The following is a 53,666-nucleotide window of genomic DNA, read 5'->3' on the forward strand; positions in this document are numbered from 1 at the left end:
GTGCTGTTTGCCATGCGCCCACGCCCGAGTTGGGCGCATGGCAAACAGCACAGATTTCAGCAAGGGCCCTGAGCCGCGCAAAGGCATGCCGAGCCCGCGTCTTGGCGAAAGCGAATTCAAGGCACGCTATCTGAGACAATTCTACGATCCGGCCTTTCAGCCGGAGGCGGATGCCATTGGCAGGCTGGCCGAAATCGCCTGGCAGGCCTACAGCGAAGAACGCAAGGCACCGATCACCAGAAAGGCGGGACAGGGCTTCCACGATCCGGACTATGATCTCTCCGTCGACTGGTTCGCCGCGCACGAAGCGGTCGAAGCGGCACAGCGCCGCTACGAGGACAAGACCGCGCCGTGCCGCATCCTGCTCATAAACGGCTCCTCGCGCAGCGAGCACACCTGTCCGGGCGAAATGTCGAAGAGCTTCCGCCTTGTCGAGTTGGCGCGCAGCGCCATTGCAGCAAGACCGGGCTTTGCTATCGAGGTTCTCGACCTCGCGCGGCTCGCCTCCGAATACGGCCGCAGGATCTTTCCCTGCAAGGCGTGCTTCTCGACCGCGGCCGCGCTCTGCCATTGGCCATGCTCCTGCTACCCCAATCATTCGCTCGGGCAGGTCAATGACTGGATGAACGACATCTACCCGCTCTGGGTCGAGGCGCATGGCGTCATGATCGTCACGCCGGTCAACTGGTACCATTCCTCCTCGCCGGTGAAGCTGATGATGGACCGGCTTGTCTGCGCCGACGGCGGCAATCCCGATCCTTCGCTGACGCAGGGCAAGGATGCCGCGCTCGCCAAGAAGGTCGAGCTTGCCGGCTGGGACTATCCGCGCCATCTCGCCGGCCGGCTGTTCTCCGTCATCGTGCATGGCGACACCGAAGGTGCCGGAAGGGTGCGCCACAGCCTCGCCGACTGGCTGCGCTCGATGAAGCTCGATCCGGTGGGCGAGGCTGCCGAGCTCGACCGCTACATTGGCTACTGGAAGCCCTATGCGACGAGCCATGACGAGCTCGACGCCGACCATGCCGTGCAGACGGAAGTCCGCAATGCCGCGCTGGCGCTCGCCGAAGCCGTCGAGAAGCGTCGCGCGGGTTCGTTCCAGACCATCGGAGCCGGGCTCGAGGATCCGCGCCCCAAATAGCCGACGAGGAGAAGCAGCCGACGAGAAGGAAGATGCAGCGCTGGTTCCAGGAAGCCTGGGTTGTGCTGAAAGAGAGCATCACCGGCTATGTCAACGACAATGCGCTGAGCCATGGCGCGGCGATGGCCTTCTACGCCACGACCTCGCTGGCGCCGATCCTTCTGATCGTGGTAGCGATCGCGGGCGTCGTCATCGGCAACGACGCCGCGCAGCTCGCGCTTTCGGCTGAGTTCGCGGGGGTGATGGGACCGCAGAGCGCCGAACTTCTCACGGCGGTGATCGAGACCGCCGCGCATCGCGGGTCCAGCACGCTGGCCACCCTCATCGGGCTGATCACGCTGCTTGTCACCGCCTCCGGCGTCTTCGGAGAGATGCAGCAGTCGTTGAACGAGATATGGAAGGTCAAGCCCAGCGGCGTTTCGCTTTCGCGCCTAGTGCGGGCGAGGGCGGCAAGCCTCGGGCTGGTGGCAGCTCTTGGCTTCATGCTTCTGGTGTCGCTCGCCGCAAGCACGGCGATCTCGGCGCTGAGCGAGGTCATCAACCAGCACCTGCCGTTCGGCGAGCTGATCGTGAGCGCGATCAACACCATCGTCTCCTTCGTGCTGATCGCGCTGCTCTTCGCGGCGATCTACAAGGTCCTGCCGGACCGCAGGCTCAAATGGCGCGACGTCGGCGTCGGTTCCATCGTCACCGCACTGCTCTTCACCATCGGCAAGTCGCTGATCGGCTGGTACATCGGCACCAGCGCCATCGGCACGTCCTATGGCGCTGCCGGCGCGCTGATGGTCGTGCTGGTCTGGGTTTACTATTCGGCACAGATTTTCCTCTTCGGTGCCGAGATCACCCGCGCCTATTCGGTGCGGAGCGGCAGCCGGCAGGATCTCGCGCCCGTGGTGGCGGCCAGCGACGAAACGTCAAGGTCAGGCAGGTCACCGCAACCGGGCGTGTCGGACGGCGAGGTCGTCAGATGGATCGTCCTCAGCAGCCTGATCACGGTGCTGGTCTCGGAGTTCCGGCGCTGGCGGCAGGGGTGACGCTGCCGGCCGCCGGTTCGAGGGTTGGCCGTTCTCTGCCTGTCGCTCCTGCTGACGCTTTTCGACTTCGTAGGAAAGCCAGCGGCAGAACATCCCGATGATCGAAGTGGCGGCGCCGCCAAGCAGGCAGGCAATCAGCAACGGATTTTGCGAAACGTGCTCCCAACTGACGATCGCCAGCAGCATCACGCTTACCGTTGAGATCGAATAGCCTATGCCCTTGAGCAGATGCAGCGACGATATGGTCATCCCGGCCCGCCTTTCAGGTGCAACAATCAGCGGCAACCGAAGTTCCATGCACCCAGTGCCAGGCGATTGGCAGCGGTTTCGCCGCTGTGTGCGAGCCGTTGAAACCTTGTCCAGCCGAATGCGTTGCCTCACGTGTCAATCGCGGGAGGAAGTCGTCACGATGCCAAAGACAGGGCCAGGTTGGGAGCAGGCCTATCAACCGCTCGAATTCGCCGAAAAGCACGGCCTGACCCTAAGGCAGGCTGAGATCGTCATCCAGACCAATGGACCGTCCAAATACAAATGCGATCTGGCGGCTCCGATCTTTCTCAAGGCGCTGAAGCAGCTCGCAAAGAATCGCGGGACGCCCGGCCGGGAGGCAGCATCAGTGTCGGCTTTTGAGGAACCGAGCTTCGCGCAGCAGCGAAGGCCAGTCGGTTCCGATTAGCTTGATCAACTCAAGGGCATCGTTTTCCGAAATGTCCGCGTCCTTTGCCAACCGGTGGGCGAGCATTTGGACATCGGCCTCCGTTTGCTGCACCTGCTTTCCATCATTTCCAACCATAGCGCGCCTCCTCTCAGACAAGAACTTTCGAGGTGGCCGTATGTTTCATTTTGGCGGCAATAGGCAGGGCGCCGGCGAACGCAAAGTTCGCGCAGGCTTGCGCTACTTGCGTTTGGCCTTGAGCTTTTCACTCAATTCGACCGGATCGCGGCAGCCGTTCTCAAACAAAATCAGCGCGTGCCTTGCCGCATGAAGCCGCTCCTCACTGTCCGACGGTATGCGAAATGTGCGGCAGTAGTCGTCGAGAGCGGCTGTGAGGATGATCAAATCCTCGGGGTTGAGGAAACCCGGAAAAACCATTGCTCTCCCTCCCGTTGACAGGTGAAAGTGAAAGCGTGGTCCGCGCTTACAAACGCTGGCCTGGGTTTGGGAGTTGCGGATAAGCGCTGGCGGCGGGGTCACATGTTGTGTCACCCTGCCATCAAGCGGAACCTTCTCGCGTCACGGACGGAGCGGTTTGGACCCCGGGCTTTGCCGGCGAGCACAGCACTTTGTGATCCTGGCCGAAGTCCGCTGCGGGTTTGAGAAAGATGGTATCGGATCGCCCGAGGCGATGGCGCCTAGCGCTTCCGCTTTCCGGCGCCGGAAGGCTTGGGCCCCACGGTCACGAGCGCCTCGCGCATTATCCGCAGGGCTTCATCGGGGGTAAGGCCGCATTTGCGGGCAAAATAAATCGCTTCGGAAGCCTCCGATCGCGAGGCTGCGGCGATAACGGACAAGGCCGGTCTCGATTTCTTCTTGGCCATCGGTTCACCGTGCCGCGAATCGCTTAGTCAACTAATATAACGTCCCTGTTCTGAAATCAAAATTCTGGCTTTCGACGCCGCAGCCCCGATCGGGGCTGCGGGCTCATTTTATCCGGCGGCGGATCTTACCAGCCTTGGCGACTCGCCCAGTCGTCGATGTCGCGGCGGATGCGATCCTTCTCGATGCCGTAGCGCTCTTGGATCTTGCCTTCGAGCTGCTCGCGGTTGCCGGCGATGCGGTCGAGGTCGTCATCGGTGAGCTTGCCCCACTGTTCCTTCACCTTGCCCTTGACCTGCTTCCAGTTACCTTCGACGCGGTTCCAATCCATGGTGCAGACCTCCTTTGTGTTTGCGTAAATGCTAACGACTGCGCGGGCCGCGGGTTCCTGTTTTTCGGCCGGACACGAGGGAACATTTGAACGCTGCTCATGTTCTGCCGCAGTATGGCGCGCCGTCCCCTGCAAGGCGTGCCGGCGGACCGGGTCGGGACCCAATCCTGCCCGTCTCGTTGTCCCGTTGGGGCGGGCTTCCAATAGATCGAGGAGATCATGCTTTACCAGGCAGCGAAGATCGCCGAAGAGGCCCATCGCGGCCAGAAAGACAAGACCGGCCGTCCCTTTATCGAACATCTGAGACGCGTCGCCGATGCGGTCGAAACGCTTGACGAGAAAACCGTCGCCTACCTGCACGACGTGGTCGAGAAAGGCGAGGGGTGGACGCTCGATCGGCTCGAGGCCGAGGGCTTCGGCTTTCCGGTCGTCGCTGCCGTTGACGCGCTGACGAAAAGAATGGACGAAAGCGAGCACGACTTTGTCTGCCGTGCGGCGTCCAACGAGCTTGCGCTGCCTGTCAAGCAGGCGGACCTCAAGGACAATCTCTGGCAGGCGCACCAAGCGGGCATCGACCCCGAGAAGTACGAGAACGGACTGCGCCTGCTCGACGAGTTGACCAGCGAGTGACTGGAATTGCCCTAGCCCTTGTCGCTCACCTGCAGCAGATCCGCCGACTCGGGTGAAAGGAGCGAGCGTTCCCGCAACGCCTTTTCCAGGTCGTTGCGGCTGTCAGCCGGGCAGGCGTCGGGCAGGTCGAGCGCCGTCAGCGCCTCTTCGTCGAATTCGATGGCTCCGCCATAGAGCTGAGCCACCTGCATCACCAGACTCTCGATATCCTCGCGGGCAATGTTCTCGGCGAGATTCATCAGCCTGATTTCTTCCGACAATTGGATGATGTTGACGATGCCGTTTTCCCGCAAAGCCCGCTGGACCTTGTGGTGAGCGTCGTTGCGCAACCGGTCGGAAAATCCTCGTAACATCGGAAAAACCTCCTTTCGCGGCGGTTCATCCCTCTGCCGGCCATAATGCGCCGACGTCGCTCGGTTGGCAACTAAAAAATGGAAAAGCTGTAAAAAAATCAACGAGTTAGCATAGAACGGCAAATGCGGTGTAGCCATATCGTTAGCACCGCCAGCGTCCCCCACCTTTGTTGTCTCGCATGACCTTGACGTCTTTTGAGCCGAATCCTACTTTTACTGGCAGTGAGTGACATACTCATTCGTGTCATGACCTGCGGGAGGCTAGGGTGGTTGAATTGGAGCGGCCGCAAAGGCTGCAGATCATGTTGACGGAAGAGGAACTCGCGGCAGTCGAGAACTGGCGCTTCGAGAAACGCATGCCAAGCCGCTCGGCCGCCGTGCGCGAGCTTCTGCGAAGGGGCCTTGCATCCGAAGGTTTCCTGACAGCCGAGACCGGCATGAAGTCGCAGGATTTCGGCGTGCTGGATCCAGCAAAGGGGAATGGCGAAAATCCTGACCCCTCCAAGGCTTAGCCGCTTGCTATGAGATTCGGCCGCGCTAACTAATGCCCATGGTGACATCCGGGGGCAGGGAAATTGAAGATGCCAGCGCCAATGCGCGTCTGGCCGCCATTGTCGATTCTTCCTTCGATGCCATCATCGGCAAGGATCTGAACAGCATCATCACCGACTGGAACCGCGCGGCAGAACGCATGTTCGGCTACAGCGCGGAGGAAGCCATCGGCCAATCGATGCTGCTCCTTATCCCCGAGCATATGCACGATGAGGAGACCGACATTATCAGCCGCATCCGCCGGGGCGAGGGCGTGGCAAATCTCGACACGATGCGAAAGCGCAAGGACGGCTCGCTCGTTGCCGTTTCGGTAACGGTGTCGCCGATCAGGAGCCTTGCGGGCGAGATCGTCGGCGCCTCCACGATCGCGCGCGACATCACCGCCGCCAGGGAAAATGAGCGCCGCATCCGGCTCCTGATGCGCGAGGTCAACCACCGTGTGAAGAACCAGTTCGCGGTGATCCTGTCGATGGTCAGGGAAACCAACAAGCGTTCTGCCAGCCCCAGCGAGTTCGAGGAGATGATCCGAGCCCGGATCATGGCGCTGTCGCGCTCGCACGATCTGCTGGTCACCTCGGAATGGGCAGGCGCCAGTCTCTTCGACCTCATCCAGGAACATCTGAAACCGTTTGGTCATGAGGAGCGCATCTCGCTTTCCGGCCCGCTTTTGACGCTGCAGTCGAATGCCGTGCAGAATCTCGGCATGGCCTTCCACGAGCTTGGCACCAACTCGTCGAAATATGGCGCGTTGGCGGGCGAGGGCGGGCACGTCGAGATCACCTGGACGGTCGAGACTGGCCCGAAGGCGCAGCGCCACTTTCACCTTGTCTGGCAGGAGAGGTCGAATGGCCATGCCAATGGCGAGCCGGACGAGACGGCGCGCAAGGGTTTTGGCACCGTGGTGCTGCAGCGGGTGGCCCCGCAGTCGCTCAGCGGCTCTTCCAGTCTCGAGCGCTCGTCCGGTGCGTTGAAATGGTCGCTGACGGCACCGCTCGAGGCCATTGTCATGCCACAACTCGGCGCCGAGAGCGGAAGCGACTTTTACGGATGAGGGCCCGTTCCGGAAATCGAAGGCATTTGCCGTAAGGGGCTTGTGCGGCGCGCAATACGGCTACCGGGGAAGGTTCCCTTGTCGCTCCGTAAAAATGTATTACATCATGTAACATAGCGTGCGCATTGCACGCGAATGCAGTTGCTTTGGTCTGGCTTCATCGATGGAGGTTGTCATGGCAAGCAAACTGATGGAAGAAAGGAAGAGCAAGGACTGGGTTATCCTGGTCCTCGCGATCTGCCTGTTCATCTCACCCTGGGTCATCGGATTCACCGCGGCAATGATGCCCGCGTGGAACGCCTGGATTGTTGGCGTCCTGCTCGGTGCGCTGGCGCTCGCGACGCTTTCGGTGTTCGCCGAATGGGAGGAATGGGTAAATCTCGTGCTCGGGCTCTGGCTGATCGTGTCGCCCTGGCTGCTGGGCTTCGCGGCGGACAGGAACGTAATGCTCACGCACGTCATCCTTGGCGTGCTCGTGGTCGCGGCATCTGCCTGGGCCGTCTGGGACGTCCGTCATCCCCACGCGCATGCGTGAGCGGTGATTAAGGGAGCCCGCCGCGCAAGCGGCGAGCTCCTTTGAAAGACAATTCCAGGAAAAGCGTGCAGCCGGTTTTCCGACCGGAACTGCATGGAAGACCAATCGGGGCACGGGGCTGAGCAACGGTTGCGACCTCACGCAATTGCTGCAACCGGACACCTTTTCGTGCATTCTTGGGAATGGCACCGATGCTCGATCCCGATCAGCCTGCCAAATGCTGTTCCTATTGCGGCGGCCGCGATCACGAGTTCGAGGCGTGCCCGAAGCGCAAGGCCGACGCCGAGAAGGAAAAGGCCGCGCGGGAGCCCGAGCCGGCCGGCCGTAGGGAGCCTGACGTGGAATCCAAATACCTGACGTAGCGTTCCTTCGCGCCCCCCTCTGTCCTGCCGGACATCTCCCCCACAAGGGGGGAGATTAGCAGTTCCGCCGCCGGCGATCTTCCTACAATTGGCAAAAGCCGGCGTGACATCCGATCTCCCCCCAAGTGGGGGAGATGTCCGGCAGGACAGAGGGGGGCGCTGTCCCGCCGACGTCTCCATCTTTTCGCGCCCGGACTACCTTAGCGCATGCGCCGCTGCATCGGCGAACGAGATGTCGCCCTTGATCTCGCGCATCGCCATCGAGGTGACGGTGCGGCGCACGCCGGGCAGCCGGCTGAGTTCCTCGCGCAGCATCCTGTCCAGCGCCCGCATGTCGACGGTGACGATCTGCAACAGATAGTCGGCCTCGCCGGTCGTGGCGTAGCAGCGGCGGATCAGCGGGTGCTTCCTCACCGCCGCCTCGAAGGCGTCCGACACCTCAAAGTCGATCGACACCTGGATGAAGGCCTCGATGTCAAAGCCGATCGCTGCCGGATCGATGCGGGTGGAATAGCTGCGGATGATGCCTTGAGCCTCGAGCGCCTTCACCCGTTTCCAGCACGGCGTCTTGCTCAGTCCCACCTCTTCGGCCAGCTCGCCGAAGGAGATGCGCGCGTCGCGCTCGAGTGCTGACACTATCTTGCGGTCAAGGGCATCAAGCATGACCCGTTCTCCAATGTCGCAACAATGGACAGTAATCGTACTCCAATTTACGCCATTTGGATAACAGAAAGGAACAATGTTCAAGCCGGAAGCGCTATCCTTGGCTGCCTGCCGAACATGCCCGCGCGAGGAGGATGAGCCATGGACAAGTCGGACTATCACGCCCGCATCGAGGCGCCCGAAATGCGCGACTACGGCGTCTATCTCAAATGCGACCAGCTGCTCGCCTGCCAGAAGCCGCTCTCGCAAATGGTCAATGCCGACGAGCTGCAGTTCCAGATCGTGCACCAGGTCGAGGAATTGTGGATGAAGCTCATCGCCTTCACTCTGGTCGACGTGCTCGACTATCTGGAGAGGCAGGACACGCACCGCATCGTCTCGCTGATGGGCCGCGTGCACCGGCTGGTGCGCATGATGACGGCGCAGCTCGATCTGCTGGAGACGATGTCGCCCAAGGAGTACCAGCAGATCCGCCTCGAGCTCGGTAATGGCAGCGGCCAGGAATCGCCAGGCTTCAAGCTTATCCTGCGCCTGCCGCCGGACCTCTGGCGGGCCTTCAAGCATTCGTATCTCGACGGCCGCGGGCTTTCCGTCGAGGACGTCTACGACGCTCACTACGATCATGGCGATGCTTATGTCGTGGCCGAGGCGCTGATCGAGTTCGACGAGCTGTTCCAGAAATTCCGCGCCAACCACCTCTATCTCATCCACCGCTCGATCGGTCTCGGCGCCAAGTCGCTGAAGGGCCGCCCGGTGGAGATCCTGGAAGGCGGGGCCCGCCACCGCTTCTTCCCCGAACTCTGGGACATACGCTGCGACATGACCGACCGCTGGGGTGCGGCCTACGGCACCGTGCGCGACTCGATCAGCCACCCGCCGCACGCGAAGGCGGGCTGAGCTTTCCTCGCCCCGCACGAACAGGCGAGAGGTGGCGCGGCGTAGCCGCGAGGGAGAGCGCCCTCGTTGAGCGCCGAGCTTGGCTGTGGGCTCGCCGTCTGGCGGTTCGTCCCGGCGTCGCCGGCGCCTCACCGGCTGCTGCGCGGCGACTCTCCGCGGCCTGCAGTGGGGTGAGGAAACAAGTGAAGCAAAAATTCCGGCCCCTGTCGGAATCATTGCCCTTCCTCCGTCCTTGGGGCATCAACAGCTTCGAACCGGAGGGACAACGTGGAAACGCAATCGGCCTGGCAGACCGCCGCCATTCTCATCGCTCGCCTGATCTTCGCCGCCGTCTTCGCGATGGCCGTGACCTTCAAGTTCATGGATATGGGCGCCACCGCTGGCTACATCGCCGCCGCCGGGTTTCCGTTCCCGCTGTTTCTCGCCTGGTGCGCGGCGATCCTGGAGGTGCTTTTGGTGATCGCCTTCCTCACCGGCGCCTTCTTCACGCCGGCGGCGCTGGTCGCGGCAGTTTATGTGATCTTCCTCGGCTTTTCATTCCACGGCCCGTCGCACTGGACCGGCAACCAGGCCGAGTTCGGCTTCTTCGTCGATCATTTCACTTTCCTCGCCGGCCTTTTCTTCGCCGCCGTGCATGGGCCGGGCAAGTTGCTCGCCGTCCGACAGGGTTGGCCGGGCCGGGCGTGAGGCGCCGCCACTTCACATCTGATCGTTATAGGGTTCCTTCATCTGCCCGACCATGCGCGCCAGCTTGGAGAAGGAAGGCATGTCCGCTTCCGGCTGGCATTGGTTGGCGAGCTCGAGCAGGCGGATCGGGAAGTTGATCGCATCGCGGTTCGACGCCGAAATCGCCTCGGACCGGTCCTCGCCTGTCTCGACGGCCTCGGCCTTGCGCAATGCGATGTCGATCTCCTCGACCGTCAGCACCCCCTTGCGCACCAGGGTATGGTTGATTGCCGCGACGGCCATCAGCAGGCCCTCGAGTTGCAGATTGGCGACGTTCATGGCGCTTCCTCCCATTGACCTCGCTTGAAAACGCATGAGCGGCGTTTCCGATCCGGGAGCGCCTTAGGCCTCCATCAGGCGCACGCCGTATTCGGCCCAGAGCTGCTTGATCTCGCGGGCGCCCAGCGGCGGGGTCGAGCGATCTCCATAGGAGATGGCCACGGCGCTCAGATCATATTGGCCGTCGGCTTCGGCGATGAAGCGGATGGCCTCGCCAAGCGGGCGCGAATGGAAGACCGGATCCGCCTGGCCTCGGCCAAGGCTGCGAACGCCTGAAATACCTGCTGGCGCATGCCGCATCCGAAAGACCGATGCCATGGCGGATTTGTCCATGCCCGCTCTCCGCGATTCCCCTTGGGGAATGATTCCATAAGGTCCGGCTAATGACCAGCCCAACCGGGCACACCAACGACAACCGGGCACACCAACCCGCCGCTATGGAAAGGCCGGGCTCTGGGCCCGGCCTCCTTCAGCGGCCTGCGCTGCGGCGGCCGTGGGGGCGCGATTGCTCTATCGGGTCCAGGGGCGGGCCCAGTCGTGGTCTGTGTCCGAGTTGCGCGCCATCGCCATGCCGATCAGCAAGCCGACCAGGCCGCCAAGAACCATGGCGGTGGAAACGGTGCCGGGATTCTGCTGCACGGTTTCGGAAACGCTCTGGGCCTGGCTTCGCAACTGCCTTGCCGCGCGTGAGGCGCGATCGCTCGCGCCGCCGTAGAATTCAGAAGCTCGGTCGGCCGCGCCGCTGTAGAGGCCGGAGGCCCGGTCGGCCGCGCTCTGGTACCACCCTTGCGTCGCACTGGCGGCTTCCTCGGCCTGATCGGCAAGCGCGCGGTTGAGCCGGCTCACCTCGCGCTTCAATTCGGCGATCTGCTTCCTCATCGCCGCTTCCGAAGCGGCTGAAGATCTGGCGCTGGTGCGCGAAGCGCTGCCGCTGCGGGCAGCGCTGCTGCGGCCCGGATTGCTTCGCTCTGTGCCGCCGCCCTGGGACGTCGAGCTGCCGTTGCGCGCGGCTGCTGCGTTCGTGTCCTTACCCTGGTTGGTTTCGTCGTCTGCCATGGGTCTCTCCTTGCTGAACTCTGCAACGGCTCACGCCCGACCTTGCAACGGCTCACGTCCGCCATGGTTCCCTTCCAAGCAAAGGGCCGTGGAGCGGAACTCCACGGCCCTCGCGCGACGAAACTGCCGCGTCTCGTTACTACTTGCCGCAATGATTATCGTTGACCGACGGTGTAGCCGTGCCAGGCGACGTGTGAGTTGCATCCGGCTGGGCGCCCTGCGGCGTCGCGGGGCAATTCCGATCGGCGTTCGAATTCATGCCGTCCGTGGTGATGCTGCCCGTCGTGCCTGTATCGGGCGCCATCTGATCGGGCGGCGGATTGGCAGGCGTGGTGGGGTCCACCGTGATGCTCTGGCCGCTGCCCGCCGTGTCGGCGGTACCGCCCGTTGAATTCTGAGCCATCGCAGCCGTAGCCAGACCGATGGTCAGAGCCGATGCCGCAAGAATCTTGATGAGCATGATCTTCTCCTTCTTGTGCGAGATCGTTTCTCTGTTCGGGAGTCTGTCGCGTCGCGACTAAGGGTGGAACCCCTCGGCCCGGAGGTGGTTCCGAGAAAAAATTTCTGGAACTTCCACAATTTATCGGTGCGCGAGCGAAAGTCGCTTTCCCGGCAAGGCTGCAGACAAGCAGCTAGGAAAATTTACCTAATTATATACGTGACAAAGCACGAGCAATTTGTTACAAAGATGGCAGGGAGCACCTAGCCATGAAACTCGATAGCCCAATCTTCCAAGACGCCGAAGCCGCCCGCGAACACCTTGAGGCGCAGCGCTGGCCGCATGGCCCGAACTGCCCGCATTGCGGTAATGCTCGCGCCGACCGCATTACCAAGATGGAAGGCAAGGCTCACCGTCCCGGCCTGTACAACTGCATGGAATGCCGCGAACAGTTCACCGTCACTGTCGGCACCGTGTTCGAGCGCTCCAAAATCCCGCTCAACAAATGGCTTTTGGCGACGTTCCTCATGGCATCGTCAAAGAAAGGCATGAGCGCCCACCAGCTGCATCGTATGCTTGGCGTCACCTACAAGACCGCTTGGTTCATGGCCCACCGCATTCGTGAAGCCATGAAGGAAGACACCGCGTCTTCCGGCCCGCTTGGTGGCGAAGGCAAGACCATCGAAGCCGACGAAACCTACATCGGCAAGCGCGACGTTCCCTACATGTCACCGCAGCGCAAAGGCCGTCCGTTCCTCAAGTCTGGCGGCGCTGCGCAGAAGCGCACCATTGTCGCGCTGGTGGAGCGCGGCGGCTGCGTCCGTTCCTTCCATGTCCAGCACGCCACGAAAGACATCGTGCGCGATATCCTGGTCCGCAACGCCGACCGCAAATCGGTCCTCTACACCGATGAGAGCAAGCTCTACACCACGACCGGCTCGGAATACGCCAAGCACGAGACCGTCAACCACTCGGGCAAGGAATACGCTCGCGGCGAAGTCCACACCAACACGATTGAGAACGTGTTTTCAGTCTTCAAACGCGGCATGATCGGCGTCTATCAGCACTGCGGCGAAGCACATCTGCACCGCTACCTTGCTGAGTTCGATTTCTGTTACAACCGCCGCGCCGCGCTCCAAATCACCGACACCGAACGCCATGACCAGTTGCTTGCTAAGATCGAAGGCAAGCGTCTCACCTATCGGCGGATTGGTGAAGCCGGTCTCGCCTAAGCAGAAGGCTCGAATGCTTCAAAGAAAGCGCAAAAAAGTATAGGCAAATGCGTGACCGTGAGGAACCCATGAACAACAGGCTAACCGTGCTGTTGATCGCGGCCGCAACGTTTGTTGCCTTACTTGTGTTCGCTCGAACGGCCCCGATTACGACGCTTATCTTCGCCGCCATATGCCTCTGCGGACTACTGACTTTCTTCTGGTTTTCGGGCCGGGATTCCTAATCCACACTCGGGGAAATGACCTCTATCACCGAACGCCCCTTCTTCTGGGGCACCCAATCCCCATCCACCTTCTTCTCCTTGACCTCAAGCCGGATTGTCATGGGGATTCCGGTTCTAAGGCGCTCTTGAACATGGTCCTTGTCCAGTGCGGCGAGGAACCGCCGGTCTTTCATTGTGGCCTGGAATTCTGGCAGCCCTTCCGGGCGAAATGTCCAAGATCGCGGGCGAGGTAGCAACACTGGAGAAATGAGGATCACGTCCAAAACAGGACGGAGCGTCCGTTCTAATTCATCCTCTTCTATCGACCACAGACCGCTATGTTGTGCGAACTCTGCGCTCGGGATCATCTTCTTTGGCTTAGTGCCGTGCCGTTCAGTGATGCCTACACCAGAAATGGAAGGGTCGTGCTCCAAAGATCTGAAAAAGCGACGGCTTTGTGAGTGGACTTCAGGCGCCTTGGCCGCCCTTTTGACCAATTCACGCAAGAGAGCGCGGTCTTCTTCGCTTAGTGAAATCACGGGCTCTTCGCTAATAAATTCATCTAAATAGTGCCCGCCAACATGATCGCCAACGAACAATGCAAGACCGATCGCCAAAGCGTATAGACGGGGATATTTCTTCCCGCCGCGATGGATTTGCGCTAGTTGCCCTTCCGCCCAACTTAGGAACGTGTTTAGGGAGAGGCTGCCTTCACTGGCGTTAAGCAATTCAATGCGAACTTGGACGCTCGGGTCTATAGCAGATGCAGCAGACCGAAGTCCCGAAACCCAATGCAAAACCGCCTGCGCGACGACCTCTAAATCAGCTTTCTCGCCAGGCTTCAGATCCAAATATAGGCTAAGTGGAACATCTTCCATGCTATATCCCCCCGCTAAGTTCTGCGGTGAGGCTAGCAGGAACTATCCCCGCGTCAATTTGCTAGTGCGCCTACCTTTCGGCTTCCCTTTTGCCTTAGCTTTGTCGGCCTTATCGTGAGGCTTCGGCGGTGTCTTCAACATCCGTTTCAGCGTCTCGTTGAAGCGCTTTTCATCATCGGAAGCGGGTTTGTTACCCATGCGAGATAGAGACTCCATGTATGGGCAGGCAACTTGGCCTGATTACCCTAACGACCAAGACAACGCGATGCACGCCGTTGGGTGTATCACATCCTGGTGGGCAAGAATTGAGCGCGTCTTTGAGCTATTCCTGTTTTTCAACTGCGAACACTCTCAAGTGGCCTTCCTAAGGGCAACGCTCACCAATTCCCAAAAAATAGGCCTTATCCGAGCTTCGTCGGCGCTGTTGGCGCACTCAGACCCTAAGAGGTACGAGGCGCTGAGTACCTTCCTGCTTTACGCCAATATATGCGCTGAGAACCGAAATTTCATCGCCCATTCGGATATCCGAACTGATGGAAAGACCGGGAGCATACGTGTTGATAAGCGCGCCAACCAATTTGGAGGCAAGGACTATGTGTTCCACGTCAGCGTGGCAAACCTCAGGCGAATGGCGCAAGAGATGGCCGACGTTGCCCTTTTCGGCGGCATCATTCCGTTGGGGACGCGATACTCATCCCCATTGCCTCCAGTACCGCCGAAACCACGTAAGTGGGATCAACTTCTTCCAAAGGAAGATCGCAAAAACGTGCCACGCCCGCCTGAAACATCTGAGACGTGATCTCGATTTCCCTTACCTTTTCAATGCCGGCCTGTCGGCTCGAATCATAGGACATTTTCCCATACTTTCTCAAGTATATAATTAGGAAAATTTACCTAAGAGCCTTGTCAGGTGAGGGCAGCTCTGCTATGATTTTATCCATGGTGCTGATTTGCGCCAACGACCCGCCAGCCGGCGGGTTTTTTTGTGGCTCCTCACCTTGGTGGCTTCGCCAGTTGGCGAGGCGACGGGACAGCATCCTCCTGTGGCGTGCCAGCCATATCCCCGCAAGAAGGGGGTCCGATGTCGCGGAGGCTTTTGCCAATCCGATGTCCCAAAACGGGCGCCAAGGCCGAAGCCGTGATCTCCCCCTTGGGGCGAGATGTCCGGCAGGACAGGCGGGGCGGGAACTCGACCTTTTTAGTTGAATCCAATCTGCGGAAGCTCTGCATGCCACGCTATGCCACCATCATCACCGGCGACGACGGCGCCGAAATCGTCAGCGCCATCGGCGAGTTCGAATCGTTCGGCGTGCCGCCCCGCACAGGCCGCGTCGAGGCAGTCGCGCCGGGTGTGCGCATCGGCATGGTACGCGGCGGTCCGGTCGACGCGATCGCCGGCTTCGGCTTTCCGCGCCAGAGTCTCGATCCGTCGGCCATGAGAGCCGCCGCGGCGAAGCTGAAACGAACGGAGCCGTTTTCCGGACAGGTCGATCAGCCCTCCGCGCCGAAGGCCGCCCGCGCCAAGCCGCGCAAGAAGCCGGCGCGCAAGCCCGCCAAGTGGCGTGCGGTTCGTTCCGCCGGAACGCCGGCAGCCGATGCAGCCGTCAATGGCTGACTGCGCAGGCAAGGCGCGGCGCGCCGGCGCCCGAACCGCTGGAGCGAAGGCTGAGCCGGCCGCCGCGCCGATAGCCAGGCGCTCGAAAAAGACGCTGGGCGACGATTTCGCCGCGGCGCTGCGCGCTGATTTCCGCGCCCATGGCGCCGGCGTCATCGCCGCGGTCAGGGCGGAAAAGCCCGACCAGTATCTGAAGGTCGTGCTGACGATGCTGCCTAAAGAGTTCTCGCAGGGTCTCGATGCGAACCAAAACAGTCTGGGCCAGTTGAGCGATGAGGAGATCCGCAGCCGCATCCGCGGCCTCGAAGCGAGGCTGCGGCCGTTCCTCGATGATAACGACCTATCTGGCGCTGCTCGAGGAGCTGGACCAACGCCGTCAACGTAACCTTCTTGCTGCCTACAGGCCGTACCAAAGGCAGGCCGAGTTCCACGCGGCGGGGGCAAAAAACCGCGAGCGCCTGTTCATGGCCGGTAACCAGCTCGGCAAGACCAGGGCAGGGGGCGCCGAATGGGCCATGCACCTCACCGGCCGCTATCCGGACTGGTGGAGGGGCAAGGTGTTCGACACGCCCGTCCGGCTTTGGGCCGCCGGCGTCACCGGCGAGGGCACGCGCGACAATCCGCAGCGTGTGCTGGTCGGCCCGCCGCAGCGACAGGCGGAATGGGGCACCGGAATGATCCCGGCCGACGCCATTGCCGAGACGACGATGGGCCGCGGCGCGCCCGGAGCGCTGGACAGCGTCGTCGTGCGCTGGGGCGGTGGCGGTGATGTGCAGGCGGGCGAAAGCGTGCTCTCCTTCAAGTCCTACGAAAAAGGCCGCGAGAAATGGCAGGGCGAGACGCTGCACGGTGTCTGGTTCGACGAGGAGCCGCCGCTGGACATTTATTCCGAGGGTCTGACCCGCACCAATGCGACGGGCGGGATAACCATCGTAACTTTCACACCGCTGCTCGGGATGTCGGATGTGGTGCTGCGATTTTTGTCGGCGGAGGCGGTTCAGGGCTTGGGTTCCGCGCCCCCGCAAGGCGGGGTGGCCGCGAAGCGGCCGGAGAGGGGGTCTTCGTAGGGCGACAAGCTTACGAGTAGCTTTCCGCTCTTGCATCGACAGCCGGCGCTGCCCCCGCTCCGTCGCAGCTTCCGCCGCGCCACCTCTCCCCCACGTTCGTGGGGCGAGGAATTGGAGCCAAAAAATACGGATGAAATCCGATCAGGGATATTTGCTGCCCGCAAGCTGCCTAGCGCGAGCCTTAGGGTCGGTCGCTTTCCGGGTTAGCGGTTGGCACCATATCCTTTCGTCACGAGTAATTGGATTGTACCAGACATTGCATACTTTGTTCGGTGTGTCCGGGATACAAACTTTGCGTTGGAACCCCCTGAACTCGTGCATCCCGCAGGTCTGCTTGCTCGTGTCATAGGGCACGTTCGACTGGCAGGCTGAGGCGCTCGCGGCAATGGCCACGACGATTGCAATGCGGATCATGTATCTCCCCCGTTTCATCAGGAACTTCGCATTGATGAACAGTATTATCAACGACAATAGTTGGTTGGGGCAGATAGTTACGACGAGACTAATATGTCCCGACACGTGACCTTCATGACCATCGAAGATGCCGGGCACTATTCGCCCGAGCAGCGCGCGGAAATTATCGCCGCCTATCCGGAGCATGAGCGCGAGGCGCGCGCGAACGGCATTCCGGTGCTGGGCTCCGGTCGCATCTTCCCGGTGCCGGAGGAGATGATCGCCTGCGAGCCGTTCCGGCTGCCGCGCTGGTGGCCGCGCATCGGCGCGCTCGATTTCGGCTGGGACCATCCTTCGGCCGCGGTCGAGCTTGCCTGGGACACCGAGGCCGACATCGTCTATGTCGCCAAGGCCCACCGCGCCGCGCAGCAGACGCCGGCGATGCAGGCGCTGGCGCTGAAGTCCTGGGGCGAGTGGCTGCCCTTCGCCTGGCCGCGCGACGGCCGCCGCGAAACGCTGGAAGGCGCCGGCGTTGCGCTCGCAAAACAATATGCCGCGCATGGGCTGACCATGCTCTCGGGTCACGCCCGCTTCGCCGACGGCTCCGTCTCGGTCGAGGCCGGCCTGATGGACATGCTCGACCGCATGCAGTCCGGCCGCTTCAAGGTGTTTTCCACGCTTCACGCCTGGTTCGAGGAGTTCCGCCTCTACCACCGCAAGGACGGCCAGGTCGTGAAACTGCGCGACGACCTGATGGCCGCGACACGCTATGGCGTGATGATGCTGAGGGAAGCGGTGGTTGACCCGGCGGAGTTCAAGGCGGCGCGGCGGCCGGCGGCGCAGAGCGATCCGCTGGGCGCGTTTCGCTAAGTGGTAACAGAGGCAGGGGACATGGCGAAACCCGTACGGTATTGTCCACGGCATTCAGGGGGGCAGGCCGCATGATCTTTTCGACGATGTTCCGTTCTATCAAGATGGCTGTCAGTGGCGAGGTCATTCAGCGGATCGATACGCCAATTATGGACGGCCACTGCACGATTTCCCTGCGCCTGAAGCGCGATAGAAAAGGCCGCAAATATGTGGTGCTGGCTGGCATAGCCAGCGGCAACTACCAGTATTATCCAATGGAGCTGGAACAGTTCAGGCAGGTCATCGAAGCGGCCCTCGCCATACAATCTGCGACTGCTGCCGAGTAGCTGGCTCAGCTCCGTACAGGACAGGGCGATCCGCTGGGGGCTTCCAGGTAGGGCAGAACCTCTCGCTTCGTCATGCTCGGGCTGACCCGAGGATCCATGCCATGACGTAGCCAAAGGGCGCACCGGAGCAGAATTTCTCAATCGGAGCAATACCTTAGCGTCACCGCATGGATCCTAGGGTCTGCGCGTGTCGCTTCGCTCCTCGCTTCGCCCCAGGATGACGAAGAGCCGTTCCGGCCACCCCAGCACGAGCGACTTCTAGCCTCCAAAATCCTCAATCCAGCAAGTCGCGCACGCGCCGCCGCGCTTCCGATCGGCTGCGATCGCCTGCGCGCCCCTTTTCCAAAGCCCAGTCGTGCACCGACCCTGCTACCCGGGAAGCTTTATCTCAACAGCTGGACCAAGCTAGGATTTATTAGCCACCACTGCGGCGACAGGGGAGCAATCACCTTCTTCGGCGGCCCCCGGCGAACCCAGGTCTGCAGTTCGACAGGCCGCAGAGGGTTTCGGCAATTACCTCAGCGAGAGCTTTGAGGCCCTTGGCCGTGCCCCGCGCGGCATTGGGCTGATTCTGCAGGATCTGCGCGATTCCCCTTGGGACTTCCTTGAGCAACTGCCGGTCACCCCCGGCTCGGGGCCTGTTGCCGAAGGGCGCTTGGCGTCAGAGGCAGCCGGCGAAGCTGTTGCAAAAGGCTTGGCGATTGTCCGCGACGGGGCGGCCAAGTTTACCAAGCCGCTCGAGAAGTTTGCAACGAGTGGTTCGCGCGCCAAGTCGGGGCTCGCCGCTGATGCCGCGGTGGCTCGCCAAGCGGTTGAGACGAAATCTCTGGTCAAAGCCGCGGAGGATGCTGCCTACCGTGTAGGCACCGGCGCCAAACTCAAGAAGGGCGAGGTTCTTGAGATCATAAAGTCGATCGCAAGAGATCCTTCGAAGGTAAAGTATCAAGGGGCATCGTTCGGGAGGGCTGCCTCCAAAAACTACCGCAAAACATTTCTTGATGCGAACCCGAATCTGCAGGGAGAAGTTGTCGTACATCATGCTGCGGAGCGACAGATATGGGAGAGATTTCCACGCATCGTCGCTGCAAACGAGGAGCACTCTCTTCAGAATCTTCGTGGCATTCCAAAAGCTTCGATAACCTTTTGCACAAGGTCATTTTGCGGTACGAGTGGGAAGAATTTTACGAGGCGTATCCTCAGCTAACACGTTAGCAAATTCTGGATTACGTGAGTTACATCGACAGGAGATACGGGCATCTGTTCAATCCTCCGATAGGTGAGTGATGCAATATTTTAAGATACGGCCGCACGTGGCTGGTGGTATTGGCAAAGGCACTATTCTCGACTCGAGCGTTCATCCACCGATCGTAACCAAGCTCCACTACAAGGTAGAGGCATGGTTCGGGGATGTGATTGTTGCGACGTTTCCTTGTTTCCTCGTCACTGAAGAAACCCAGCGTGCGCTGCAGAAGATGGGCTTTTCAGGCGCGACGTTCGCGGACGCTGAGGTGACGACCTCGGAAGAGTTTCAAGAGGATCAACCCGGCCTGGAACTGCCACATTTCGTTTGGTTGAAAGTGAATGGAAAGGCGGGTCAAGACGACTTCGGGATCGCGGTGCCCTTCCGCCTCGTCATCTCGGAACGCGTTCTTGATCTGCTTGAATCGTTGGGCATTTTCGTTGCGATAGTCGAGCCTTACGACGACGAATAGCATGGGAATTGGCGATATCAGCACACTCAATCCCTGAAGCGACTCAGCTTTTTGAGGTTAACTATTGTTTAGATGGGCCGAACGAAATAGTGCACTGTCACCGCAATTCCCTTCATCCGAATCGCCGAGGAGGATTTTCCTTATGGGGAAAATAATGAAGCTACTGGATATCGTTGAAAGGCTGTCGGATTTTGATGAAGAGGACACGATCTATGTATCGGAGCCTTGGACCGAAGACTCTGATGCAATGGTTGCGACCGCGCCCGATGATACTATGGTACCGCCAAAGGCGGCGGCCAAGGCGGGTCTGACATACTTCATCGAAATATTCATCGCGATCGATGTTACAGAGGGATGGATTGCGTCGCAGAAGGAAAAGCCCAGCCTCTCGGCGATCTGCGACAGGCTGATTTATTATGCCACCTATGATGCGTGAGGGGTAAATGTCGGACGACAAGCGTTATGAAGGAAAGCCGCTGCTCAGGCTTCTGGAGTTTTATGTGCTCAAGGCGATTGGAGAACTGTCTCAGGAATCCGAAGAGTCCCTGGACGCCATGGCGCCGAAGTTGCAGGCCATCTATGGCGGCGATGGACGGTGGGATGACGCGATCGCCAAGGCTCTTCACATGCCCGACACCATGCCAGAGGCGATCGGGGATATGTGGAAGAAGAATCTCAAAATCGCCCACAACAACAAGGTAACGCTTACGCCCCAGCAATTTGCCGAAATGTTCGTGGACAACAACTTCGCGGGCTGAGATTGCGGTAACGGAGTCACCTGGCGACGGCTTCGCTCTCGACCACGAAAGCCCATCCATGCCCACCCGCATCGTCCCCGCAACGCTGCGGGATCTCTCCTACATCGCCGCCAACCTGCGTCCCGAGGACCGGGCCGAGATCGACTGCCAGCTCGACCATTGGTCGCCGGCGCTGCTGGCGCTGACGGCGCTGCAGGGCTTTGCCTATGTCGCCGAGCTCGACGGCAATCCAGAGGCCGGCTTCGGCGCGGCCGAGCAGCGGAGCGGCCTTTGGATCGCCTGGAGCTGGGGCACGCGCCGCATGAAGCGCTGCGTGCCGGAAATCACGCGCTTCTTCCATGCGGTGCTTGGGACCCGGGTCGCGGCCAAAGGCGCCTGGCGGGTCGAGGCGAGGGCGCTTGCCGAGAACGAGCTTGCGCTATGCTGGCTGGACCGGCTCGGCGCTACCCAACGCTGCCGCCTGCCGGGTTACGGCAGGAACGGCGAAGACTTCTTCCTCTATGATTGGACAAGAGAAAGCTGGAACCATGTGTCTCTTTCAAAAACCGCCGGAACTGAAGCCATTGCCGCCGACGCCGACTATGCAGGACAAGGACGTGCAGGCGCGGGAAGCGGCGCTCAGGGCTGAGCTCGAGCAGCGCCAGGGCACGCTCTCCACGGTCAAGACGGATCTGGCGCCAAACGACGTTGCCGGCCGGCGCCGCGTGCTGCTCGGAGTCTGACGCCATGACAGCGATGAAACGCAGTTTCCGCCGCCGCGTGCTCGATTGGTGGTATTGGCGACGGCATGCGCGGTTGGTGAAGCGGCGATCCCACTGATCAACATCGGCGCCTTTCCCTTCTCTTGCGATTTCCAACACTTAGCTTCGCTAAGATGTTGAAATCGCTTTCTCTCCCACAAGGGGGAGAAAAGGCGCCGCGCTGTCCTCGACGCTAGTTGCCAACGCTTAAGATCTACGGGAGCGCTGATGCGGCGCGCTATCTTCCCGCTTGTGGGGGAGAAAGCATTTTCCTGCATTTGCGAGCCGGCTTGTCCCCGAGCAAGTGCTTGGAAAATGCCACAGAGTGGATTTCGTAGGGCGTCACCCGATCACCCCTTCTTCGCGAACGCCCAGACCATCACCGGATACTCCTCGTCGTTGCTCAGGTCCCGCCACAGCCCGTACGCCCGAACCGGGCCGCCAATATGGGCCATGGCGCAGGCCTTGTTGCCCCAGCCGAAGGCCTGTACATCATCCTCGGCGAAGCCGCCTTCGACCATCAGCTGCTTGAGCCCCGCGGGCGTCCAGCGACTGTAGTCGTGCGGGCGGGCATGCACGCGAAACAGGAAGGGCGTGGCCACCATCGCCCAGCCGCCGGGCCTCACCATGGCGTGGATGTTGGCGGCCGCCGCCAGCGGGCGCTGCACATGCTCCAGCACCTGGTCGGCAATGACGATGGAGTATTGCTCGTCCGTGCGATCCTTGCAGATGTCGAAGTCGGGGAAATCGAGTGACCGGTAGTCCGGGCACATCGCCCGCCAGTAGCGGTTCCAGCCCGGCGAGATCTCGATCACGTCGCGCGATTTGCGGTTGGCCGCCTCGAGGAAGGTCGTGAAGGCTTCGATCTGGCGGATGCGCAGCCAGTTGCGGCTGTCGTAACCGATCAGCCGCTTCACTGCTTGTTTGCTTCGGGTTTTCAGCGCGCCGGCAAGGCTCATTCTCGACCTCCCTCGTGCCCGCCGCATTCGGGTGTGTAGCACCCAGAAGTGCGCAAAAGATGACATGAAGAGGGTAATCTCCCCCCGTGTGGGGGAGATGCCCGGCAGGGCAGAGGGGGGCGCTGTCCCGCCGGCTTCTCCATCGTTTCGCTTACCAGTTTCCCGGCCAGGTGTTCTGGCTGACTTCATCGAGAAGCGGCGCTCTACGGCGCCCCCCTCTGCCCTGCCGGACATCTCCCCCACGAGGGGGGAGATTGGCAGCTCCGGCCGCTCCGCCAAACAAGCGAGATCCCCATGACCGATTCCCGCGCCCGCGATATCCTGTCGCGACAGGCCGAACTCGAGACCGAACGCGCCGCCTATGAGCCCGTCTGGGAAGCAGTGGCGGAGTTCTGCGATCCCGATGCGCCCGACATATGGACCGGCCGCCGCACCAGCCGCGGCGAAAGCCAGGCCGAACGGCAGGAGCAGCGCGGCTCTCGCGTCTACGCTAACACCATCAACTCCGCCGCCAACCGGCTCGCCGCCGGGCTGGAAAGCCTGATCATCCCGCAGTCGGAGAAGTGGCACGGACTGACCACCGCCGAGATGGACGATGAGGAGACGGACGAGGAGAAGGAGTGGGCGGAAGCCTTGCGCGATTTCCTGTTCGCGCTGCGCTATTCGGCCAACTCCAACTTCGTGCCGGCGACGCAGGCCTGCCTCAGGAATGTCGTGCGCTACGGCCCGGCCTATCTCTATGCCGAGGAAGGTTTTGGGGGCACGCTGATCCGCTATGCTTCCATTCCCGTGGTCGAGGGTTATCTCAGCCGCAACCGCTGGGGCCAGGTCGACACATTTCATCGCCGCTACGAGCGCACGGCGCGCCAGGCGGCGCAGCTGCTCGGCTACGAGAAATTGCCGGCGCGCATCAAGGCGTTGGTCGACGACCCCGCCAAATGCGAGGGAAAGGTCTCGCTGATCCAGTGCGTTCAGCCGCGCGACGAGCGGCGCATGTATCGCTCCGGCGGCTCCTACCAATATCTCGACGCGGCGTTTGCCTCCTACCACGTCATCGAGGACGAGGAGGAGATCGTGCGCGAGTCGGGCTTCCGCACTTTCCCGGTCTCGATCTTCAACTGGCGCCGCTACGAGGGCGACGCCTACGGCATCTCGCCTTCCATCGAGGCGCTGACCACGGTGCGCGAGGAAAACGCGGTGCGTCGCTCCGGGCTTCGCGCCCTGCAGCAGATCACCGATCCGCCGACGGCGTCCAAGGCCAGGCTCGACTATGTGCCGGTGCTCAATCCCGGCGAAAATTATCCGGGCCTGATCGACGACAATGGCCGGGCGCTGATCCAGCCGATCGCGACCGGCCAGAACCCCAGCTATGCCTTCGACTATGCGGCGAGCCGCGCGGACGAGATTCGCGACATGATGTTCGTCAATCTGTTCCAGACGCTCGTCCAGAATCCGCAGATGACCGCCACCGAGGCGCTGATCCGCCAGGAGGAAAAGGGCGCGCTGCTTGGGCCGTCGGGTTCGATCATCCAGGCCGGCTTTGCCGCAAATCTCGACCGCGAGCTTTCGATCCTGGAAGACAAGGGCCTTTATGACGAGGACAGCCGCTTCGCGCCGCCGGCGAGCCTCGCCGGCAAGACCGTGCGCCCGACCTTCACCGGCCCGCTCGACGTGTTGCGCCGCTCGGCCGAAGCCCGCGACACCATCCAGGTGGTGACGACCGCCATGCAGATGGCGCAGTTCGATCCCGGCATCATGGACAATATCGACGGCGACGAGGCGCTCCGCGTCGTGCAGAGCGCCGGCCGCAGCCCGCAGCGCATTTTTCGACGCAAGGACGAGGTCGAGGGCCTGCGTGGAGCCAGGGCGCAAGCGCAACAAGCGCAGGCCGGCATGGCCGCGATCGCCACCGCCGGCAAGGTGGCGAAGGACGCCGTTCCGGCGGCAGTGCAAGCGCGCGACAGCGGCCTGCTCGACAGCCTGCAGGCGATGATGCAGGGCGGCCAAGGCGGCGCGGCTGCCGGTGGCGCGGCTGGTGCTCCTGCCGCTGCTCAAGGCGCGATGCCTGCCGGCGCCGCCAATGGTGGCGCATGAGCCGCAAACGCTTTGCCCGCCCATCCGACGCCGGCGGCCCCTTGGCCGCGCGCGAGGCGCTGACCAAAGCCTATCGCCGCGCCTTTTCCGGCGAGGACGGCGAGATGGTGCTCGCCGACCTCACCGCCACCACCGGCTATTATCGCCGCCCGTCCTACGGCGACTGGCTGGCGCGCACCAAGACGCCCGAGGGCTTCGAACTGCACAGTGCGCTGAGCAACGCGCGCGCCGAAGTGGTGCAGCACATCATGGGTTTTCTGATGCTGGAAGATGGCGAGCTCGCCGCACTCGAAAAGGCGGCGCGGGCCGAGGAGAGATGAGGCGCTAGAACTGCCAATCTCCGCCCAAGTGGGGGAGATCAGCAGCTTCGCTCCCACCGCCAATTCTGCAGCGTTGGTGATTGGCGAAAGCATGCATGACAGCCAATCTCCCCCCTTGAGGGGGGAGATGTCCGGCAGGACAGAGGGGGGCGTGCCCCACCGGCCGTGCCGTGTTTCTAGAGACCTTTCCTATCGCAGGTTGAAGTCCATCTGGACCCGATCGAGGTAGGCGCTCTGCCGCGCCCCCTCTGTCCTGCCGGACATCGCCCCACGAGGGGGGAGATCAGCAGCTTCGCTCCCACCGCCAATTCTGCAGCGTTGGTGATTGGCGAAAGCATGCATGACAGCCAATCTCCCCCCTTGAGGGGGGAGATGTCCGGCAGGACAGAGGGGGGCGTGCCCCACCGGCCGTGCCGTGTTTCTAGAGACCTTTCCTATCGCAGGTTGAAGTCCATCTGGACCCGATCGAGGTAGGCGCTCTGCCGCGCCCCCTCTGTCCTGCCGGACATCGCCCCACGAGGGGGGAGATCAGCAGCTTCGCTCCCACCGCCAATTCTGCAGCGTTGGTGATTGGCGAAAGCATGCATGACAGCCAATCTCCCCCCTTGAGAAGGGAGATTGTCCGGCAAGACAGAGGGGGGTGCCTCGCGCCTGCCTGCCGTGATCTGCCACGCCGCGGTCGCGTCAACGCCAGCCCAATCGCACGAACCACGTCGCGATCCCTCCGCCATCCGAGCTCCACCCGAAACTCACCACCCGCACCGCCGAACCGGCCGCTGTCCCTGGCGGCCCGTCGCCGCGCGCACTCCCTTCAAAACCGCCGGGCAGGAAACAGCCAATGGTCCACATCATTCCTCTCTCCGTCGCCCAGCGCCGGCTCGATACCGGCAGCGCCGTGCAATATCCGGACTCCTCGCCGGTAGGCGAGGCTGTCCAGCAGCTTGGCGACAGGTGGCAGGCTGCCGCGGAGCGCTACGAACAGCGCAAGGCGCAGCAGCAGGCCTTCGACACCGAGATCGCCGCCCGCAAACTGAACGGCGAGCTTGCTCAGGCCGAGGCCGAGACGGTGGCCAACGCGCCCGCCGATGGCACCGGCCTGCACGAAGCCATGTATGGCCAGGTCGATCCGTATACCGGCCAGGTGGTGAAGACCGGCTGGTTCGACACGCTGTTCGGCAATTTCCTGAAGCAGGCGCCGCCCGAGCTGCGCGCCAGCCTTGCCAGCCGCAAGGAAGCGCTGCGCGAGGCGGGCTCCCACCGAATGGCGCTGCAGCAAAATCAGCGCCGCAAGCAATATGAGCAGGATCAGGCGGCGGAGGTTCACACCGCCGAGCTAAACAACATCGCGCGGAGCGACCCGAACGATACCGCCGCCTTCGATGCCTCGCGCCAGCGCGGCCTCGATCTCATCGCTAAGATGGATCTCGATCCGCAGATCAGGCTGCAGGCCGAAGCCGCCTGGCGCGCCAGCACGGCGAAGCAGCGGATGCAGGCGCTCATCGCGCAAGACCCGCGCCGCGCCGCCGAGATGCTGAGCGCCGGACCGGTGGCTAGCGACGACATGGGCGAGACGGCGCGGATGCAACTAGGCGCCGCGCGGCAGGATGAGCAGGCCGCCGCAAAAGGCGATTGGCGCCGCGCAAAGACACCGGACGAAGTGATCGCACAGGCGTTCGGCGACATTCCACAGCACGAACAGGCAGCGCTGACCCGACAGGCGCAAGCAGCCGATGCTGCTCGGCAGGTTGAGTTTCGCACCAACGTCGGTCTCGCCGAACAGAACGCGGCGGACGATATCGCACGCACCGGTGCCTATTCCGGCAAGATCCCCGGCAGGGACGCCTTCAGGATCGCCTATGGCCCTGATGAGGGCGACGAACGCTTCCGGGTTTTCTCCTGGCGGGCCGATGTCGGCCGTCAGGTTTACGGCATGCAAACCACGACGAACCGGGCAATCCATGCCGCGCTCCGCGACGCCGATTCCGGGCCGAGCATTTCGCAAAAGGATCAGGATCGCCGCGAGGCGACTGCCGCGGCGGTCGGGCTGGTCATGAACCATCGGCGAACCGATGCCGGCGGCTATGTTTCAGAAGCACTCCCCGAAATCGCTACCGCCTGGAAGGCCGTGATCGGCGGGGGACTCGAGGATCCAAACGGTTACGACAAGGACGCCTATGACAAGGCGGTCGCGATGACTATCGCCGCGCAGGAACACTTGGGTATCGAGAACCTTCAACCCGTGCCGCAATCCTTTCTCCGCGATCTCTCGGACAACTATGACAGCAAGAGCAGTTATCAGCAGGATAAAAACGCGAAGATAGTGGGGCTGCTTGCGGGAACGTCCGGCCCTGTTGCGCGTGCAGCTGTGGCCAGGCAACTGGCCGACGCCGATCTGGGTTGGATTATGCCAGTCGAGTCTGGCTACAGGCCTATGTCGACGCGCGCAGTGTTGGCATCGCAGGCCAATGGGCTTGGTAAGGCCGTCGCAAATGCGGGTATCGGTGCCGCCGAACTCGCTGCCGACGCAGTTACTTTGGCTGCCGATGGCAATAGCCAGGCGAGGATCAGCCTCCCTGATTTCTCAGGGGCTTATTACAAGCCGGCCAACCGGGTCGAGAACCTAACGATGCAACAGGGATCTGATGCATTGAGCTGGGCGATTCCGTGGCCGGCGTTTGGTCGAGCTACTGTTGCCGAGAAAAGAATACCGCAAGCAATTGAGACAAAGAGCGCGATCGCGGCCGAGCATGCAGAAAGCTTCGTCGCTAACAAGCAGCCAGGCAAGTTAGCTGAGGAAGGCGAGGCGCCTGTCGGCGCTATGGACGCCGAAACTCTCCGATACCAACAAGGGCTGGCCAGTTTCGCCTTCCGACGGGTCCCCAAATCCGAACGCGAGTTTGACAACGCAATGCTAGGCGCAATGCTTGCCCGGGATCCAGACACAGTGAGGTACGCCGGCGCAAAGTTGGGCATTGCCGAAACGGAAGATTATCGAAAGACATTTTTCGATAGAAATCCGGAATTGAAAAAGGAAGATAATATTGTTCATCACGCCGGCGAGAAGCAGGTCAAAAAAAGATATCCCTCGATCGTCAATAAAGAAGAAATAAATTCATACGAAAACTTAAGAGGTATCCCAAAGAAATTTGATAGAAATTTGCACAAAAAAGTAATAAGATTCGAAATGAATGAGTTTTATAAGAGAAATCCAAATTTTACACGCGAGCAATGGCTTGATAAAATCACTGAAATTGACAAGAAATATGGCCATCTGTTCAACCCACCAGTAGGTGAATAATGCGATATTTTGATGTTAGGCCGGATGTGGCTGGTGGGCTTGGCGACCATACCGTTTTGGATAACCGCGTTCACCCTCCGATCGTTCACAAGCTACACTACGAGATAGAGGGATGGTTCGGCGATGCACTTGTAACAACCTTTCCATGCTTCCTTGTAACGGAAGAGGCAAAGCAGGCGCTGTTGAAGATGGGCATCTCCGGCGCAAATTTTGCTGACGCAGAGATAACAGTGTCAGATGAATTTCATGAGTTGCAGACTGGGCAGGACTTGCCAGAATTCGTCTGGTTAAAAGTGGACGGGCGAGCAGGTCACGACGATTTTGGCATCGCTTCAAACTACGATCTTGTCATATCGGAAAGAGTTCTTGACTTGTTTGAAAATCTAGGAATTCCCTCTGCGGTGATTGAGCCGTTCAATGGAAAATTGTAATAGGCACTTTTCCTGGTGGAGTCGACACAGTGGTTAAGCGTGCTGTGCGACTTTTTGGATCAGTTCGTAGGAGATTTATAGCCGCCGGCGGAAGGGGGCGGATTGGCCGGCCTTGGCACGCGCACTGCCGTGGGAACCGCAACCGGCGGCGCTTACGGCGGGGTATACGCCTACAACACCGATGAAAGCAGTTGTCGGTAGGCAGGTGGCTAGAAGACTCGGAAGCCGCTTTGGTCCCGCCGAATTGCCGACTTCTCGGAAACGGAAGAGATAGTTGCAGGCTCCTCTGTTCCAAGCAGCAAACTCGCAAACTCGACGGAGGGGTCTCCTTCTGAAGGTGCAGACCTTCAGAAAGGCACAGAGGATTTACGCAAACTTGGCTCGGATCACCCGTCAGGCAGTTTCTCGATATCAGATTGGACAGGCTATTCGGCGTTAATTCCGAAGCCAAAAGAACCGTTCAGATTGCCAGAGGGTATGGAATACGATGCGCCGAGTCCTTCGGCAAGAACATAAAGGCCGGCACCCCCAATCGCGCCGGTGAGTACGCCCTCGGGAATGCTGCGAGAGGCGCTGCCGATAAAGCCAACCGCATTTTTCGGCAATTTCCTGAAGCAGGTGCCCACCGAGCTTCGCGCTGGCCTTGCAAGTCGCAAGGAAGCGCTCCGCGCGGCAGGCTCGGTGCGCATGGCGCTGCAGCAAATCAGCGCCGCAAGCAATATGAGCAGGACCAGGTGTCGGAGGTTCACACCGCCGAGCTCAGCAATATCGCGCGGAGCGATCCGAACGACACCGCCGCCTTCGAAGTCTCCCGCCAAGTCGGTCTCGATCTCATCGCCAAGATGGACCTCGACCCGCAGATCAGGCTGCAGGCCGAAGCCGACTGGCGGGCCAGCACCGCGAAGGCGCGGATGCAGGCCCTGATCGCGCAAGACCCGCGCCGCGCCGCCGAGATGCTCAGCGCGGGGAAGGTGGCGGGTGACGGCATGGGCGAGACGGTGCGTTCGCAGCTTGCTGGCGGTGCTCGGAACGAAACAACGGAAGCAAACAGCCAAAAAACGCCGGATGAAATGGTCGCACAGGCGTTCGGCGAACGGCCGTCGCGGAATGACCCAGCAACCATTCCTCTCGACGCCGTCACCTACCTGAAGCCGGGCGACATCGGCGCGCTGAAGGCTCAGGCGAACAACGCCACCGCGGCTCAGATGGTCAGAGCGAATGCGAGGGTCATGCTTGCCGAGCAGAACGCCCCGGCGGTCATCGCCATCACCGGCAGATACCCCGAGGAAGAGCCGACCGAGCAGGACTTCGTCAAGGTCTACGGCGCCGACCTGGGGCCACAACATTTCGAACAATTTCGGATCAAAACCGGTGTCGCCAAAGCCTACTCCGACATGCATGCGGCGCCGAACCAGGCGATCCATGCAGAGCTTCGCGATTCCGAACCTGGACCGAGCGGTTCGCCGGAACAGCGCAAACGCTACGAGATAAAGGCCGGCGCCGCCCAGCTGATCATGGCCGCCCGCGAAGCCGATCCTGTCGCTTACGTCAGCCAATTGTTTCGCGGCGACGCTCCGGACTGGAGCAAGGTCAAGACGCCTGAGGAATTTCAGGCGGCCGTCAACTGGGCCAGGGCTGCCCAGCAGCATCTGGGTTTCAGCACAGTATTGGCCGTTCCGCAGGAATTCTCGGACAGCCTTGGCGCCAGATATGTCGATGACAGCGTGCCGCTGCAGCAGCGCAACATCGAACTGAGCGACATTCTGAAGGCGGTGCGCGACCCCGATGCGCGCGTCGCATTGGCCGGACAGGTTTTCCAATCCGCTCTGGCTCGCCTCCGCCAAAACGCGGCGGATGATCCGAAGATCACGCCGGCGGAACTGGAAGCCCAGGCAAAGAACCTCCAGTCCGATCTGATCAACATGGCTGCGCATCCGGCACGCGCGCGGTTCGACGCCGGCCCATGGTGGCAAAAGCCGTTCGCCGCCACGAACGACGTCGTCAGGCTGATGGCCAACGGCGCAACTTTCGAACAGGCCGACAAGTTCGCTGCCGGGATGAACTGGCTTTTCTCCGACAAGAGCTATGACGAGCTGCTGGCGGCCGAGCAAGCCGAAACCGAAGACGCCGAGGACCGTGCCGGATCGGCTGCCATAGGCGCAAACCTGCTCGGCGCTTTCGTCACCGGCCATGGTCTTCAGAGCGCCGGCCTTACCTTCACCGGAAGATTCGGAGCTGAGGCTCTCAAGGGCGTGCCGGGCCTGTTCGCGCGAAGCGCGACCGCAGCCGCCGACGGCGCCATGCTCAGTGGCATCGACGCCGCGCTCAACGGGCGGGACATCGTGCGGGAAATGGGCTCCGGCGCGATTTTGGGTGCCGGTGGAAATGCGCTCGCCGAGGGGATTAGTACTGTCGGCAGCCGGGTCGTGGCAAGGCTCACTGGTGGCCAAACCGAGGTCCCGTCCAATGCAGCGCTGGAGGCTCCGGCTCCTTCACCTTCCGAGAGCATCACAGCGCCTCCAGAGGTCGAGGCCGGAGGTACTATCGCCGGCGTCGATGAATCTACTGCCGGCCACGATCTCCATCTCTACTACATGCCTGAATGGGATGCCGCGCAACGGGCTGCGGCGGATCTCAAAGTTAAGATATTGACCGAAGCCGACACTGTGGTTAGCCGTGCTGTGCGGCTGTTTGGATCGGCGCGGAGGAGGTTTATAGCCGCTGGCAACGAGGTTCTTGCCGGCAGCCATGTGGACCACCGAGTCGATTTGCAGCTTGGAGGTTCAGATACAATCGACAATATGGCTCTGCTTGACGCCAGCGTTAACACAAGTCTCGGGTCTCAAATCAATAACTTGATTAAGAATCTGCCAAAGGGAACTAAAATCAACAAGGTAACTATTGGAGATCGTGATGTTCGAGATATTCCAAAAAAACTTCGAGGTAGATAGCAGGGTCCCGGCGGATTCTGGTAATTCTTCGCTGGACACAAAGGTGGCCGGGCTGAATGAGTTGCTCGCGACCTTCGGCGGCGCGACGTTCCGTCATGGCTTGTATCGAATAGTGCGGGCGCAGGACGTCGCGCGATGGAACGCAAGAGTATTGTTGGGCTTCCCCGAATTCTCCGGTCGGATAACTTGCTTTGGCTATGACTGGCAAGGCTCGGCCTTTGCGGTCGACACCGGAAGGCTTGAGCAGGGCGAGCCAGGCGTTTTGATGTTCGAACCGCATACGGCGGAAGCTTTGCAGATACCGTCCAATATCAAGACTTTCCACGACATCGAGCTCGTGGAGGAGGACGGTGCCGCCTTGGTCCCCGACGGATACGCAGCATGGCGTGAGAGCGGTGGGGCCGAACCGAATTACCAACAATGCGTAGGTTACAAGAAACCGCTGTTTCTGGGAGGTGAGGACACGATCGACAATTTCGAGTTGTCGGACTTGGATGTCTATTGGCACATCATGGGCCAAATCATCGCCAAGGTGAAGGGACTGCCGCCCGGAACACCAGTGCGCGTGTAGGCTTGACCCCAGGGGGTGGCATGCACGAGGCACCAAGCGCAACCCACCAGCAGACCGTGATAGATACACATAATCATGTTCACCCACAGACCGTGAGGTTGCGTACAACTAAAAATGCAGGTACGGTGACTGAATGCAAGCGAGAGTTGCTAAAGGGCGTAAAATCTGAATAGGCAGAAGAAAGGTATTCGCTGGCCTTTTAGAAACTTTCGAAGCTATCCGCACTTAGACAAAGGGGGATTATATGGGTGCAGGGTCTGCCGCGATGCTGCTCGGGGCGCTCGTTCCGACGTTTTTGCTGAGCCGATTATTGCTATGGGTTACAAAGAGTTGGAATGGTGGCGTGCTGCGCCTGTTGCTGGTGCATATCATTTGCGGCGCGCTCGCCCTTGTCGCCTCTGCTTACGGCTACTCGCATAACGGGGCGCCGGATTGGTCCCACAGCTCCGTCTATATGGTTGCTCAGTTGATCTGGCTGATTGTGGATTTTGTTCGCGGCCGCCGCCGGCAAAGCCAGCCTGCGAGCTGATGGCCCTTAGATTCGCCTTCGCTTCGCCGTTTCAGCGCTCGATAGCGCCAGCATCTCAGGCGCCGGCGCTGCCCGCCTCTTCGGGGCACCTTCTCCCCGTGAAACGGGGAGAAGGGAAGACCGAAACGATCAATAATCGCCGTTGTAGTACCGGTCGTCGCAGGGCGCGGTGTAGATGCGGCCGTAGCGGTCCTGATAGCGGCAGAGTTGCTCGCCGCGGCGCTGCGGCGTCGTGGCCGAGCCGACGACGGCGCCGAGCAGCGCGCCGCTCGCCGCACCGATGACGGTGCTCTTGGTGTTGCCGCCGATCGCCTGGCCGACCAGAGCGCCGCCGGCGCCGCCGATCAACGCGCCGGTGGTGGCCCGCTGCTGCCCTTCAGTCTGCGTCTCGCATCCGGCAAGCGCCGCGGTCATGAGCACCGCCAGAATAGCCTTCTTGATGATCATCTCTAGAACTCCTCTGAAGCCCCGGGACTGACGACAGGGGCGAACGAAGCTGAACTGCGGTCGCATTGCGGCGGAACGGCGGCGGCACCCGCTCACGAAGTGAGTCAGGGTTTCCCGGCTGTTGAAGTTCATGGTTTCCAAACCGGAAATGTTAATGGCAAACAGTAAGATAGCGACGCTCTCTGAATCAGATTGCGAGGCTGCTACGCGGCTTCGTTCCGCATCGCCTGCTTGGCCGCGACGGTCAAAAACCCGGAGCGGCTGTAGCCGTGGCGCTCGGCATAGCGGTCGATTTCGCTGAGCACATCCTCGGGAATTGTAACATTGACACGCACCACCCTAGCCTCCTCGGTCTTGAGCGTGACTAGGATGGCAACACCCGTGCGATTGTTCTTATCGATCATCACATCCTCGAGGGATGACGGCTCGGGAATGGCCTGGCCATCCTCGACAAGGCCATCGACATGGAAGGCAAGCGCCTCCTCGGCCAGCATGCGGGCCTCGTCGAGGCTTGTTCCAGCCGTGATCACGCCGGGGAAATCAGGGAACGAGACGCCGAAATCGCTGTCGGCGTCCTTGTGGATCAGGCCGATATAGTGTCGCATATTTCTACCTCAGCTTCAGGCCAGACTGTTTCTCGATGGATTTCAATGTGCTGACCGGAATGTCGCGCTTGGGGTGCGGCACCGTCACGCGGCCCGGTTTGGTGCGGTGCTTGAACTGGGCGTGACTGCCCTTGCGAGCCACCTCGAACCAGCCGTCAGCCTGTAATCTAGCGATGACGTCGGCACTCTTCATGTTGTGTATTGATACACACAATTCAAGAGTGCGTCCAGAGTCTGCCCAGGATGCCCAATCGGCGTTCGCCCTTCGTGTTCGGAACGCCAAGCAATTGGCTTTCCGTCCGCTGCGCGGACCACGCCTCACCCCCAAGAATGGAGAAATGAGATGACCCGAGGACTACCCCGCACCCTTGCGCGCGCCGCCGCCCGCGAGGGCCTTGCCCCGCCGAAGCTCGGCCTGAACGCCGCGACCAGCGGGCAGGGCGGAGCTTACCGCACCGTCTTCAGCTTCGCCGGCATGCAGGTGCCGGTCGCCGATGCGCTGGCCTATGCGAGCCAGAAGATCTTCGACTTCGCCGACGGCAAGGTGCGCATCAAGGGCGGCACGGCGAGGCTGCAGTTTGCGGTGCTCACTGCCCGCGCCTCGACCATCAACGACAATGCGGCTTTGACCTGGTCGCTGGGCTCAGCGGCCGCGTCCAGCGTCACGCTTTCCGGCACCATGGTCAATGTGCTGGCATCCACCGCCCGCACGCTGGACGGCGTGGGCACCGCGGTCTCCACGGCCTCCACCGCCGACATCGCCGCCGCCGCGACGCTCGACGGGACAACGACGCCGGTCGACCTCTATCTCAACCTGGCGTTTGCCACCGGCACCGACATCGACGCCGATGGCACCCTCGCGGTGACGGGGACGATCACGCTGCTGTGGGAGAACTGGGGGGATAACGCGTAGGCGCACGAACTGCTGATCCCCCCTCGTGGGGGAGATGCCCGGTAGGGCAGAGAGGGGCGCTGTCCCGCCGACCTTGCCGTTGACCGTATCTGAATTCATGCAAACAAACGCGACGTCGCGTTCCTTCGCGCCCCCCTCTGGCCTGCCGGCCATCTCCCCCACCTGTGGGGAGATTGGCAGCTTCGGCGCCGGCGCTCCTTCTGGAACTCTGAACAAAGGAATTTAACTCATGACAGATCTGGCAGAGGCCGGGTCCGTGGCTTCGCGGCCGGCGGGCAACCTGGCGACGCCTCCGGCTTCCGGGGACAACGGGTCCGCCCCGACGGCCGGCAAAAGTTGGTTTGACGGTCTTTCCGAAGGCAACCGCAAGCTCGCTGAAGCCAAGGGCTGGACCAAGGCTGAAAGCCTCGATCGGGTTTTCACATCCTATGCGGAGCTGGAGCGCCAGCAGGGCGAAAGCCTGCGCGTTCCCGGCAAGGACGCACCGAAGGAGGAATGGGACAGGTTCCATTCGAGACTCCCGGAGGCGATGCGTCCACTGACCTCGGCCGAGAAGGTCGAATACCGGCGGCCCGACAACCTGCCGGAAAACTTCGCCTATTCGGACGAACTCGCCAATGCCTCGAAGGCCTGGGCGGTCGAAGCGGGTGCAAGCCCCAGAACCGCGCAGGCCTATCACGACCGCTTCGTCGGCTACATGGCCGAGCAGGCTGCTGCCCAGCAGGCGGCACTTTCCCGCTCGGTCGAAGCCACCCACGACGAGCTGGTGCGCGACTGGGGGCCGACCGACAGCGACGGCTTTCGCCAGAAGCTGGAGGTCGCGAACCGGGCGATGAAGAAGCTCGGCCTGGTCAACGCCTACAAGCAGAAGGGCATCCTTCTGCCGGACGGCGCGCTGACCGATCCGCAGATCGCCCGGGCCTTCCACGCCATCGGCGAGGCGATGTTCCGCGAAGACACGATCGACGCCGACGGAGCGCCCAGGGGCCAGAACCCCTTCCGGCGCAACGCCGCCGGCGAGCGCAACATTTCGGCCATCTCCGCCCTTGTCAAAAGCGACCCTCAACGCGCCCGGCGGCTGGCCCGCGAGGCCGGTGAGAATCCCGACCTCTGGATGCCCAGCAACCCTCTCTGAAACCGCCTCATCAAACCTGAAGGAAAGAAAGAATGGCAGACGCCTATACCCGCATCGCGGACGCGATCGTTCCGTCCGTCTATGCCCAATACTCGTTCGAGGAGCACGTCCAGTCGCTCGAAATCTACCAGGCCGGGATCCTGTTCTCCGACCCGGCCATTTCCTCGAAACTCTCGATGGGCGGCCGCTCCGTCGACATGCCCGGCTGGAAGGATCTCGGCAACGATCCGTCGGAGCCGGTCAATGACGATCCGGCCGACTCGATCGAGATGAAGAAGATCGGCTCGCGCCGCGAGGTCGCCGCCCGCAACGTGCGAGCCCAGGCCTGGGGCGTTCCGGACCTGACCGCGATCCTTGCCGGCGACGACCCGCAGAAGCTGATCGTGCGCCGCCAGACCGAATACTGGCAGCGCGCCAACAAGCTGACCCTGCTCGGCATCCTGAAGGGCGTGCTCGCCGACAACGTCGCCAATGACGGCGGCGACTTGGTGCGCACCACCGGCGCCTCGATCGTCGACACCGACATCATCGAGGCGGCGTACCTCATGGGCGACCGCGCCGATAAGTTCCGCACCATCTGGATGCATTCCAAGCAGATGAAGGCCCTCAAGCTCGCCGACCTCATCGACTATGTGCCGTCCTCGGAGCAGGGCGGGCCGCTGATCCCCTATTACATGGGCCTGCGCTGCGTGGTCGACGACGACATCCCGGTCGCGGCCGGCGTCTACACGGCGTTCATGTTCAAGGACAAGGCGATCCTGTGGAACGAGCTGCCGGTGAACTCTGAAGGCGGTCCGCTAGAGTTCGACCGCAAGCCGCGCCAGGGCCATGGCGGCGGCGTCACTGAAATGGTGGGTCGCCGGCATTTCGTGGCGCATGTCCCGGGCACGCGCTTTCTCGACGCCTCGACCGCCGGCGAGTTCGCCACCGACGCCGAGCTGGCGCTGGCCGCGAACTGGGACCGCACCGCCTCCAGCGTGAAGAACATGAGCTTCATCGCGCTGAAGACGACGGAGGCGTAACGACCTTTCGACCGCTTGGCGGGGAGGCAATGCTCCGCCAAGCTGGCTCCGCTTGGTCAGCGCTCACAGCAACGATCGTTCTCGAACGATTACCGATGTGCCGACAGCAACCTCTGACTGCAAAAATTCGGTTGTGTTGCGCAAAAAACACATCAACGCTCGGTGGCCGCTGATAGGTTGGGAGTCGGGTTTCACTTTGGGGTTTCGATGCGCTCACTTTCCTTCTTGTTTGCCGGTTTGCTGGCTTTGTTGACCGGGTCCGCAATGGCCGCCGATGCGGTGGCGGGCGCTCCGGCGGAAAGCATCAACTGGTCGGGTGCCTATCTCGGCGGCGTCGCCGGCTACGGCTGGAAGTCCGACAGCTATCATTACTCTGGTAGCTCGGTCGACTTCGATTCCAACGGCTTTGTTGGCGGGTTGACTGCCGGCTACAACTGGCAGCAGGGTCAGTTTGTTTTCGGTGCGGAAGCCGATATCAGCTACGCCGATATGAACAGCAGCGTACTAGAGATTCCCTTCGTGCCCCCGTGCGGCGTCCCAGGCCAAGGGTGCACGGCCAAGGTCGACTGGTTCGGCACCGGCCGCGCTCGCGTAGGCTATGCCTTCGAGAATTTTCTTCCCTACGCCACCGGTGGCCTTGCAGTCGGTCACGTGAAGGGATCGGCCGATCTCGGCGCATGCGGTGCTAGTCCGACTTGCGATTTCAGCGACACACGTTGGGGCTGGACCGCTGGCGCCGGCGTAGAATGGGCGATGAATCAGCAGGTTTCGTTCAAGGCCGAATATTTGCATGTCGACCTTGGCCGGCCGTCCTTCTCGACCAGCAATCCGCCGGATCCGTCGACTGACCGCATCGACTTCGACACCGTCCGCATCGGTATCAACTATCATTTCTAGGGTCCTGACTGGCTTCGGCCGAGCTGCCGCAAACATAGGGGAATTCGCTGGCGCCTGAGGCGTCAGCGTTCCTGGCTCCGCCCGGGCAGGACGCCGTAAAGCGCCGACACGCTGACATTCCGCACGCAATCCAAGCCGCCAGTAGCGGCTTTTTTCATGCCCGGAGTTCCCCATGACTTTTGCTCGACCAAGCCGGACGAGGCGCTGACCCATGGCCATCACCCCGCTCGACATCGCCAACATGGCTTTGGCAGTCCTTGACGAGGCGCCGATCGACAGCCTTGACCAGGACGTCAAGGCGGCCCGCCTGCTCAACCTGCATTTCGACCTCACCCGCGAGGGCGAGCTGGCGAAACATGCCTGGGTGTTCGCCATCCTTTCGGCCTTGGTGCCGGGCTCGGATTCAGGAAGCGGCGACTGCACGCTGAACTATGCCTACGAGTTGCCGGCCGACTGCATCCGCCCGCTGCCGCTGACCGACACCGGCGAGCCGGTCGGCGTGCCGATTTCCTGGCGCCAGGAGGCGGGGCTGGTCTATTCCGATCAGCCGGGACCGCTGACGATCCGCTACATCGCCAACCTCACCGATCCGAACGACTGGGACGCGCTGTTCACCGAAGTGCTGGTGGCGGCTTTGGCCATCAAGGTCGCGCATCCGCTGACCCATAAGGCGGGCATGATCGACATTGCCCGCGCCGCCTATGATCGCGCCCTCGACGCCGCCTTTTCGGCCAACGCCATCCAGCGCGGCGGCCGGCTCTACACCGGCGGCTGGGCAACCCAGCGCGGCGATTTGAGGAGCTTTCGTTAAATGACAGCGCTCTATCCGGTCCAAGACGTCTTCACCCGCGGCGAGATCTCGCCCAGGCTCCATTCCCGCGCTTCGCTTGACCTCTACCGGGCGGCGCTCGCCAAATGCGAGAATTTCGTCACCTTGCCGCATGGCGGCATCCGCGCCCGCGGCGGCACCTATTTCGTCGCCGAGGTGAAGAACTCGGCCAAGAAGACGCGCGGCATTCCATTCATCTTTTCCTCCGACCAGGCCTACTGCCTGGAATTCGGCGACCTCTATATCCGCGTCTATGCCTATGGCGCGCGGGTCGGCACGGTCGAGATCGCCTCGCCCTATCTGGAGGCAGACCTCTTCGAGCTCGCCTATGTGCAGTCGGCCGACCAGATGTGGATCACCCATCGCGACTATCCGCCCAAGGTGTTGACCCGCACCGCGCACACCGTGTGGACGCTCGAGGACTTCGAGTTCCTCGACGGTCCCTATGACGACATCAACGATACCGCCACGACGCTGACGCCTTCCGACACCGGCCACCTGACGCCCAAGATGACCTCGAACACGACGCCAGCCGGCACCGTCTCCGCTACCGCGGCAAGCGCCGACGACTTCAAGATGTTCGACCGTGACAAGACCCAGCATCTCATCTTGTCTGGCGGCGGCGACGGCTTCATCCGCTACCGCACCGCCGGCGGCGCTCAGCGGGTCGTTGACGCCTACTGGCTGACCGCCTCGAGCAAGGCGACCCAGGCTTACGACTTCTTCACCGCTTGGGAGGTCCAGGGATCGAATGACGGCGTTTCCTGGACCACGCTCGATACCCGTACCGGCGAGCTCGGCTGGGGTAATGGCGAGACGCGCTTCTACGATTTCCCCAACAAGTCCGCCTTCGAATACCATCAGCTGGTGTTCAGCGGCGGCGGCGGCGACGATGCGACCAATTCGATCGCCGCGGAGCTTGCCTTTCATGTCGCGGCTTCCGACCAGACGCCGTTCGATCTCACCGCATCCGGCACGGCCGGCATCAACGGCGGCGCCGGGTTCCAGGCCACCGATGTCGGCCGCGCCATCCGGCTGCTCGGCTCCGACGGCGTATGGCGCTGGGCCAAGATCACCAGCCGCACCAGCACCACCGTGGTGAAGATCGTAATCTACGGCCATGCCCTGCCGAACACCAACCCGATCACCCGCTGGCGGCTCGGGACCTTCGTGCCGGGCAAATATGTCGAGTCCGGCTCGCTCTATGAGGAGCGCCTGGCCTTCAGCCGGCGCTTTTCCGTCTATGCATCGGCCACCGGCGACTTCGACAATTTCGCGCTCGGCGAGAAGGACGACGACGCGCTGGAATTCGTCCAGGCCGGCGGCGGCCAGGCCAACGACATATTGTGGATCGCCGATTCCGACGGCGCGCTGCTGATCGGCACCTCCGGCGGCATCCGCGCCCTGTCGGGCTCTGGCATCGACGAGGCGCTGACGCCGTCCTCCTTCAAGAACCGTCGCTCGCGCACTTTCGGCTGCGCCCGCATCCGACCGGTCGATGCCGGGCAATCTTTCCTCTATGTCACGCGTTCGCGCCGGGCGATCGCCGAGCTGACCCAGGTGCAGACCAGCCGATATCAGTCCGAAGACATCGGCCAGATATCCGAGCACATTCCGAAGCAGGGCGTGGTCGATCTCGCCTACCAGACCGACCCCGACCCGATCCTGTGGTTCCCCCTCGATAATGGTGAGCTGGGGGGCTACACGCACCAGCCGAGCCAGGAAGTCCGCGGCATGCACCGCCATCGCCTCGGCGGGACCTGCTCGGGCTCCGATTGGGCGATGGTCGAAAGCGCGGTGGTGACGCCGGCGCAAAACGGCGTCGACGACATCTGGCTGTTCGTCAAGCGCACCATCGGCGGCCTGACGAAACGCTACATCGAGGTGATGCAGGCGCCCGTCGAATACGGAGAGCTCGCCGACGCTTTCCAGGTCGACTGCGGGCTGACCTACTCAGGGGCGCCGGTCAACGTCGTCTCCGGCCTCGGCCATCTCAACGGCCAGAAAGTCGACGTGCTGGGCGACGGCAAGGTCTTTCGCGGCCTCATCGTCGCCTCCGGTCAGGTGACGCTGCCCTCCGGCGCCACCGCCGCGAAATGGCAAGTCGGGCTTCCGTTTCAATCGGAAGCCGGCACGCTGGAGCTCGATGTCGGCGGCCAGGACGGCTCGATCATCGGTCGCCGCAAGAAGGTGGCGAAGGCGATCCTGTCGCTGCTCGAGACCGACACGACGGGACCTGAGGTGCAATCTTGCATCCGCGGCCGCTGGGAGGCCGTGCGCATGCCCTCGGTCGTCGCGCCCGACGGCAAGGCGAAGCTCTACACCGGCAATGTCGAGGTGCCGATCGACGACAGCTGGGTAGGGCAGGGCAGGGTGAAAATCCGCCACGTCAACCCGACGCCCTGCACGATCCGGGCGTTCACACCGGTGTTCGACGCGGAGCCGTAAGCGATGTTGCTGCCGCAATAGCAACGCCGAGTTCCCGCGCACCCCCCCTCTGGCCTGCCGGCCATCTCCCCCGCAAGGGGGGAGATCACCTGGCGTCTTTGCTTTCGCCAATTGCCGACCTTGCAAGTGACAGTACATCGCCCGAACTGCCAACCCTCCCCCCCTTGCGGGGGAGATGTCCGGCAGGACAGAGGGGGTGCTGTCCCGCCGGCCTCTCCGTCCACCAAGGAACCCACACATGACACCCCATGCCGAAGCTCTCGGCAGGGCGCGGACGGCTGCGGATTTCGCCGCCGTCATCGCTCTGCTCGACACCGATCTCAGCGAAGCCGTCGCCAGCCGCCAAGACCTGAAGCAGGCGGAAGACCGCGCCATTTTCGGCGATGGCGATCTTGCCGCCGCGCGCGCCGCGCTCGACGATTGCAACGACACGATCGCGATACTGGAAAGAGCAATCGCCGCCGCCGGCGACCGCCAGGCCACTGCGGCTCAAACCGAAGCCCGCGCCGACATTGAGGCGCTCAGCGAGGAGATCGAAGGCAAGGTGGCGCTGCTCGGCGCGCGCTGGCGCGCTGCCCGCCGGCTGGTCGAGGAACTGCGCGAGGAGCTGTTCGGGGCCGACGCGCTGTCGCGGGCGATTGCCACCGCCAACGGCCTGTTCGACGCCGCCGGCCTGCCGAGCCGGAAGGTGAGCCTGGCCGCCGCCCGCCGCGCCGCCATGGCCGGTCCGCGCGCGGCCGCGCCAGCGCGCCTCAGCCGCGCCGGCCTGGCGGCCGACCGGCTGCTTCTTTCGCTGATCAGCTCTGGCGGCGCGCTCGACGCGCGTCCGGGGCTCCGCGCGCCCGTCGCCGGCTCAACCAAGAAACCCAAGCGAGGCTGAACCATGTGCACATTAGCCCTACTCGGCACGGCCATTTCGGTCGGCGGCGCCCTGATGCAGGGCGCCCAGCAGCAGCAATTGGCCAACTACCAAGCCAAGGCCTACGAGCAGCAGGCGCAGGCCGACGCGCAAAGCGCCGCCTTCGAGCGGAGCCAGGAGCGCCACAAGCAGGACCTTCTGGAGGCCCAGGCGCGTGCCCAGGCCGGTGCCTCGGGCGTCGGCATTGCCGGCTCGCCGACCGAAGTGCTGGCGGCCAACGCCCGGCAGGGGCAGGTCGACCTCGATGCGATGTTGTACGGCTCGCGCCTGCGCCAGAACAATCTCAACACCCAGGCCGCCGTCTCGCGCTTCCAAGGCAAGCAGGCGATGACCGCCTCGATCTTCAACGCTGGCAGCAGCCTCATCGGCGGCCTCTCCAAAATCTACGACCCGACCAAGAGTCCGAGTTCCGGCAGCCTGCAGTCGGGCAACGCCGTGATCGTCGGCGCCTCCCCCTTTTCCAGAGCAAGTTGGGCAGGGAACACCTGAATGGTACACATCATTCCTCTTTCCGTCGCCCAGCGCCGGCTCGATATCGGCAATGGGGTGCAATATCCCCAGGGCTCGCCGATCGGCGGCGCCATGCAAGGGTTGGGCGATCACCTCTCCGCCGTCGCCGAGCGCTACCAGCAGATGAAGGAACAGCAGGAGGCGTTCGATGCCGAACTGGCGCGCCGCCGGTTCGACGGCGAGATCGCGCAGGCCGAAGACGAGGCGACGGCGAACGCGCCGGCCGATGGCAGCGGCCTGCATGAGGCCATGTATGGCCAGGTCGATCCGCACAATGGCCGAGTAATGAAGACTGGCCTGTTCGACAGGCTGTTCGCCGCTGCCTTGCCGAACATGCCAGAGAGCCAGCGCGCCGCGCGGCCCAGAGAGAGAAAGGCATAGCCGATCGAACACGCCGGGAAGCAATAGTCGACCCCATGGGGCTTCTCGATTTGGCTAAGACAGTCGACCTAGGTCGTTCAGGGTCGCAAGCAGAGCTCACTAACTACATCCCCACAGATCAAGAATGGCTAGGGCGACTATTCGCGGGAGACAGTGAGCGAGGGAGCCTATGGCGTCTTCTCGCGCAAAAGCTTGTGGGCTCAGATGGGCTTGGCGAGGACAGCGCTTCGGTAGCTGATATCACCCCGCTGGGGGCGTCGTTTGCGCTCGAAAAGGCGGGCAATGCGGTGCTGGAGGGTAACTACAGCGAAGCATTGCTTGATGCCTTCGGAGCCATTCCTGGCGAGCGGTTGGCCGCCTCTGGCCTGAAGGGGACTGGTAAGGCCGCGAAACAGTGGGGTGAGAAGCTCTCGATCTCGGGCGGCCCGGCGTGTAGCTGAGGCGGGCGAGGCACTTATTCACGGTGTAGATGCCGAAACCCTCCGACGCCAACAAGGGCTTGCTCGCTTTGCATTTCAACCAGTTCCGCGGTCGAAGCGCGAATTTGAAATGCGATGCTCGGGGCAATGCTTGCCAGAGATCCGGTGCGAGTCAAATATACGGGAGCTGCAGTAGGATGGGAGGAATCAAAAAACCATCGCAAGACCTTTTTTGGTCGGAATGCTACCTAAATGCAAGTGACTACGTGGTTCACCATAGCGTTGAGCAGCAGGTTATTGAAAAGTATCCAGGGTTATTTACTGAGCAGGAAATAAATTCGAATGAGAATCTTCGAGGAATTCGCGGAGAATTTGATACAAATTTGCACCACAAGGTAGTTAAAAGCGAGTGGATGGATTTTTATCGATCTCATCCAACCGCCACTCGTCAGCAGGTAATTGATAAAGCCACCGAAATCGACAAAAAGTACGGGCATCTTTTCGACCCACCAATAGGTGAATGATGGAATATTTTTGCGTAGATCCCGTTACCGCTGGCGGAATGGATCGCGGAACTGTTATGGACAGAAGCGCGCATCCGCCGATCGTCAGCAAGCTCGTCTACCAGATCGATGGCTGGCCGGGCGATGTTCTCATAGAAGCTTTCCTTGCTTTCTTGTGACAGAAGAGGCCAAGCGCGCCCTGCTAAAAGCCGGCTTCTCCGGTGCTAGATTCGCAGACGTCGAAATCACAATCTCCGACAATTTTCGCGACGTCTTTTCCAGCGTAAAGCTCCCGCCGCTTGTCTGGCTGCAGGTTGATGGAAAGGCAGGTCGTGACGACTTCGGCATCGCCTCGAATCTCCACCTCGTCATGTCGGAGCGCATCCTGGACGTTCTGGATGAACTGGGGCTTCCTTTGGCCAGCTTCAAACCGTTCGACGAATAGAGCACAGCTGGGCGGAGGATATGATCCGCCTCAAAACTGACTAGCCACTATTTGGGTCTGTCTCCGGTCAGTCGATAGAAAATAGTGCAGTGTCACCGTAATTCCTCCTATAGGTGATTAATGAAATACTTCTACGTAGAGCCGATTGTTGTGGGCGAACTGGATGAGGGTACTGTGATGGACGTAAGTGTGCATCCGCCGATCGTCAACAAGCTTGTGTTTCAAGTCGACGGCTGGCCCGGCGATGTTCTCGTAGCAAGCTTTCCTTGCTTTCTTATCACGGAGGAGGCCAAATTCGCGTTGCAGCAGGCCGGTTTCTCCGGTGCGACATTCGCTGACGTCGAAATCACAATTTCCGACAATTTTCGTGACGTTTATTCCGACGTTAAGATTCCGCCTCTTGTCTGGCTAAAGATAGAGGGAGAGGCCGGCCACTCCGACTTCGGTATTGCCTCGGATCTGCGACTCGTCATGTCGGAGCGTATCCTGGACGTTCTGGATGCACTGGGCCTTCCTATGGCTAGCTTCAAACCGTTCGACGATCGAAGTGGGCACACTGACCTAGGCAGAGAATGATGCGCCGCAAAGCCGATTCGTAACCATTTGAGGTGCCTTCGGTCGGCCGCATAGAAATAATGCACTGTCGCCGTAGTTCCGGTTCTCCGACCGAAGTGCTGGCGGCCAACGCCGGCAGGGGCAGGTCGACCTTGATGCGATGTTGTACGACTCGCGGCTGCGCCAGAACAATCTCAACACCCAGGCCGCCATTTCGCGCTTCCAGGAGCGCTGGCACCGCTGGCGGGGCGGCTGGAGCGGGCGCAATTTTGGATTCAGATGGCTCGGATACCGAGCGCGGACAGGCTCAATGAAGCTGTTGGCGAAAATCGCGGTGACAAAGAGCTGATTCCGGTGCGGCTACAAATCTGGCCGCGCGCTAATCCCGATCTTTTCAAGCCTCGCTTTCGCGGGGCTTTTTTCATGGAGCAAGCCCTATGGCCCGACCTGCAACTGCCGCCGTTCGCCTGTTGACCGGCGAACGCGAACCCGTGCGCCTGGCGACGATCGCAAACATCACCCTTTACGGCCTGCAGACCATTGATGGCGTGCTGACCGAAGTCGGCGACCGCGTACTGGTCAAGGACCAGGCCGACCAGACCGAGAACGGCATCTACACGGCGAGCGAGGGCCAGTGGTTCCGCGCCGCCGACGCCCGCACGGCGCGCACGATGCAGAAGGGCACGACCGTGCATGTGCAGGAGGGGACGGTCTCGGCCGATCGGGTCTATGCCTTCGAGACGCTGGATCCGGCGATCGGCGCCGACCCGATCACGCTGAGCTTCTATCTGTCGCAGGACACGCTCGGCGACGCCGTGAACGCCGCGAATGCCGCTGCGGCGAGCGCTGCCGCGGCACTCACTTCCAAGAATGCCGCCGCCACCAGCGCCACCAATGCGGCTGGCTCGGCCACGGCCGCTTCCGGCTCGGCCACCGCCGCGTCCACTTCCGCCACCAATGCGGCGACCAGCGCCACCAATGCCGGCACTTCGGCGACGGCAGCGGCCGGCTCCGCGTCCACGGCTTCCGGTTCGGCGACCAGCGCCGGCACCTCGGCAAGTGCCGCCGCCGGCTCGGCAACGGCCGCGTCGGGCTCGGCAAGCGCCGCTGCCAGCTCGGCGACCAATGCGACGACCTCGGCCACCAACGCCGCGGCGAGCGCCGCCGCCGCGGCCAACGCCGTGGCGGCACTTGGCTACACCTTTTCCCCTAGCACCGCCGATGCCGACCCCGGCAACGGCACGCTGCGGCTGAACAATGTCAGCGCCGCCTCGGCCACAGCCGCCTATATCGACAACCTCGATTCCAGCGGCGCCACGGTGAGCGGCATCCTGGACACGTTCGACGACAGCACCAACCCGATCAAGGGCCAGCTCTCGCTGCGCTCAAAGGCGTCAGCGGCAATCGCCTATGTCTACAGCGTCACCGGCTCGGTGGTGGACGGCGGCGGCTATCGCAAACTGACGCTCGCCTATGTCAGTGGCGCCGGCACCTTACCCACGACCGCCGACGGCATCTGGCTGATCTTCACCCGCGCCGGCGACAAAGGCGCGGATGGCCTGGGCAGTGGTGACTTTTCCGGGCCGGCGAGTTCGGTGACCGACAACATCGTGACCTTCGCCGGCACGACGGGGAAGGCCGGCAAGGACAGTGGGGTGGCGGTGGCGAGCCTCGTCGCCGGACCGGCCTCCGCCGAGACAGACAACATCGCCACCTTCAACGGCGGGACGGGCAAGGTGGTGAAGGACAGCGGCGTAGCGGTGTCGGGCCTTGCGCCGAAGGCAAGCCCGACGTTTACGGGCACGCCTACGGCGCCGACGGCGGCGGCTGGAACCAATTCCACTCAGATCGCCACGACGGCCTATGTCGATACGACATTTGCGCCGAAAGCGAGCCCAACGCTCACCGGCACGCCGGCGGCACCGACCGCTGCGCCTGGTACCAACACGACGCAGATCGCGACCACGGGGTTTGTGAAGGCAGCGATCGATGTGGTGCTAGGCGGGGTGTCCGCGGCGTTTGATACGCTGGCGGAGATAGTCGCCTCCATGGTGAGAAAGGATGCCGATACAACGCTGAACGCTGGATATTTTGGCACCGACGTTTCCGATGGCACCAAGTCCAGCGGAATCTACACGCCCTCGCCAGCCGGAGGCAATTTCCGGTCGGCCACCAACAACGGCGCGCACACCCTGGCCGCGCCTTCGGCATCAGGTTCCTATTCCCTGGTGATTGACTACACGAATGGTGCAAGCGCGGGTGCCATCGTCACTTCGGGCTTCACGAAGGTAACCGGAGACGCCTTCACTACTACTTCGGGACAAAAGTTCCGCTTGTTCATTTCAAAGGGACAGGGTGGCACTCATGTACATGTACAGGCGCTCCAATGAGCTTCCCTTTTCCGATTACGACCCCCTCGGTAACGGTCCCTGCGGTCGCTCAGGGCACAGTCCTGAATCAGATAATCACAACCGATGGAACAACCTTCGCGTTCACCGGTCTTACGTCGGGGATCACGGTAGACGCATATCCCATTATAGGGATCATGGCGCGCTCGGGCTCGGTCGCCGATTTTGTGTCACTCGATGTTGGCGGTCAAGACTGCTCGCTGCTTTACAAGCAGTTCAACGGGACAACGGTGCTCGCCTTTTATTCTGCGCCGCGCGGAGCAACTGGAAACGTGAACGTTAATTTCAGCGCCGGGATGGCTCGGGCCGCCTGTTGTGTAATCCCGCTCTTCAATCTCAAAAGCAGCACAACGCCAACAGCGGTCAATACAAGTTCTGCTGACCCATTGAATGCGGCGATCGACTGTCAGGCTGGTGGCTGGATTGGAGGGCTTGCATACAATGGATCAACTGCGGACAGCATTTCGTGGACTAATCTCACCGAGAAGTTTGATGTCCAGCCTGAAAGTGTCTCGTGCTTGAGTTGCGCATGCGACATATTCGGCTCAGCGCAAACGGCTAGGGGCGTTACGGCCAACCCCACAAACACAGGGAGCGGGCAACTCCTAATCCTTATGGCTCTCCGATAAGGAAAGACTGCCTAAGAAGAGGCACTTGGTCTTCGCCAGCTCCGATGTGTTCTGCATCGCGGCAAACGCAGCTCGATCAGACCCGAAGCGCTCTCTCGCCCGCTGGCGTTAGCACCATGAGATAACTCGGGCCGAAATCGCCTTCGATATCCGAAAGTTGAACCATGTCGGCATCCATCAGCCGACGCCACTTACTCCAGTCTTCATCGCTCCAATTGTTCGTGAACAGAGGAAGCATTTTCAATCGGATAGCTTCCTCAGAGCTGATAACGAGAGCTGGGCGTCTACGCTGCCACAGAGCAGCGAAGAGGCCGACAACTAGTGCGGAGATGCCATAGATCCACATAGGTAAGTCTTACTGCAAAACAATCTTGGGTGAAACCACTGCCTTCCGAGAGAAAAGAAACTCGTAAACCGACCCGGTGCGGGCGTCCGTATGGCGCTTCATTCGAGCGCGGCTCGTGGGCAGCTCAGAGCTGCCACCGCAGCGAGTCGAATCAAGCGGCTGCCTACTAGTGTGTCACACCAATCTCTCCACCGCACACCCCTCAGCCACCCGAACCCCACCCGTCCCCTCGCACTCCGCGCAGCGCACACTCACGCCCGGGCACCTATGCTGATGCGTTCCCGCCGGGCAGCAGTGGCCGTTGGAACTGCGCCATCTTGGGCATTCGAAAATCGTGCCGGTGCCGCCGCAGCCCTGGCACTCGCCCATTTCGGGTAACATCAAACCCATCTTGCCCAACCCCTCGGCGTGAACGCCTCAACCCCACGAACCGGCGGAGCCCAACCGCCGTCTCCTGACATTGCCACACGGCAATTAAGGTTTTTCTAAAGAACTGAATCGGCGTGAACGCAAGTCGCCGGCCGAGCTTTTCCCACCAACCAGCAAGCCAAGGAGCCTCTCATGGACCGCAACTTCGCGCGGGCGCTTGCGCTCGTGCTTAAATCCGAAGGCGGCTGGTCGGACAGAAAAGCTGATCCCGGCGGCGCCACCATGAAGGGCGTCACACTCGCGAACTTCCGCCGCTACGTGAAGGCCGACGCCAGCAAGGGCGATCTGAGGAAGATCACGGACGGCCAGGTGGCCACCGTCTATCGGCGATTCTACTGGGACGCCGTATCCGGCGCCGAGCTCCCCGACGGCGTCGACTATGCCGTCTTCGACTTTGCCGTGAACAGCGGGCCGGGCAGGGCGGCGAAATACCTTCAGGCAATGCTCGGCGTCGCCCAAGACGGCCGCATCGGGCCGGCGACGCTCGCCGCGGCCCGGGCGAAACCCGCCGGCGTCGTCATCGACATGCTTTGCGATGCGCGGCTTGCCTTCCTCCAGCGGCTGCCGATCTGGCCGACCTTCGGCAAGGGCTGGAGCGCGCGCGTCGCCTCGGTGCGCTCCGAGGCGCTGCTCTTCTCGGCGCAGCCGGAGGCGCCGCTTCAATCCTCGTCGCGAGTTCCGGTCGCTGACGCCACGCAGCCGGCCATCAACGCCTCTGGCGGCGACGACGCCCAGCCGGCCGCTTCGCAGCCATCGGCTCGCAGGGCCGCCGGCGTTCTCGCTCTTGTCGCGCTGGCGCTCGGCTCAGCCGCCGCCTGGGCCGCGCATCTTCCCTGCAATCTCTTCGGAGTGTTCTGCCAATGATCGGGGTCATCATCCGCATAGCGCTGCGTTATGGCGCGGGCGTGCTCGTCGCGCGTGGGCTGCTGGGTGCCGGCGACGCCGAGGCGCTCTCGGCCGATCCCGACATCCAGATGGCGCTCGAAACCGCCCTCGGCCTGGCGCTCAGCTTCGCCGCCGAGGCCTGGTACGCGCTCGCCCGCAAATTCCACTGGTCGAAATGAGGTAGCAAAATGGTCGAGGTCTTCACCGAACTCGTTCGCCAGGCTTTGCCTTGGGTCATCGGTGCGCTGCTCCTGATCGCGGCGCTCGTCGTGTGGTGGCTGGCATGACGGCGCTCTTGTCCTTCCTCGCCGGAAATCCGGCGATTCTGGGCGTTCTGGCCTCCTTCATTGCCGCACTTGGTTGGGGCTTTCACCAAAGGCTTGCGGGGGCGCGGGCCGAGCGCGACCGGCAGGCGGCCAGCGAGGCGGCAGCCCGCGATATCACTGCCCAGATCGACAACGATATCGGCGCGCAGCCCGCCGGTGCGGTCAAGAAGGAGCTGAAGTCATGGGCAAGGGACTGATCGCCGCCGCCGTCGTCGCAGCGCTCTGCGGCTGCACCACGGCCAAGGGCGGTTTCTGCGCGGTTGCCTCACCGTTGCGTCTTTCCGGCAAGGCCGTCGAGACGCTGTCGAACGAGGAGGCGCGGACGCTTCTCGCCCACAACCGCAAGGGCGAAAAACTCTGTGGCTGGAGGCCCTGATGCACGACATCTTCGATCTGCTCGGCGTCAAGGGCCAAGTGGTGGCCGCCGGGCTCGCCGGCGGGGTGCTCAGGGCACTGTCGCGCCATCGCTACAAGTTGCGCGAGATGATCGCCTCGCCGATCTGCGGCGCCTTGGCCGCCGCCTATCTGACGCTCCCCACGGTCGCTTGGGTCGAGGCCAGCGGCCTGCCGATGCCCGACGCCGCCGACGACACCACCACTCTAGCCGCCGCCTTCCTGATCGGTGTCTCGGCCATGTGGATTTCGGACATCGTGTTCGAGGTGCTGGTGCGGCGCTTCAGGCCCGCACCAGAAGAATGAGCGGCGCGGAATGGGAGCCGTGCCGATCGGTACCGAGCATTGGCGACATCGGCCGGCAAGAATTCTGCCAATCGCGATGAACCAATTCGCGTGGCCATGCGACGCATCGGTGCAAATGAACACCCGTGTATCCATGGAGATTTTCGATGCCTGCAATCCTTCGCAATGCACTTCTCGCCGCCCTGGCCGTATCCACCCTGGGTGGATCCGCGATGGCCGGCCAGCAGATCTACGAATGCGACAACACGCCGACCAACAAGCTCTGGGCCGGCCGCTGTTGCGGCGTCGGCGACGCGAATTGCCTCGGTGGTGAAAGCCATGGCCATGACCGGGGCAATCCCGGCCGGGGCAACAATGGCGGAGGCGACAACGGCAGGGGCGATAAAGGGCCCAAGTGAAGCTGGCGCTCAGCCCGAGGCTCGCCGGTTTGCTCGACCGGCGAGCAATCGGCGCAGACTGGGGCACCGTGGTTCGGTCAGTTTCCCTGCCAGTCGCCCTTTTCCAGGCGCCTTTCCCGTCGCCTTTTTCAGGCGCCTTTTCCAGGTGCTTGAGCCGCTGGAAGAAGCGGGCCACAATCCCCACTTATGGAGAAATCCAAGGAGGTTTGACATGGCTTCTTCCGAACGCGCGGTCCTTGCCGGCGGCTGCTTCTGGGGCATGCAGGATCTGATCCGCCGCTTGCCCGGCGTGATCTCCACCCGTGTCGGCTACAGCGGCGGCGACGTGCCGAACGCAACCTACCGCAATCACGGCACCCATGCCGAGGCGATCGAGATCGTCTTCGATCCGACCAAGACCAGTTTCCGCACGCTGCTCGAGTTCTTCTTCCAGATCCACGATCCGACGACTAGGAACCGTCAGGGCAACGATGTCGGCACGAGCTACCGCTCGGCGATCTTCTATACCAACGACGAGCAGAAGCGGGTGGCCGAAGACACCATCGCCGATGTCGACGCCTCGGGTCTCTGGCCAGGCAAGGTCGTCACCGAGCTCGCTGCGGCCGGTGCCTTCTGGGAGGCCGAGCCCGAACATCAGGATTATCTGGAGCGCTACCCCAACGGCTATACCTGCCATTTCGTTCGGCCGGGCTGGAAGCTGCCCGTCCGCGAAAAGGCCGCCGCATCATAAAATTAGGGCTGCGCAGCAGCCGTATTCACTATCACGCCCGCCGTGCCGCAAGGCCTGGCGGGCTTTTTTGCGTTCCGGGCGCAAGCCCGCACCTCGCCGGCATGCTCCGGCTGGAATTGTGGCCTTAGCCCTTGGCCCGGCGGTTCTCGTTTTCGTGGCTGCCGATCCAGTGGGCTCGGATGCGGTCGCTGGCTTCAAGGTAAGCCATGTCGATGAGATAGGTCAGAAGCCTTTCGCCATCGGCCTCAGCCTTCTGGCGAAGCTCGCGCAAGATGCCCTGCGCAAACTGCAGGTTTTCCATTTTGCTCGGCTGGTCCATCGGTGCCCCCAATGTCTGCGTGGAAGTTTGGCTCACTATACTTGTACGAAGGTTGTCGGCTGGCTCGCGGCCAGGCTGCGCCCGGTTGCACCTACGCTCGATCAATGAAGCTGTTGCACATCGCGCGAAAATGTCGATATTTTACGCCCCCAATCGGATGGCGAATATGCATGAAGACGAGGGCAGCACTCCCGACAAGCTGCAAGCCATGCTTGACGTGATTGCCAGGAGCGAGCCCGCGAGCGGGAGCGGACAGGCCGATCTCGGCAGGCTGCAGGCCGATGCCGCCAAGGCCGCCAACGTGCTGATCGAATTCTACGGCGACGCCGCGCTCGAGCGAGCCAAGCTTATCGAGCGCCGCTCGCCCCACTCGCATTTCGCGCGCATGGTGACGGCCGAGATCGGCAGGCGCGGCAGGCTTCCGCCCAGAAGCTAGCCCGGAACCCGGCCGAGAAACTGACAAAGATCGCCTCAGGACGATTTGCGCCTCCTCGATCTCTCGCCAAGCCTTTGCAGGATCTCTTCCTGGATGTTGTCCAGCAGGTAGGAAAGCATGTCGTCCCCGATCGACTGCGCGATTTCCCTGGCCTGCTCGACATGTTCATGGATTTCGCGCAGCGAGTGATCCTCGCCCGCGGCATCCTGCGTCAGGTCGATGAACCAGCCGGGATAGAGCGCTGCCTCGCCCATGTCATCGACATAGCACTGGCCGACGGCAAGGATCTTGCGCAGCCCCATCTTTTCCGAGCGGACCTTGTAGACCTCGCGAAAACCTGACCTGCGCTCGATGGCCTTGCGGATCGCCAGCCGAACCCGCGGCTGATCGTCCCGCTCGATGCTTTGCATGCACCGCTCCAGCGGCGCGCCGTGCGAGAACTCCTCGAGCGTCAGGTCGAAATAAGCGGACAGATTCGCGTCCCCATACACGCGGTCGCGCTTGATGTCCCAGGTCCAAAACCCGTCGATCGGTGGATACCGCATATGCAGGTTGCGGCTGCGTTGAGGCGCCAGTGTCATGGAAACCGCCCCGTCCGGTTTCAGGATTCGCCAGTACTATGTCTTAAAATCAAAAAAAAACAAAGGTGAGTTTTTGTACAAGGCAGGAAAATGATTGGGCCTGCCGCTTGCTTGCGTAGCTACGCCGCATAGTTGGCATCATCCAGGAAATACGTTTGGTGAAAAATTTTCTCTGGCCGAAACAATTTTCATTTCCGTGTCGCAAATGAAGCCGGTGCTTCGCGCGAGAAGGAAGCTTTCGAACTTAAACAACATCAAAAGTTGTATTCGCCCGGACGCAACGCCTGGGCTGGACATACTATCCATCTTGTAAGGCCGGCGCGGCAATGCTGGTGTTGCCTGAGCCGCGCCGGCCGAAGCGGCCTCCAAAAGGTTTTCGCCGCGCCGGGGATGCTAGCGGCCGCTGCCGCTCCGGCAAACCGACCGTTGGTTGAAAATGCCCGACTTCCAGAAGAAGACAAGGCCCTCGCGGTCAGCGCCCGGTCGTTCAGGGGCATAGGCGCCGGCTCGCTGGACCGATGCGTCTTTGCTCTGCGACTTAAGCCTTACTGCCATTCAGCATTTAGGCCGATTCGCGATAGGGCTCCCGCACGGCCTCCGGCTCGGCATCATCGGCCGCCGACTCAGCGACGGTCCGGTCATGCTCGAATTGGCTCGCCTCGGGCAGAGGATGCAACCACTGCTCGCGCCGACCGATCCACAATTCGTAGCTGGGCTCAAGCCCTTCGGTCGGCACGACATCCAGGCTGCCGATCATCACCTCGGCCTCGTCCTCGCGAACCGACGGCAAGCGGCTGCCGCAGGTTGGACAGAAGCTTCGTCCGCCATAGGTGCTGGTGATACCCGCGCTTTCGAATGCCTGGCGCGGCCATATGGCAAAGGCCTGATACGCCGATCCGCTGGTCTTGCGGCAGTCCTTGCA

70 protein-coding genes (1 of these 70 running past the window's edge) are annotated in these 53,666 nt (G+C 61.9%); 52 read left to right on the plus strand and 18 right to left on the minus strand.

Features of this window, described 5'->3' with window-relative positions; genetic code table 11:
- The first annotated feature begins 37 nt into the window (after positions 1–37).
- Together CK218_RS23220 and CK218_RS23225 are read left to right on the plus strand one after the other, a co-directional pair.
- Entirely contained in the window at positions 38–1,138 is a 1,101-nt protein-coding gene (locus tag CK218_RS23220) for a flavodoxin family protein (RefSeq protein ID WP_095829022.1), read from the plus strand.
- Positions 1,139–1,170: 32 nt separating this feature from the next.
- Complete coding sequence (locus tag CK218_RS23225) at positions 1,171–2,172, plus strand: YihY/virulence factor BrkB family protein (protein ID WP_095829023.1); 1,002 nt, start codon at positions 1,171–1,173, stop codon at positions 2,170–2,172.
- Between the two features lie 613 nt (positions 2,173–2,785).
- Here the strand turns inward: CK218_RS23225 and CK218_RS23230 are convergent.
- The 4 genes from CK218_RS23230 to CK218_RS23245 form a co-directional block, all read right to left on the minus strand.
- On the minus strand, positions 2,786–2,965 hold the full coding sequence (locus CK218_RS23230; RefSeq protein ID WP_095778273.1) for a hypothetical protein: 180 nt from the start codon (positions 2,963–2,965) through the stop codon (positions 2,786–2,788).
- A 102-nt stretch (positions 2,966–3,067) separates the two neighbouring features.
- Positions 3,068–3,265 carry a hypothetical protein gene (locus CK218_RS23235; protein ID WP_095829024.1) on the minus strand — a complete coding sequence of 66 codons (198 nt, stop codon included), beginning with the start codon at positions 3,263–3,265 and terminating at the stop codon, positions 3,068–3,070.
- A gap of 260 nt (positions 3,266–3,525) precedes the next feature.
- Positions 3,526–3,711, minus strand: a complete 186-nt coding sequence (locus CK218_RS23240) for a hypothetical protein (RefSeq protein ID WP_067325223.1) — start codon at positions 3,709–3,711, stop codon at positions 3,526–3,528.
- A gap of 125 nt (positions 3,712–3,836) precedes the next feature.
- Positions 3,837–4,040, minus strand: a complete 204-nt coding sequence (locus tag CK218_RS23245; RefSeq protein ID WP_066999415.1) for a CsbD family protein — start codon at positions 4,038–4,040, stop codon at positions 3,837–3,839.
- A gap of 219 nt (positions 4,041–4,259) precedes the next feature.
- On the opposite strand from CK218_RS23245, the gene CK218_RS23250 reads away from it, so the two are divergent.
- Positions 4,260–4,670: an HD domain-containing protein gene (locus tag CK218_RS23250; protein ID WP_067325217.1), complete on the plus strand. Its 411-nt coding sequence runs from the start codon at positions 4,260–4,262 to the stop codon at positions 4,668–4,670.
- An 11-nt stretch (positions 4,671–4,681) separates the two neighbouring features.
- On the opposite strand, the gene CK218_RS23255 is transcribed toward CK218_RS23250, so the two are convergent.
- Positions 4,682–5,161 (minus strand): hypothetical protein, encoded by a 480-nt coding sequence (locus CK218_RS23255; RefSeq protein ID WP_143749688.1) that lies wholly within the window; start codon positions 5,159–5,161, stop codon positions 4,682–4,684.
- 128 nt (positions 5,162–5,289) lie between these two features.
- On the opposite strand from CK218_RS23255, the gene CK218_RS23260 reads away from it, so the two are divergent.
- From CK218_RS23260 to CK218_RS30745, 4 genes are all read left to right on the plus strand, one after another.
- Positions 5,290–5,535: a hypothetical protein gene (locus CK218_RS23260; protein ID WP_067325210.1), complete on the plus strand. Its 246-nt coding sequence runs from the start codon at positions 5,290–5,292 to the stop codon at positions 5,533–5,535.
- A 32-nt stretch (positions 5,536–5,567) separates the two neighbouring features.
- Positions 5,568–6,626: a PAS domain S-box protein gene (locus CK218_RS23265; protein WP_245418869.1), complete on the plus strand. Its 1,059-nt coding sequence runs from the start codon at positions 5,568–5,570 to the stop codon at positions 6,624–6,626.
- 175 nt (positions 6,627–6,801) lie between these two features.
- Positions 6,802–7,161 (plus strand): SPW repeat protein, encoded by a 360-nt coding sequence (locus CK218_RS23270; protein WP_066999436.1) that lies wholly within the window; start codon positions 6,802–6,804, stop codon positions 7,159–7,161.
- A 191-nt stretch (positions 7,162–7,352) separates the two neighbouring features.
- Positions 7,353–7,523, plus strand: coding sequence for a hypothetical protein (locus tag CK218_RS30745; protein WP_179294577.1), 171 nt, complete (start codon positions 7,353–7,355; stop codon positions 7,521–7,523).
- A gap of 195 nt (positions 7,524–7,718) precedes the next feature.
- Here CK218_RS30745 and CK218_RS23280 read toward each other — a convergent pair whose 3' ends face one another.
- Complete coding sequence (locus CK218_RS23280; RefSeq protein ID WP_095829026.1) at positions 7,719–8,186, minus strand: Lrp/AsnC family transcriptional regulator; 468 nt, start codon at positions 8,184–8,186, stop codon at positions 7,719–7,721.
- Between the two features lie 141 nt (positions 8,187–8,327).
- On the opposite strand from CK218_RS23280, the gene CK218_RS23285 reads away from it, so the two are divergent.
- On the plus strand, positions 8,328–9,083 hold the full coding sequence (locus CK218_RS23285) for a tryptophan 2,3-dioxygenase family protein (protein ID WP_095829027.1): 756 nt from the start codon (positions 8,328–8,330) through the stop codon (positions 9,081–9,083).
- 267 nt (positions 9,084–9,350) lie between these two features.
- The gene (locus tag CK218_RS23290; protein ID WP_067325191.1) at positions 9,351–9,770 is read left to right on the plus strand and encodes a DoxX family protein; all 420 of its coding nucleotides are present in this window, start codon (positions 9,351–9,353) and stop codon (positions 9,768–9,770) included.
- A 12-nt stretch (positions 9,771–9,782) separates the two neighbouring features.
- Here the strand turns inward: CK218_RS23290 and CK218_RS23295 are convergent, their stop codons facing one another.
- From CK218_RS23295 to CK218_RS23310, 4 genes are all read right to left on the minus strand, one after another.
- Positions 9,783–10,088 carry a hypothetical protein gene (locus CK218_RS23295; protein ID WP_066999393.1) on the minus strand — a complete coding sequence of 102 codons (306 nt, stop codon included), beginning with the start codon at positions 10,086–10,088 and terminating at the stop codon, positions 9,783–9,785.
- 63 nt (positions 10,089–10,151) lie between these two features.
- Positions 10,152–10,421, minus strand: a complete 270-nt coding sequence (locus CK218_RS23300) for a hypothetical protein (RefSeq protein WP_095778279.1) — start codon at positions 10,419–10,421, stop codon at positions 10,152–10,154.
- 177 nt (positions 10,422–10,598) lie between these two features.
- A complete protein-coding gene (locus CK218_RS23305; RefSeq protein WP_095829028.1) occupies positions 10,599–11,144 on the minus strand; it encodes a hypothetical protein in 546 nt (181 codons plus the stop codon).
- Between the two features lie 139 nt (positions 11,145–11,283).
- On the minus strand, positions 11,284–11,604 hold the full coding sequence (locus CK218_RS23310) for a hypothetical protein (RefSeq protein ID WP_095829029.1): 321 nt from the start codon (positions 11,602–11,604) through the stop codon (positions 11,284–11,286).
- Between the two features lie 248 nt (positions 11,605–11,852).
- Here CK218_RS23310 and CK218_RS23315 point away from each other — a divergent pair, with 248 nt between their 5' ends.
- Complete coding sequence (locus CK218_RS23315; protein WP_095829030.1) at positions 11,853–12,815, plus strand: IS1595 family transposase; 963 nt, start codon at positions 11,853–11,855, stop codon at positions 12,813–12,815.
- Positions 12,816–13,035: 220 nt separating this feature from the next.
- On the opposite strand, the gene CK218_RS23320 is transcribed toward CK218_RS23315, so the two are convergent.
- The gene (locus CK218_RS23320; RefSeq protein ID WP_095829031.1) at positions 13,036–13,896 is read right to left on the minus strand and encodes a hypothetical protein; all 861 of its coding nucleotides are present in this window, start codon (positions 13,894–13,896) and stop codon (positions 13,036–13,038) included.
- 214 nt (positions 13,897–14,110) lie between these two features.
- Here CK218_RS23320 and CK218_RS30970 point away from each other — a divergent pair, with 214 nt between their 5' ends.
- The 12 genes from CK218_RS30970 to CK218_RS31435 all read left to right on the plus strand — a co-directional run bounded on the left by CK218_RS30970 (position 14,111) and on the right by CK218_RS31435 (position 21,359).
- Complete coding sequence (locus CK218_RS30970; RefSeq protein WP_210201078.1) at positions 14,111–14,695, plus strand: hypothetical protein; 585 nt, start codon at positions 14,111–14,113, stop codon at positions 14,693–14,695.
- A gap of 429 nt (positions 14,696–15,124) precedes the next feature.
- On the plus strand, positions 15,125–15,511 hold the full coding sequence (locus CK218_RS23330; protein WP_095829033.1) for a hypothetical protein: 387 nt from the start codon (positions 15,125–15,127) through the stop codon (positions 15,509–15,511).
- Positions 15,504–15,896 carry a hypothetical protein gene (locus CK218_RS23335; protein ID WP_095829034.1) on the plus strand — a complete coding sequence of 131 codons (393 nt, stop codon included), beginning with the start codon at positions 15,504–15,506 and terminating at the stop codon, positions 15,894–15,896. The genes CK218_RS23330 and CK218_RS23335 overlap by 8 nt, the downstream gene beginning before the upstream one ends.
- A gap of 79 nt (positions 15,897–15,975) precedes the next feature.
- Complete coding sequence (locus tag CK218_RS23340; RefSeq protein WP_245435159.1) at positions 15,976–16,578, plus strand: terminase family protein; 603 nt, start codon at positions 15,976–15,978, stop codon at positions 16,576–16,578.
- A gap of 507 nt (positions 16,579–17,085) precedes the next feature.
- Positions 17,086–17,841, plus strand: a complete 756-nt coding sequence (locus tag CK218_RS23350; RefSeq protein ID WP_095829036.1) for a terminase family protein — start codon at positions 17,086–17,088, stop codon at positions 17,839–17,841.
- 71 nt (positions 17,842–17,912) lie between these two features.
- Positions 17,913–18,167: a hypothetical protein gene (locus tag CK218_RS23355; protein ID WP_095824484.1), complete on the plus strand. Its 255-nt coding sequence runs from the start codon at positions 17,913–17,915 to the stop codon at positions 18,165–18,167.
- Between the two features lie 655 nt (positions 18,168–18,822).
- Positions 18,823–19,371: a hypothetical protein gene (locus CK218_RS23360; RefSeq protein ID WP_143749689.1), complete on the plus strand. Its 549-nt coding sequence runs from the start codon at positions 18,823–18,825 to the stop codon at positions 19,369–19,371.
- A gap of 79 nt (positions 19,372–19,450) precedes the next feature.
- Complete coding sequence (locus CK218_RS23365; RefSeq protein ID WP_095829038.1) at positions 19,451–19,879, plus strand: hypothetical protein; 429 nt, start codon at positions 19,451–19,453, stop codon at positions 19,877–19,879.
- A 154-nt stretch (positions 19,880–20,033) separates the two neighbouring features.
- Positions 20,034–20,315, plus strand: a complete 282-nt coding sequence (locus tag CK218_RS23370; protein WP_066999356.1) for a hypothetical protein — start codon at positions 20,034–20,036, stop codon at positions 20,313–20,315.
- Positions 20,316–20,322: 7 nt separating this feature from the next.
- Entirely contained in the window at positions 20,323–20,637 is a 315-nt protein-coding gene (locus CK218_RS23375; RefSeq protein WP_095829039.1) for a hypothetical protein, read from the plus strand.
- A gap of 58 nt (positions 20,638–20,695) precedes the next feature.
- On the plus strand, positions 20,696–21,265 hold the full coding sequence (locus CK218_RS23380) for a hypothetical protein (protein ID WP_095829040.1): 570 nt from the start codon (positions 20,696–20,698) through the stop codon (positions 21,263–21,265).
- A complete protein-coding gene (locus tag CK218_RS31435; protein WP_280950833.1) occupies positions 21,234–21,359 on the plus strand; it encodes a hypothetical protein in 126 nt (41 codons plus the stop codon). The genes CK218_RS23380 and CK218_RS31435 overlap by 32 nt, the downstream gene beginning before the upstream one ends.
- 368 nt (positions 21,360–21,727) lie before the next feature.
- Here CK218_RS31435 and CK218_RS23385 read toward each other — a convergent pair whose 3' ends face one another.
- Positions 21,728–22,336, minus strand: a complete 609-nt coding sequence (locus CK218_RS23385) for a methyltransferase domain-containing protein (RefSeq protein WP_095829041.1) — start codon at positions 22,334–22,336, stop codon at positions 21,728–21,730.
- Positions 22,337–22,630: 294 nt separating this feature from the next.
- Between CK218_RS23385 and CK218_RS23390 the strand changes: the two genes are divergently transcribed.
- From CK218_RS23390 to CK218_RS23420, 7 genes are all read left to right on the plus strand, one after another.
- A complete protein-coding gene (locus tag CK218_RS23390; RefSeq protein ID WP_095829042.1) occupies positions 22,631–24,430 on the plus strand; it encodes a portal protein in 1,800 nt (599 codons plus the stop codon).
- Complete coding sequence (locus tag CK218_RS23395; protein ID WP_066999342.1) at positions 24,427–24,750, plus strand: hypothetical protein; 324 nt, start codon at positions 24,427–24,429, stop codon at positions 24,748–24,750. The genes CK218_RS23390 and CK218_RS23395 overlap by 4 nt, the downstream gene beginning before the upstream one ends.
- Before the next feature lie 838 nt (positions 24,751–25,588).
- Positions 25,589–28,048 (plus strand): hypothetical protein, encoded by a 2,460-nt coding sequence (locus tag CK218_RS30750; protein ID WP_179294578.1) that lies wholly within the window; start codon positions 25,589–25,591, stop codon positions 28,046–28,048.
- Positions 28,048–28,479, plus strand: coding sequence for a hypothetical protein (locus tag CK218_RS23405; RefSeq protein WP_095829043.1), 432 nt, complete (start codon positions 28,048–28,050; stop codon positions 28,477–28,479). The genes CK218_RS30750 and CK218_RS23405 overlap by 1 nt, the downstream gene beginning before the upstream one ends.
- 416 nt (positions 28,480–28,895) lie before the next feature.
- Positions 28,896–31,430 carry a hypothetical protein gene (locus CK218_RS23410; protein WP_143749690.1) on the plus strand — a complete coding sequence of 845 codons (2,535 nt, stop codon included), beginning with the start codon at positions 28,896–28,898 and terminating at the stop codon, positions 31,428–31,430.
- Positions 31,393–32,001, plus strand: a complete 609-nt coding sequence (locus CK218_RS23415; RefSeq protein ID WP_095829045.1) for a T6SS immunity protein Tdi1 domain-containing protein — start codon at positions 31,393–31,395, stop codon at positions 31,999–32,001. Before CK218_RS23410 ends, CK218_RS23415 begins: the two co-directional genes overlap by 38 nt.
- 265 nt (positions 32,002–32,266) lie before the next feature.
- Positions 32,267–32,530, plus strand: coding sequence for a hypothetical protein (locus CK218_RS23420; RefSeq protein ID WP_127335254.1), 264 nt, complete (start codon positions 32,267–32,269; stop codon positions 32,528–32,530).
- Between the two features lie 129 nt (positions 32,531–32,659).
- Here CK218_RS23420 and CK218_RS23425 read toward each other — a convergent pair whose 3' ends face one another.
- The 3 genes from CK218_RS23425 to CK218_RS23435 form a co-directional block, all read right to left on the minus strand.
- A complete protein-coding gene (locus CK218_RS23425) occupies positions 32,660–32,977 on the minus strand; it encodes a YMGG-like glycine zipper-containing protein (protein WP_066999331.1) in 318 nt (105 codons plus the stop codon).
- A 203-nt stretch (positions 32,978–33,180) separates the two neighbouring features.
- Entirely contained in the window at positions 33,181–33,582 is a 402-nt protein-coding gene (locus tag CK218_RS23430; protein ID WP_095778290.1) for a type II toxin-antitoxin system HicB family antitoxin, read from the minus strand.
- A 4-nt stretch (positions 33,583–33,586) separates the two neighbouring features.
- Positions 33,587–33,775 carry a type II toxin-antitoxin system HicA family toxin gene (locus CK218_RS23435; RefSeq protein WP_095829046.1) on the minus strand — a complete coding sequence of 63 codons (189 nt, stop codon included), beginning with the start codon at positions 33,773–33,775 and terminating at the stop codon, positions 33,587–33,589.
- A gap of 150 nt (positions 33,776–33,925) precedes the next feature.
- Between CK218_RS23435 and CK218_RS23440 the strand changes: the two genes are divergently transcribed.
- From CK218_RS23440 to msrA, 22 genes are all read left to right on the plus strand, one after another.
- A complete protein-coding gene (locus CK218_RS23440) occupies positions 33,926–34,495 on the plus strand; it encodes a hypothetical protein (RefSeq protein ID WP_095829047.1) in 570 nt (189 codons plus the stop codon).
- Between the two features lie 229 nt (positions 34,496–34,724).
- Entirely contained in the window at positions 34,725–35,630 is a 906-nt protein-coding gene (locus CK218_RS23445) for a hypothetical protein (RefSeq protein WP_095829048.1), read from the plus strand.
- A gap of 32 nt (positions 35,631–35,662) precedes the next feature.
- The gene (locus tag CK218_RS23450) at positions 35,663–36,652 is read left to right on the plus strand and encodes a Coat protein (protein WP_095778293.1); all 990 of its coding nucleotides are present in this window, start codon (positions 35,663–35,665) and stop codon (positions 36,650–36,652) included.
- 162 nt (positions 36,653–36,814) lie between these two features.
- On the plus strand, positions 36,815–37,549 hold the full coding sequence (locus CK218_RS23455) for an outer membrane protein (protein WP_141245528.1): 735 nt from the start codon (positions 36,815–36,817) through the stop codon (positions 37,547–37,549).
- A gap of 211 nt (positions 37,550–37,760) precedes the next feature.
- Positions 37,761–38,360, plus strand: coding sequence for a hypothetical protein (locus CK218_RS23460; RefSeq protein ID WP_095778295.1), 600 nt, complete (start codon positions 37,761–37,763; stop codon positions 38,358–38,360).
- On the plus strand, positions 38,361–40,826 hold the full coding sequence (locus tag CK218_RS23465) for a hypothetical protein (protein WP_095829050.1): 2,466 nt from the start codon (positions 38,361–38,363) through the stop codon (positions 40,824–40,826).
- A gap of 238 nt (positions 40,827–41,064) precedes the next feature.
- On the plus strand, positions 41,065–41,706 hold the full coding sequence (locus CK218_RS23470; RefSeq protein ID WP_095829051.1) for a hypothetical protein: 642 nt from the start codon (positions 41,065–41,067) through the stop codon (positions 41,704–41,706).
- Positions 41,707–41,709: 3 nt separating this feature from the next.
- Positions 41,710–42,234 (plus strand): hypothetical protein, encoded by a 525-nt coding sequence (locus tag CK218_RS23475; protein WP_066997015.1) that lies wholly within the window; start codon positions 41,710–41,712, stop codon positions 42,232–42,234.
- Positions 42,235–42,636 (plus strand): hypothetical protein, encoded by a 402-nt coding sequence (locus CK218_RS23480; protein ID WP_179294579.1) that lies wholly within the window; start codon positions 42,235–42,237, stop codon positions 42,634–42,636.
- Between the two features lie 35 nt (positions 42,637–42,671).
- Positions 42,672–43,076 (plus strand): hypothetical protein, encoded by a 405-nt coding sequence (locus CK218_RS23485; RefSeq protein WP_095829052.1) that lies wholly within the window; start codon positions 42,672–42,674, stop codon positions 43,074–43,076.
- A gap of 176 nt (positions 43,077–43,252) precedes the next feature.
- On the plus strand, positions 43,253–43,579 hold the full coding sequence (locus CK218_RS30330; RefSeq protein ID WP_143749692.1) for a hypothetical protein: 327 nt from the start codon (positions 43,253–43,255) through the stop codon (positions 43,577–43,579).
- Complete coding sequence (locus tag CK218_RS31195) at positions 43,576–43,737, plus strand: hypothetical protein (RefSeq protein ID WP_245435160.1); 162 nt, start codon at positions 43,576–43,578, stop codon at positions 43,735–43,737. The genes CK218_RS30330 and CK218_RS31195 overlap by 4 nt, the downstream gene beginning before the upstream one ends.
- Complete coding sequence (locus CK218_RS31200) at positions 43,734–44,003, plus strand: hypothetical protein (protein ID WP_245435162.1); 270 nt, start codon at positions 43,734–43,736, stop codon at positions 44,001–44,003. The genes CK218_RS31195 and CK218_RS31200 overlap by 4 nt, the downstream gene beginning before the upstream one ends.
- Positions 44,004–44,123: 120 nt before the next feature.
- The gene (locus CK218_RS23500) at positions 44,124–44,579 is read left to right on the plus strand and encodes a hypothetical protein (RefSeq protein ID WP_095829054.1); all 456 of its coding nucleotides are present in this window, start codon (positions 44,124–44,126) and stop codon (positions 44,577–44,579) included.
- A gap of 416 nt (positions 44,580–44,995) precedes the next feature.
- On the plus strand, positions 44,996–46,948 hold the full coding sequence (locus tag CK218_RS23505; RefSeq protein ID WP_095829055.1) for a hypothetical protein: 1,953 nt from the start codon (positions 44,996–44,998) through the stop codon (positions 46,946–46,948).
- Positions 46,949–48,502: 1,554 nt separating this feature from the next.
- Complete coding sequence (locus tag CK218_RS23515) at positions 48,503–49,234, plus strand: glycosyl hydrolase 108 family protein (protein ID WP_245435164.1); 732 nt, start codon at positions 48,503–48,505, stop codon at positions 49,232–49,234.
- Positions 49,231–49,434 carry a hypothetical protein gene (locus CK218_RS23520; protein WP_095829057.1) on the plus strand — a complete coding sequence of 68 codons (204 nt, stop codon included), beginning with the start codon at positions 49,231–49,233 and terminating at the stop codon, positions 49,432–49,434. The genes CK218_RS23515 and CK218_RS23520 overlap by 4 nt, the downstream gene beginning before the upstream one ends.
- Positions 49,435–49,538: 104 nt before the next feature.
- On the plus strand, positions 49,539–49,778 hold the full coding sequence (locus tag CK218_RS23525) for an ABC transporter permease (RefSeq protein ID WP_095829058.1): 240 nt from the start codon (positions 49,539–49,541) through the stop codon (positions 49,776–49,778).
- A complete protein-coding gene (locus CK218_RS23530) occupies positions 49,763–49,957 on the plus strand; it encodes a hypothetical protein (RefSeq protein WP_066997044.1) in 195 nt (64 codons plus the stop codon). The genes CK218_RS23525 and CK218_RS23530 overlap by 16 nt, the downstream gene beginning before the upstream one ends.
- Positions 49,957–50,280 carry a hypothetical protein gene (locus CK218_RS23535; RefSeq protein ID WP_066997047.1) on the plus strand — a complete coding sequence of 108 codons (324 nt, stop codon included), beginning with the start codon at positions 49,957–49,959 and terminating at the stop codon, positions 50,278–50,280. Before CK218_RS23530 ends, CK218_RS23535 begins: the two co-directional genes overlap by 1 nt.
- A 146-nt stretch (positions 50,281–50,426) precedes the next feature.
- Positions 50,427–50,678: a hypothetical protein gene (locus tag CK218_RS23540; protein WP_066997050.1), complete on the plus strand. Its 252-nt coding sequence runs from the start codon at positions 50,427–50,429 to the stop codon at positions 50,676–50,678.
- A 211-nt stretch (positions 50,679–50,889) separates the two neighbouring features.
- Positions 50,890–51,408, plus strand: coding sequence for a peptide-methionine (S)-S-oxide reductase MsrA (gene msrA / locus CK218_RS23545; protein WP_066997053.1), 519 nt, complete (start codon positions 50,890–50,892; stop codon positions 51,406–51,408).
- A 124-nt stretch (positions 51,409–51,532) separates the two neighbouring features.
- On the opposite strand, the gene CK218_RS23550 is transcribed toward msrA, so the two are convergent.
- Complete coding sequence (locus CK218_RS23550) at positions 51,533–51,727, minus strand: hypothetical protein (RefSeq protein WP_066997056.1); 195 nt, start codon at positions 51,725–51,727, stop codon at positions 51,533–51,535.
- A 166-nt stretch (positions 51,728–51,893) separates the two neighbouring features.
- Here CK218_RS23550 and CK218_RS23555 point away from each other — a divergent pair, with 166 nt between their 5' ends.
- Positions 51,894–52,163, plus strand: coding sequence for a hypothetical protein (locus CK218_RS23555; RefSeq protein WP_127241096.1), 270 nt, complete (start codon positions 51,894–51,896; stop codon positions 52,161–52,163).
- 35 nt (positions 52,164–52,198) lie between these two features.
- On the opposite strand, the gene CK218_RS23560 is transcribed toward CK218_RS23555, so the two are convergent.
- Both CK218_RS23560 and CK218_RS23565 read right to left on the minus strand, forming a co-directional pair.
- The gene (locus CK218_RS23560; RefSeq protein ID WP_095829060.1) at positions 52,199–52,744 is read right to left on the minus strand and encodes a hypothetical protein; all 546 of its coding nucleotides are present in this window, start codon (positions 52,742–52,744) and stop codon (positions 52,199–52,201) included.
- 562 nt (positions 52,745–53,306) lie between these two features.
- A protein-coding gene (locus CK218_RS23565; protein ID WP_066997067.1) for a GFA family protein crosses the window boundary here: on the minus strand, positions 53,307–53,666 show its 3' portion. 93 nt of this gene lie beyond the right edge of the window; the window shows 360 of its 453 coding nt (coding positions 94–453); its start codon lies beyond the right edge, outside the window; it ends in the stop codon at positions 53,307–53,309.

Source organism: Mesorhizobium sp. WSM3879 (genome assembly GCF_002294915.1).
Lineage (GTDB): Bacteria > Pseudomonadota > Alphaproteobacteria > Rhizobiales > Rhizobiaceae > Mesorhizobium.

Coding starts and splice junctions, on each gene's coding strand:
- CK218_RS23220 (WP_095829022.1), top strand. CDS start 38: ATGGCAAACAGCACAGATTTCAGCAAGGGCCCTGAGCCGCGCAAAGGC.
- CK218_RS23225 (WP_095829023.1), top strand. CDS start 1,171: ATGCAGCGCTGGTTCCAGGAAGCCTGGGTTGTGCTGAAAGAGAGCATC.
- CK218_RS23230 (WP_095778273.1), bottom strand. CDS start 2,965: ATGGTTGGAAATGATGGAAAGCAGGTGCAGCAAACGGAGGCCGATGTC.
- CK218_RS23235 (WP_095829024.1), bottom strand. CDS start 3,265: ATGGTTTTTCCGGGTTTCCTCAACCCCGAGGATTTGATCATCCTCACA.
- CK218_RS23240 (WP_067325223.1), bottom strand. CDS start 3,711: ATGGCCAAGAAGAAATCGAGACCGGCCTTGTCCGTTATCGCCGCAGCC.
- CK218_RS23245 (WP_066999415.1), bottom strand. CDS start 4,040: ATGGATTGGAACCGCGTCGAAGGTAACTGGAAGCAGGTCAAGGGCAAG.
- CK218_RS23250 (WP_067325217.1), top strand. CDS start 4,260: ATGCTTTACCAGGCAGCGAAGATCGCCGAAGAGGCCCATCGCGGCCAG.
- CK218_RS23255 (WP_143749688.1), bottom strand. CDS start 5,161: ATGGCTACACCGCATTTGCCGTTCTATGCTAACTCGTTGATTTTTTTA.
- CK218_RS23265 (WP_245418869.1), top strand. CDS start 5,568: ATGCCCATGGTGACATCCGGGGGCAGGGAAATTGAAGATGCCAGCGCC.
- CK218_RS23270 (WP_066999436.1), top strand. CDS start 6,802: ATGGCAAGCAAACTGATGGAAGAAAGGAAGAGCAAGGACTGGGTTATC.
- CK218_RS30745 (WP_179294577.1), top strand. CDS start 7,353: ATGCTCGATCCCGATCAGCCTGCCAAATGCTGTTCCTATTGCGGCGGC.
- CK218_RS23280 (WP_095829026.1), bottom strand. CDS start 8,186: ATGCTTGATGCCCTTGACCGCAAGATAGTGTCAGCACTCGAGCGCGAC.
- CK218_RS23285 (WP_095829027.1), top strand. CDS start 8,328: ATGGACAAGTCGGACTATCACGCCCGCATCGAGGCGCCCGAAATGCGC.
- CK218_RS23295 (WP_066999393.1), bottom strand. CDS start 10,088: ATGAACGTCGCCAATCTGCAACTCGAGGGCCTGCTGATGGCCGTCGCG.
- CK218_RS23300 (WP_095778279.1), bottom strand. CDS start 10,421: ATGGACAAATCCGCCATGGCATCGGTCTTTCGGATGCGGCATGCGCCA.
- CK218_RS23305 (WP_095829028.1), bottom strand. CDS start 11,144: ATGGCAGACGACGAAACCAACCAGGGTAAGGACACGAACGCAGCAGCC.
- CK218_RS23310 (WP_095829029.1), bottom strand. CDS start 11,604: ATGCTCATCAAGATTCTTGCGGCATCGGCTCTGACCATCGGTCTGGCT.
- CK218_RS23315 (WP_095829030.1), top strand. CDS start 11,853: ATGAAACTCGATAGCCCAATCTTCCAAGACGCCGAAGCCGCCCGCGAA.
- CK218_RS23320 (WP_095829031.1), bottom strand. CDS start 13,896: ATGGAAGATGTTCCACTTAGCCTATATTTGGATCTGAAGCCTGGCGAG.
- CK218_RS30970 (WP_210201078.1), top strand. CDS start 14,111: ATGTATGGGCAGGCAACTTGGCCTGATTACCCTAACGACCAAGACAAC.
- CK218_RS23330 (WP_095829033.1), top strand. CDS start 15,125: ATGCCACGCTATGCCACCATCATCACCGGCGACGACGGCGCCGAAATC.
- CK218_RS23335 (WP_095829034.1), top strand. CDS start 15,504: ATGGCTGACTGCGCAGGCAAGGCGCGGCGCGCCGGCGCCCGAACCGCT.
- CK218_RS23340 (WP_245435159.1), top strand. CDS start 15,976: ATGGCCGGTAACCAGCTCGGCAAGACCAGGGCAGGGGGCGCCGAATGG.
- CK218_RS23350 (WP_095829036.1), top strand. CDS start 17,086: ATGTCCCGACACGTGACCTTCATGACCATCGAAGATGCCGGGCACTAT.
- CK218_RS23355 (WP_095824484.1), top strand. CDS start 17,913: ATGATCTTTTCGACGATGTTCCGTTCTATCAAGATGGCTGTCAGTGGC.
- CK218_RS23365 (WP_095829038.1), top strand. CDS start 19,451: ATGCAATATTTTAAGATACGGCCGCACGTGGCTGGTGGTATTGGCAAA.
- CK218_RS23370 (WP_066999356.1), top strand. CDS start 20,034: ATGAAGCTACTGGATATCGTTGAAAGGCTGTCGGATTTTGATGAAGAG.
- CK218_RS23375 (WP_095829039.1), top strand. CDS start 20,323: ATGTCGGACGACAAGCGTTATGAAGGAAAGCCGCTGCTCAGGCTTCTG.
- CK218_RS23380 (WP_095829040.1), top strand. CDS start 20,696: ATGCCCACCCGCATCGTCCCCGCAACGCTGCGGGATCTCTCCTACATC.
- CK218_RS23385 (WP_095829041.1), bottom strand. CDS start 22,336: ATGAGCCTTGCCGGCGCGCTGAAAACCCGAAGCAAACAAGCAGTGAAG.
- CK218_RS23390 (WP_095829042.1), top strand. CDS start 22,631: ATGACCGATTCCCGCGCCCGCGATATCCTGTCGCGACAGGCCGAACTC.
- CK218_RS23395 (WP_066999342.1), top strand. CDS start 24,427: ATGAGCCGCAAACGCTTTGCCCGCCCATCCGACGCCGGCGGCCCCTTG.
- CK218_RS30750 (WP_179294578.1), top strand. CDS start 25,589: ATGGTCCACATCATTCCTCTCTCCGTCGCCCAGCGCCGGCTCGATACC.
- CK218_RS23405 (WP_095829043.1), top strand. CDS start 28,048: ATGCGATATTTTGATGTTAGGCCGGATGTGGCTGGTGGGCTTGGCGAC.
- CK218_RS23415 (WP_095829045.1), top strand. CDS start 31,393: ATGTTCGAGATATTCCAAAAAAACTTCGAGGTAGATAGCAGGGTCCCG.
- CK218_RS23420 (WP_127335254.1), top strand. CDS start 32,267: ATGCTGCTCGGGGCGCTCGTTCCGACGTTTTTGCTGAGCCGATTATTG.
- CK218_RS23425 (WP_066999331.1), bottom strand. CDS start 32,977: ATGATCATCAAGAAGGCTATTCTGGCGGTGCTCATGACCGCGGCGCTT.
- CK218_RS23430 (WP_095778290.1), bottom strand. CDS start 33,582: ATGCGACACTATATCGGCCTGATCCACAAGGACGCCGACAGCGATTTC.
- CK218_RS23435 (WP_095829046.1), bottom strand. CDS start 33,775: ATGAAGAGTGCCGACGTCATCGCTAGATTACAGGCTGACGGCTGGTTC.
- CK218_RS23440 (WP_095829047.1), top strand. CDS start 33,926: ATGACCCGAGGACTACCCCGCACCCTTGCGCGCGCCGCCGCCCGCGAG.
- CK218_RS23445 (WP_095829048.1), top strand. CDS start 34,725: ATGACAGATCTGGCAGAGGCCGGGTCCGTGGCTTCGCGGCCGGCGGGC.
- CK218_RS23450 (WP_095778293.1), top strand. CDS start 35,663: ATGGCAGACGCCTATACCCGCATCGCGGACGCGATCGTTCCGTCCGTC.
- CK218_RS23460 (WP_095778295.1), top strand. CDS start 37,761: ATGGCCATCACCCCGCTCGACATCGCCAACATGGCTTTGGCAGTCCTT.
- CK218_RS23465 (WP_095829050.1), top strand. CDS start 38,361: ATGACAGCGCTCTATCCGGTCCAAGACGTCTTCACCCGCGGCGAGATC.
- CK218_RS23470 (WP_095829051.1), top strand. CDS start 41,065: ATGACACCCCATGCCGAAGCTCTCGGCAGGGCGCGGACGGCTGCGGAT.
- CK218_RS23475 (WP_066997015.1), top strand. CDS start 41,710: ATGTGCACATTAGCCCTACTCGGCACGGCCATTTCGGTCGGCGGCGCC.
- CK218_RS23480 (WP_179294579.1), top strand. CDS start 42,235: ATGGTACACATCATTCCTCTTTCCGTCGCCCAGCGCCGGCTCGATATC.
- CK218_RS23485 (WP_095829052.1), top strand. CDS start 42,672: ATGGGGCTTCTCGATTTGGCTAAGACAGTCGACCTAGGTCGTTCAGGG.
- CK218_RS30330 (WP_143749692.1), top strand. CDS start 43,253: ATGGGAGGAATCAAAAAACCATCGCAAGACCTTTTTTGGTCGGAATGC.
- CK218_RS31195 (WP_245435160.1), top strand. CDS start 43,576: ATGATGGAATATTTTTGCGTAGATCCCGTTACCGCTGGCGGAATGGAT.
- CK218_RS23500 (WP_095829054.1), top strand. CDS start 44,124: ATGAAATACTTCTACGTAGAGCCGATTGTTGTGGGCGAACTGGATGAG.
- CK218_RS23505 (WP_095829055.1), top strand. CDS start 44,996: ATGGCCCGACCTGCAACTGCCGCCGTTCGCCTGTTGACCGGCGAACGC.
- CK218_RS23515 (WP_245435164.1), top strand. CDS start 48,503: ATGGACCGCAACTTCGCGCGGGCGCTTGCGCTCGTGCTTAAATCCGAA.
- CK218_RS23520 (WP_095829057.1), top strand. CDS start 49,231: ATGATCGGGGTCATCATCCGCATAGCGCTGCGTTATGGCGCGGGCGTG.
- CK218_RS23525 (WP_095829058.1), top strand. CDS start 49,539: ATGACGGCGCTCTTGTCCTTCCTCGCCGGAAATCCGGCGATTCTGGGC.
- CK218_RS23530 (WP_066997044.1), top strand. CDS start 49,763: ATGGGCAAGGGACTGATCGCCGCCGCCGTCGTCGCAGCGCTCTGCGGC.
- CK218_RS23535 (WP_066997047.1), top strand. CDS start 49,957: ATGCACGACATCTTCGATCTGCTCGGCGTCAAGGGCCAAGTGGTGGCC.
- CK218_RS23540 (WP_066997050.1), top strand. CDS start 50,427: ATGCCTGCAATCCTTCGCAATGCACTTCTCGCCGCCCTGGCCGTATCC.
- msrA (WP_066997053.1), top strand. CDS start 50,890: ATGGCTTCTTCCGAACGCGCGGTCCTTGCCGGCGGCTGCTTCTGGGGC.
- CK218_RS23550 (WP_066997056.1), bottom strand. CDS start 51,727: ATGGACCAGCCGAGCAAAATGGAAAACCTGCAGTTTGCGCAGGGCATC.
- CK218_RS23555 (WP_127241096.1), top strand. CDS start 51,894: ATGCATGAAGACGAGGGCAGCACTCCCGACAAGCTGCAAGCCATGCTT.
- CK218_RS23560 (WP_095829060.1), bottom strand. CDS start 52,744: ATGACACTGGCGCCTCAACGCAGCCGCAACCTGCATATGCGGTATCCA.